Origin of the sequence: Bifidobacterium avesanii (assembly GCF_009299475.1) — a bacterium.
Taxonomy (GTDB): domain Bacteria; phylum Actinomycetota; class Actinomycetes; order Actinomycetales; family Bifidobacteriaceae; genus Bifidobacterium; species Bifidobacterium avesanii.
Window position 1 is genome coordinate 113,711 of record NZ_WBSN01000004.1, and the last position, 57,671, is coordinate 171,381.

Below are 57,671 nucleotides of genomic sequence, written 5' to 3' on the forward strand. Positions count from 1 at the left end.
CACATGAATATGTGGCGGCACATGATCCTCGGGGTTCATCGTGACGACGATACCGAAAAACATACTAATTGCCGGCATTGCACCACCTTTCGCTAGTAGTTCCCAGCATATCCCGTCTACCTTGGGATACGCTATAGTGCCTTGCTACGGCCATGAAGACCGATGGCAAGACCGACTGTGATTCTGTCTTTCGCCGCTCACAGTCAAGCGCGACGTAAGCCCTCTGTCTTACGATTTATCGTTCTCGGGATCATCCAACAGTTTGCGAGGGTTAGCCACGCGCAACGCGTCACACAACTTAAGCGCCGTATTTAGCGAAATTTCGCCTATGTCACGTTGCCCAGTCTCCCAATCAGCTACACGCGATTGAGTCAGGCCGGGTATTCGCTCCGCTAGACGCTGTTGGGTTAACCCTCGCTTCTGCCGTAGTTCCCTTAGACCCATTGGACTCACCGCCTATAGTTAGTAGTGAGTCCGATTGTATCAATCCACCAAGGGGAGCGGCCGGAACCCGCTAGGGCCCGGCCTTGCGACTCAACCGATATGCAAGCGGGGCACGCCGTCGAGGAATACGACGACATGCCAACCGTGATACAATCGCGCCGTGAGTTCATGTATCTGACCACATGAACCACGGAACCGGAGAGTCGCCAACACTAACGAATTTCGTTTCATGTTGTATTCTCCCTTAAGGTGGTTTGGCCCCGTGCTTATGCGTGGGGCCTTTTACATTCCAGTCCGCAAACCGTGGTTTCTGATGCCATCGCGCCGCCGAAACGGCCCACGGCTCACTAGCGGGGACAATTCCATGCCGACGATCGATACAATGGGACCTACCTCCATATGGGAAGTAGGTCTAACTATGACGCTGAGAAAACTCAGGCAGAAGCGCGGGCTAACCCAGCAAGAGTTAGCCGAACGTGTGCACGGTGTCAACCAGTCTCGCGTCGCCGGCTATGAAAATGGCCGGTATGACGTGCGTAACATGACGCTGGGCACGCTGCTTGAAGTGCTTGACGCGGTTGGGCAAAAGGCTCTAGCGCGTAAGCTCCGTACGCTTCTGCTTGAAGATTCCACGTTCGGCGCGGTGTCCGATAAATAACCCGAGGGCTTTGCCGTTGGTCTTCATGGCCGTAGCAAGGCACTAGGCGCGCCCGTTGGTTGCGCCGTGGGACGTACTAAAAGGGCCCGCAAGCGTTAGCGGCGCTTGCGGGCCCAAGGTACGGCGCGAACAAAAGTTCGCGTAGCTCCCAGCCAAGGGATACTACTCATGCTAATTCCACATGGTTCAGTAAGCAAGTTCGTTCCGCACGCCTCTTGCGGGCGGATGCATGAGGTGTCGACCGAGTGGGGCTGGCTATGGTTCACCGTTTGTCTTGACGGTGAACGCGTAATCAGCGTTCACATGGTCTGATATGTGAGTTTGCGGTCGGAATGGTGTTCCAGCTCTCTTTGGGTGGAATTCATACATAATGAGTCGCTGTTTGACGACCCCACGCCCGGCGCGGTAGTCGGTAATAAATCATGCGTGGGCTGTCATCGGTCTTCATGGCCACCGGCTAATGGCCATGTGCCACGGCGGGTGCTGCGACGCGCAATGCAATGTCGTAGGAACAAATATGCCAAGCGAGAATAGGATGACCGAATATGAGCAAGCTGACTATGGAACGGCGGGCGCGCAAAATCGCCGCCGCCCGGTTACGGGTCCGAAAGCTCGCCGAAGGAATCCGCGTCGTCGGGTATGACGAGCACGGGCCGGTACTGGACATTCCGCAGGCATTCGTGCACCGGCCGAAGCGATCCACGTCCGGCGCGCTGATTCTGCCCGAGGAGTGGGCGGACTGACATTCGCCGCGGACGTTTCAGGATCGTCGGTGTCGCGTGCGCCCCGCCGGGAAACATGCCGCGGCTATCATCGGGCAGCAGTTTCGGCCATGCGGCGCAATGGCGCATGGCCGGCCCCGGCGCAAGGAATCCGGGAGCCCGGAAATTCAGGGAGGAACCGCATGCCCGCAGTGTCGCTTCGCGCCCGTCAGGCGCTGTACCCGTCCGTCCGCGAAATGTTCGAACGCGCAGCCCGCGTGCCGGACGCCGTCTCCTTCGCGATCGGCGAACCCGGGTTCGACACCCCGCGGGCCATGATCGACGCGGCGTACCGTGCGGCGCTCGCCGGGGACACGCACTACACGCCCAACCGCGGCGCCGAAGCCCTGCGGCGCGCGTGGTGCGACCACCGCAACCGGGCGGACGGCACGGACTACGACCCGGAGCGCGAGATCATCGTCACCGCGGGCGGCATGGAGGGCGTGCTGCTCGCCATGATCGCCGCCATGGACCCCGGCGACAACATCCTCATCCCGGACCCCGGCTACGCGAACTACTTCGGCCAGGCGCAGATGGCGCAGGTGGGCGTGGTGCCCGTGCCGTTGCACGAGGAGCACGGCTGGCGCATGCGGGCCGAGGACCTCGAGGCCGCGGTCACGCCGCGCTCGCGGGCGCTGCTGCTCAACTCGCCGTCCAACCCGACCGGCGCGATCATCGATCCGGGGGAGATGGAGCGGATCGCGCGCGTGGCCCGCGAGCACGACCTGTGGGTGATCAGCGACGAGGTGTACCGCGCGTTCGTGTACGACGACGGCAAGCCGTGCCCGTCCATCGCGCAGATGCCCGGCATGAAGGGGCGCACGCTCGTGGTGGACAGCTTCTCCAAAACATATGCGATGACCGGCTGGCGCATCGGCTGCGTGTTCGGGCCGGAGCAGGCCGTGGACCAGATGACCGTGATGCAGGAGAACGTCGTCTCGTGCGTGCCCGGCGCCCTGCAGGCCGGCGCGGTCGCGGCGCTCGAAGGCTCGGCGGACATCCTCGCGACCATGAAGGCCGCGTACCGGGCCAACCGCGACATGGTGGTGGACGCCGTCGCGCGCATGCCGCTCGTGACCTGCAACGTGCCCGACGGCGCGTTCTACGTGCTCATCAACGTGAAGGCCACGGGGCTGGACGACCGGGAGTTCGCCTATCGGCTGCTCGACGAGGCGCGTGTGGTGGTCACGCCCGCCTCCGGATTCGGCTCGCGCGGCGCAGGCTACGTGCGCCTGAGCTACGTGGGTACGGGCGAGGCGACCGCCGAGGGGCTGCGGCGCATGCGCGCGTGGCTTGACGGCATGAACAGGGCGTGACGCCGGCGGGTGCTAGGATTTTCGCGTCCACCATAGCGGGCTGGCATATGGACGTACGTACGTACACCATGGCGTGATGGCATGCGGTGCGGGACGGAACGAGCGACACAGGACGAGTAACCGGGAGCGGCGTGTGAACACGGTGAGGGAACTGCTGCGGCATCTGGGCGAATTCAGGCGGGACACCGCGCTGACGCCCGTGTGGATGGTCGGGGAGGTGGTGTGCGAGATGATCATCCCGTTGCTCATGGCCACGCTCATCGACCAGGGCGTGGAGCGCGGCGACATGGGCGTGATCGGGCGCACCGCCGCGATCATGGTCGCCGTGGCCCTGTGCGGCCTCACGTTCGGCTGCCTCGGCTCGGTGTTCGGCTCGCGCGCCTGCACCGGATTCGCCCGGAACCTGAGGCAGGACCAGTACGACAACATCCAGACGTTCTCGTTCTCCAACATCGACCGCTTCTCCACGCCGAGCCTTGTGACGAGGCTCACCACCGACGTGATGAACATCCAGAACGCCACCATGATGATCCTGCGGATGGTGCCGCGCGCCTTCTCCAGCCTCATCATCGCCATGTGCATGGCGTTCGTGGTCTCCGGCACCATGGCGCTCATCTATTTGGGCGCGGTCGTGGTGCTCGGCGTGGTGCTCGGCATCCTCATGTCCATCGCCGCGAAGTACTTCCGCCGCGCGTTCCCCGAATACGACGCGATGAACGAATCCGTGGAGGAGAACGTGACCGCCATGCGCGCGGTGAAGGCGTTCGCCCGCGAGGGCATGCAGACCCGCGTGTTCAAAGCCACGTCCAAGCGCATCTACGACATCTTCCTCAAGGCCGAGCTCGTGCTCGCCGCCGTGGACCCGATCATCCAGGCGACCATATGGGGATGCCTGCTGCTCATCAGCTGGGTGGGCTCGCACCTCATCGTGCAGGACCAGCTCACCACCGGCGACCTGACGAGCCTCTTAATGTACTGCATGAACATCCTCATGAGCCTCGTCATGCTCTCGATGACCATCGTGATGATCACCATGTCCTCCGCGTCCGCGCGCCGTATCGTCGAGGTGCTCCGCGAAAGGGACGACATGCCGTCCGCCGCGCACCCGGTGACCGAGGTGCGCGACGGGTCGGTCGTCTTCGACCACGTGGACTTCGCCTATCCGGCCGTGAAGCCCTCCGAGCACGACCCCGCCGCCCGACGCCGGGCCGAGGCCGCCGCGCGGTTCGATGGCAGGCGCGACAAGGCTCGCAACGCCCTGACGGACGTCAACCTCTCCATTCCCTCCGGCGCGGTCGTCGGCGTGATCGGCGGCACCGGATCGTCCAAGACCACGCTCGTCAACCTCATCCCGCGCCTGTACGACGTGACCGGCGGCAGCCTCAAGGTCGGGGGCGTGGACGTGCGCGACTACGACCGGAACGCGCTGCGAGACAAGGTCGCCGTGGTCCTGCAGAACAACGTGCTGTTCTCCGGCACCATCGCGGCGAACCTCCGTTGGGGCAATCCGGACGCCACGATCGACGACTGCCGGCGCGCCTGCCGCATCGCGTGCGCCGACGAGTTCGTCGACCGGCTGCCCGACGGCTACGAGGCCAGGGTGGAGCAGGGCGGCCAGAACTTCTCCGGCGGCCAGAAGCAGCGCCTGTGCATCGCCCGCGCCCTGCTCAAGGACCCGAAGGTGCTCATCCTCGACGACTCCACGTCCGCCGTGGACACCGGCACCGACGCCCGCATCCGCCGCGCGTTCGCCAACGACATGCCCGGCGTCACCAAGATCATCATCGCCCAGCGCATCTCCAGCGTGGAGGACGCGGACATGATCGTCGTGCTCGACGACGGGCGGATCGACGGCGTCGGCACGCACGCCGAGCTCATGGCGTCCAACGAGATCTACCGCAGCATCCACGACCTGCAGACGCAGGGCGGCGGCGACTTCGACGAGGCGGCGTTCGACGGCGTCGCGGAGGCCGGTGTCGCGGAGGACAACCAAGACGGCAAGGACGATTCCGACGAAGAGGAGGTGCGCTGATGCCCGCTCCCGGATCCCGCAACAACGCCGGACGCGCGGCGGCCGGAGCCAAGGCCGCCCGCGAGCTCGACCACCCGTTCCGCACGTTCATGCGCCTGATCGGCTTCGTGCTCAGGCTGTACGGCTGGCAGTACTGCGCGGTGATCGCCCTGATCGTCGTCACCATCGTCGCGCAGGTGCGCGGCAACCTGTTCTTCCAGACGCTCATCGACGACTACATCACGCCCATGCTCGCCTCCGGCGGCCGCGACTTCGGCCCCCTGCTCGCGGCCATCGGATCGCTCGCCGCCATCTACGCGCTCGGCGTCGCGGCGAACGCGGCCAGCGCGGTGCTCAAGGCATTCGTCACGCAGGGCTTCCTGATGAAGCTGCGCAACCGCATGTTCTCGCACATGCAGAAGCTGCCGCTCGGCTACTTCGACACGAACACGCGCGGCGACGTGATGAGCCTGTACACCAACGACATCGACACCCTGCGCCAGATGGTCTCGCAGTCGGTGCCGCAGATCTTCAACTCGCTGCTCACCATCGTCATGGTGCTGGCGAGCATGGTCTACCTGTCCGTGCCGCTCACGCTGGTGGTGCTCGTCGTCTCCGGCGTCATGGTGTGGACCACGAAGGTGCTCACCGGCAAGTCAGGCACGTACTTCTCGCGCCAGCAGAAGTCGGTCGGCGCGCTCAACGGCTACGTCGAGGAGATGATGACCGGGCAGAGGGTCGTCAAGGCGTTCACGCACGAGGAGGCCGCCAAGGCGAGGTTCCGCGAGCTCAACGGGAAGCTGTACGAGGCGTCCAACAACGCGAACAAGTTCTCCGGATTCCTCGGGCCCATCAACAACCAGCTCGGCTACGTGGCCTACGTGCTGAGCGCCCTCGTCGGCGGCGCGCTCGCCGTGACCGGGACCACCGGGCTCACGCTCGGCGCGCTGGTGAGCTTCCTCACGTTCGTCAAGTCGTTCACCATGCCGATCAGCCAGGTCAGCCAGCAGCTCAACTCCATCGTCATGGGCCTCGCCGGCGCGGACCGCATCTTCAAGCTGCTTGACCTCCCGGAGGAGACCGACGCCGGCGAGGTGACGCTGGTCTCCGTGCGCGAGGACCCGTCCACGGGCGCATTGCGCGAGACGGACGAGCGCACCGACCGGTGGGGCTGGAAGGACCTCGCGAGCGGCCGCATCACGCCCATGCGCGGCGACATCCGCCTGAACGACGTGACCTTCGGCTACGTGAAGGGCAAGACCGTGCTGCACGACATGACCATGTTCGCCAAGCCCGGCCAGAAGATCGCGCTCGTCGGCTCCACCGGCGCCGGAAAGACCACGATCACCAACCTCATCACCCGCTTCTACGACATCGACTCCGGCTCCATCGCCTACGACGGCATCGACGTGACGCGCATCCGCAAGGCCGACTTGCGCCGCTCGCTCGGCATGGTCCTGCAGGACACGCACCTGTTCTCCGGCTCGATCATGGAGAACATCCGCTTCGGACGGCTCGACGCCACCGACGATGAGGTGATCGCCGCCGCGAAGCTCGCCAACGCGCACACGTTCATCGAGAAGCTGCCCGCCGGCTACGACACGCAGCTCACCGGCGACGGCGCCTCCCTGAGCCAGGGCCAACGCCAGATGCTCGCCATCGCCCGCGCCGCCGTGGCCGACCCGCCGGCGTTGATTTTGGACGAGGCCACTTCGTCCATCGACACCCGCACCGAGGCGCTCGTGCAGGCCGGCATGGACGGGCTCATGAAGGGCCGCACCACGTTCGTGATCGCCCACCGCCTCTCCACCATCCGCAACGCCGACTGCATCATGGTGATCGAGGCCGGGCGGATCATCGAACGCGGCACGCATGAGGAATTGATCGCCCAGCGCGGCCGGTACTACACGCTCTACACCGGGCTGAAGGGCGGCGGTTCGTCGGAGGAGTAGCGGCGGGTGGTCGGGCGGTGGTCCGGTCCGTGCGTGGGACCGGTTCCCGTGCGTGGATTGGGCCGCCTGATTCGCCGTCGGCGGGCTGGCATGGCCCAGCGGCCCGCCCGTAGGAGTCGGTTGTGGGCGGCAGACTGCGGGGCTGCATATTTCCGCTCGTCCGTGGCCGTGCCGCTCCCGATCCCGGCTCGTCCGCCCGATCGGTCGGCGATATTCGCCCCGCTGTCTGACGGACCTCCCGGTGTGGTCCTTCCGCCCGTTCCTTCGCCTTCTTTTCTTTGGGTTTGGTCGGTTGTCCGTCCGAAATAATATCGGCGTGATATGGAACCGTACGTAGAAGGCTCCCGAATGGCATAAAACATATCGCTCCGACACGGAACCGCGCCCGGGCGGATGGTGGATGACGGGAATAATATCGATGTGATACGAAACCGTGCATGGAGACCGACTGAGCGGCGTGAATTGTATCGTCCCGATACGGAACGGTACGCAGGTACCGACTGACCGACTGAGCGGCGCGGGTCCATACTGCCGAATGCGGAACCGCGTGCAAAGATGGCGGACACGTCGAGACTGCGTTGGGCGGTGCGAGGAATGAGGCATGTCGCATGTGCGCAGCGCGGCAATGCAACCCGCGCCGGATGCCTCCGCCGCCACGTTCGACCACGGACGCGGCGGTTATCCACCGTTGTGGTCGCGACACGCCCGAACATGCCCGTTCGGGGGTCACGTTCGTTCACATCGGCCCGTTCGGCTGGCGTCTGACGCGCCCGACCCGATACGGTGCGAACCATGCGCAGAAATCCAAGGATCGAACGGCTGATGGATGAGGCCCAACGCGAGCGTCGGTGTGCCGTCGGACGCACCGACGCCGACCGCAGGGCCTTGGCCCGTCGCGCCGCAGCCGGTGAGCTGATCGGCCCGTACCGAAATCTGTACGCACGATCCGACTACTGGCGGGGGCTGCAGACCACCCAGCGCACCATCCACGTTGTCAGGGCACTGGCCCTGCTGCATCCCGACTGGGTTTTCGCGGGGCTGACGGCGGCGACCATCCACGGTTTCGACCATTCGGTCTCCCTGCACGACGGCACGGTGTCCATTGCCAGCCCGCGCACGTCGCAATCCCGCGATTCCGGGCGGTTGCATCGCATCCGCATGGTCGATCCCCAGCCCGTAGTCATTGACGGACTTGCGGTGACGGGCGTCGTGCGCACGCTGCTGGATTGCGGCAGCACATATGACTTCGAGGATGCGCTCGCCCTGTTCGATTCCGCCGTCCGGCAAGGAATCGCCATTGACGGCGTATTGGCCGCGGCGTGTTCCCGCGGGCGTAAACCGCCGGGTTCGGACGTGGCGCGTCTCGCGAAGCTGTGCGAGCATGCCGACGGGCTGAGCGAGAACGGCGGAGAGTCCAAGGTCCGTGCGCTGATCATCCTCAACGGGTTCCTCAGACCCCAATTGCAGCGGCGGTTCGAGAACCCGGACAACCCGCTCGGCCCGTACCGCACCGATTTCAGCTGGGATCTGCCGGATGGGATCATCGTCGCGGAATACGACGGTATGACGAAATACACGTTGCCGCAGTCGGGTTCGGGCGAGCGGCGCACGGTCCGGGCGGCCGTGCATGCGGAACGCCGGCGCGAGGACCATCTCAGGGCGCAGGGCGTCACCGCCATCGTGCGGCTGGAATTCGAGGACCTGCTGCATCCGGAACGGCTGGTGCGCAAACTGGTCGAGGCCGGGGTGCCGCGGACCGCGTGACGGCGGGCGGAGGGTTGCGCCCTGCGCCGGAATCCGGCATCCGTCGGTGACGAATGACCACATGCGGAGACCATCTTGACGGCGTAATTCGTATCGCTGCGATATGAGAACGTACGTTCGGCTACGTTGGATGGGGCAAATCATATCGTCCTGATACGGAACCGTATATGAAGGATGATTGAGCGGCGTGAACTGTATCGCCGTGATACGGAACCGTGCACTGGGAAACATTGGTTGGCGTAAATAGTATCGCCGTGATACGGAATCGTACGCGAAAGCGTGTCGGGCGGCGTAAATCGTATCGTGCTGATACGGAACCGTACGCGGAGGGTGTCTGAATGGCGCAAATCATATCGCCGTGATACGCAACCGTGCACGAGGACCGGCCGAGTGGTGTAAATCGTATCCACTGATACGAAAGAGCGCATTCGAGCGAGCCAATCGGCGCGAAACATATCACCGTGATATGGAATCGTGCACGGAGGCATGTCAGGCGTCGTAAATCGTATCGTGCTGATACGGAACCGTGTGCGGAGGACGGCTGAATGGCGCAAATAATATCGTGACGATACGGAATCGGACGTGCCGTGCCGCGCCGGTCATGCCATAATGACTCAGCTTGCGTTTCACAGGCGATCGCAAGCGGGCGATGGGTGCACATGCCGCATTCCGCATGCCGCGTCACGCACGGGCGGGCGTGCCGGCCGACTCGTCCGCATCGCCTTCGACGAGCCTGAGATTCAGGGTCAGGGACTCGATGCCGGCCATCCGTGTGGTGGTGGCCACCATGCTCGCCATGAAATCCACGGGTTCGCGTCGTCCGCCGCGGAACCAGGCGCGCAGCACGTTGACGATGCCGCCGGCCAGATAGGCGAACTGGTAGTCGCGTACGGTCTCGGCGAGCGCGCGGTCGTAGACGGGGACGACGCCGTGGCTGCGGTCCCGCTGCCCGGCGGTGGCGATCGGATCGACGAATCGGCCGAGTTGTCCGTCGATCGAGGCGATGAGGTCGGCGTACAGCGCGTCGCCCTGATTGCCGACGAGCAGGGAGAACAGGTGCTCGTGCGCGTCGGAGAATTCGAAGATCTCGCGGATGAGCGGCTGGTATTCGGCTTGCGAGATCTCCCCGCCGTGCCGGGCGATGATTGCGCTCAGCGTGTCGATGAGCTCGGCCTTGATCTGCTCGAACATGTCGTAGATGTCCGTGTAGTGCGCGTAGAAGGTGGCGCGGTTCACGTCCGCGAGCTCGGTGAGTTCGGTGACGCTGATCTTGTTGAGCGGCTTGCGCTCCAGCAGCTTGAGCATCGCCTCCTGCAGCATGGCCCGCGTGCGGCGGGCGCGGCGGTCGAGCGTCTTCGGCGGTTTGGCGGTTTTGGCGGTTTTGGCGACTATTGCGTCGGACATGGTGCGTTATCCCTCATTTTCGGTTCGTTGTGTCGGCTATCCGTCGGAATGCCCGCGGATTGGCCGTTGCGCGGCCTCCGATCGTTTGCCATCATGATAGCGCATAAACAACACATGTTGGAAAACATATATGTGTCGGCTAGCAATCAACCGTCAATAATCGGCGGTCGGGCGCCGGACAAGGCACAGCAAGGCACGGCAAGGCACGACAAGGCACAACGACAAGGAAAGGGGTGCGCATGGCCTACATCGAAATGGTCCACAGTTTCAAGCGCTATCACATGGGAAGCACGACCATCGTCGCCAACAACGACGTGAGCTTCGGCGTCGAGAAGGGCGAGCTCGCCATCATCCTCGGCTCGTCCGGCGCCGGCAAATCCACGGTGCTCAACATTCTGGGCGGCATGGACACCAACTCCGAGGGGCGGGTGATCATCGACGGGAAGGACATCTCCAACTACACGTCCCGCCAGCTCACCGACTACCGCCGCCGCGACATCGGCTTCGTGTTCCAGTTCTACAACCTCGTCGCCAACCTCACCGCTAGGGAGAACGTGGAGCTCGCCTCCGAGATCGTGCCCGACGCGCAGGACCCGGTGCAGGCGCTGACCGACGTGGGGCTCGCCGACCGCATCGACAACTTCCCGGCCCAGCTGTCCGGCGGCGAGCAGCAGCGCGTCGCCATCGCCCGCGCCGTGGCCAAGAACCCCAAGATCCTCCTGTGCGACGAACCCACCGGCGCGCTCGACTACAACACCGGCAAGCAGGTGCTGCAAATACTGCAGGACCAGAGCCGCGTCAAGGGCGCCACCGTGGTCATCGTCACACACAACTCCGCCATCGCGCCCATCGCCGACCGCGTGATCCGCATGCACGACGCGCGCGTCAAGTCGATCGAGGTCAACGAGCACCCGATGGACATCAAGGACCTCGAATGGTGAGCCGCATGACCCGCAAACGCACGCTCTGGAAGGACATCCGCGCCACGCTCGCCAAGTCCTGGGGCCGGTTCGTCTCCATCGTGAGCCTCATGGCCCTGGGATCGTTCGCCCTCGTCGGCCTGTTCGCCACCGCGCCGGACATGCGGATGACCGGATGCGACTACTACGGCGGGCACAACCTCGCCGACGTGACCATCGTGAGCGACTACGGGCTCACCGTCGACGACGAGGCGATCGTGCGCGCGACCCCCGGCGTGAGGGACGCCGAATTCGGCTACTTCAAGGACGTGACGATCGCCAACAGCGACCACAGCCTGCGCATCCACTCGCTGCCGGAAACCGTCTCCACCTACGAGGTCGTCGAGGGCCGACTGCCGCAGTCCGACGGCGAAATCGCCCTCGACGCCGCCGAGCGCGACAAGTACGCGGTCGACAGCACCATCGCCGTGACCGAGCCGCCGGACATCGCCGGCGACACCGTGCTCACGCGCGACTCGTTCACCGTGGTCGGCTTTGTGAACGCCAGCGACGCCGTCTCCAACCTCAACATGGGCCAGTCCACCGCCGGCACCGGAGAACTCGACGGCTACGCGGTCGTCACGCCGGGCACCTTCAACTCGGACGTGAAGATGATCGGCCGCGTCACCTTCGACGACACCGCCGGGCTGGACTACTGGGACACCGCCTACCGCGACCGCGTGCAGGCCCACAAGGAGACGCTCGAACGCCGGCTCGCGAACCAGCCCGAAGCCCGCCGCGCCTCCATCCAGGCCGACCGGCGCGAACAGATCGACAAGGCGCGCCGGCAGGTGGACGACGCCAAGCAGCAGCTCGCGGACGCACAGACACAGCTCGACCAGGCCAAGGCGCGGATCGACGCCGGCAAGGACCAGATGACCGCCGGCGAACTCGAAGCCGTGGACCAGGCGTCCTCCGCGCTCGCCCAACTGTCCAGCGGCGCCGCGCAGATCGCCGCCGCGAACACCGCCATCACCGGGGCGCAGACCCAACTCGCGGCCGGCGCCCAGACGCTTGATGCCGGACAGGGCCAACTCGCCGAGGCGGCCGGCCAGCTCAAGGACGCCCGCACGCAGCTCGACGCGGCCCGCGTGGCGCTCACCGCCGTCAAACCCGTCCTCGACCAGACCGGGCGCCTCCTCGACGCATGGAACGCCACCGGGCTGACGGGCGGACTGTACCAAACCGTCTCCGACCGCTACTCCGAGGCGCTCAAGGACTACAACGCCGCCGCGGCGCAGTACAACCGGGGGCTCGCCGCCTACTACGACGGGCTCGCGCGATACCGCGACGGCGCCGCGCAGCTCGAACAGGGGAGCGAGGCGTACCAAAAGAACGCGGCCGCGCTCGCCGACGCCGCGAACCAGCTCGCCTCCAAGGAGAGGGAGCTCGGACAGGCCGCCTCCACGGCGTCGGGCTCCATGGGCTCGGCCGCGGGCGGCGCCAAGCAGCTCATCCAAGGCCGCCGCGACTTGGAGAAGGCCGAGGAGGAATACGACGCCAAGCTCAAGGAGTTCAACGACGCCAAGCCCGAGGCGGAACGGAAGATCGCCGACGCCGAGCATGAGATCGAGCTGGCAAGCGAGAAGGTGGACACGCTTGAGGTGCCGGCCTACTCGGTCGACGGCCGGCGCGAGGGACTCACCTCCGAGGGCTACCGCGTCTACGAGATCATCGCGAACATCGTGGAGAAGCTCGCCATGATCTTCCCGATCTTTCTGTACCTCGTGGCCGCGCTCGTCACGTTCACCACCATGGGCCGCATGGTCGACGAGGAGCGCACCAACTCCGGCACCCTCAAGGCGCTGGGATACGGCAATGGCGACATCATGAAGAAGTTCACGGTCTACGGCTTCGCGGCCTCCACGGTCGGCACCGTGATCGGAGTGGCGGCCGGGCACACGCTGCTGCCGCTCATCGTCTACCATGCCTACGACTCCGGCTTCACCGTGCCGCGCATCGAACTGCACCTCCACCCCGCGGTCACGGCCGTCTCGTTCGCGCTGGCGTGGCTGAGCGCCGTCGTGCCCGCGTGGCTCGTGGCCGCCCGGGAGCTCAGGGAGAAGCCGGCCGCGCTGCTGCTCCCGAAGCCGCCGGCCAAGGGATCCAAGATCCTCCTCGAGCGCGTCACGCCGCTGTGGAACCGCCTGAGCTTCACCCGCAAGGTGACCGCCCGCAACCTGTTCAGGTACAAGTCGCGCGGGTTCATGACCATCTTCGGCGTGGCCGGGGCCGTGGCGCTGCTCACCGCGGGGCTCGGCGTGCAGGCGTCCATCGGGCAGATCCAGGAGCGGCAGTTCGACGAGGTGATCCACTACGACCTCATCGTGGCGGAGAAATCCGACAACAACGCCGAGCAGCGCGACGCGGTGGCCAAGGCGGTCCGCGCGGCGGATCGGGACGGCGGCAACGACGCGGTGCGCGAATCCACGCCCATCCGCTACGAGGAGCTCACCAAAACCGCCGGCAAGCAGGGCGATAAGCAGTCCATCACGCTCATCGTCACCGACGACGCCTACAACTTCGGCGACTACATCACGCTGCGCGACCGGGCCGCGCACCAGCCGCAGGTGCTCACCGACCGCGGCGCCGTCATCTCCGAGCGCATGGCCGACATGCTCGGCGCGAAGTCGGGCGACACCATCGCTGTGACAGACCCGGACGGCGTGGAGCGCGAGGTGCGCGTGGACGGCGTGACCGAAATGTACATCGGCCACTTCATGATCATGACCTCCGGCGGCTACGAGCGCACGTTCGGCAGGGACTACCAGTCCAACGCCTACATGGTCCGCCTCACGGACCCGGGCGCGGACAACGCCGAAAAGCAGGGCGCCGCGTTCATGACCGTGGACGGGGTGCGCGGCGTGGTGCAGAACACCACCATGAAGGCCCAGGTGTCGACCATCGTCGACTCGCTCGACCAGATCATGGAGGTGCTCATCCTCGTGGCCGCGCTGCTCGCCGTGGTGATCCTCTACAACCTCACCAACCTCAACGTCTCCGAGCGCATCCGCGAGCTGTCCACCATCAAGGTGCTCGGCTTCCACTCGAATGAGACCACCATGTACATCTACCGCGAAACCATCGTGCTCTCCGCGCTGGGCGTCCTCGCCGGCTATGGCTTTGGCGCGGGGCTCCACCGCTACATCATCACCGAGGTGCCGCCGGACGAGGTGATGTTCGACCCGGCGCTGGCGTGGCCCGCGTTCGCGGTTCCGCTCGCCGTGGTGGCCGTGGTGCTCGCCGTCCTCGGCTGGGTGGTGTACCGCCGTCTGAAGACCGTGGACATGCTCGGCGCCCTGAAGTCGGTGGAATAGCGGCAAACGGCGACGAACGGCAAACGGTGACGAACGGCAACGAACATCAGCAAGAGAAGGAGCGAACGAACCCCATGAACGCGAACGAACCCTCGCCTTTGCGATTCCGCGGCAAGGTCGACTTCCAGTCGCACTACCTGCCGCCCGCGTACCTCGAATTCCTGCGCGAGCATTACCCGGGGAACCCGGACGGCTATCCCACGCCCGACTACTGGACCATGGACTGGCAGCGCGAGAAGATGGACCTGCTCGGCATCGGCTACGCGCTTCTGGAACTCTCCTCGCCCAACGTCTTCCTGCCGCAGGTGGGCGACTGCCTGCGGCTCGCGCGGGCGGTCAACGACCAGGGCGCGGCGATGGCGGAATCGGATCCGAGCCGGTTCGGTCTGATCGCCACGCTGCCGCTGCCGTGGACCGAGGCGTCCGTCGGCGAAGCCCGGCGCGCGCTCGACGAGCTCGGGGCGGACGGCGTGGGCGTGACGACCAACCACCACGGCGTCTACTTGGGCGACCCCCGGCTCGATCCCGTGATGCGCGAGCTGGACGACCGGGGCGCGATGGCGATCATCCACCCCACCGCGCCGCCCGTGACCGTGCCCGGCGCATGCGACGGACTGGCCCTGCCCGCCTTCGAATACTTCGTGGAGACCACGCGCGCCTTCGCCAACATGGTGCTCAACGACACGTTCGCCAAATTCCCGAACGTCCGTTGGGTGGTGCCGCACGCCGGCGCGTTCGCGTCGATCCTCGCCGACCGGTTCGACGGCTTCGCGCTCATGCTCCGCTTCGCCGATCCGGACCGCAGGGCCGACTACATGGCCGCGATGGCCCACGTGTACTTCGACCTCGCCGGATTCAGCGAACCCAAGCAGCTCGGAGACCTGCTGGACAACGTGCCGGACACGCACCTGCTCTACGGTTCGGACACGCCCTACACGCCCATCGAGGCGGTGCTGGGGCAGGCGCGGGCGCTGGAGGGCACGGACAAGCTCACCGAGGCGCAGAAGCGCATGATGTTCACCGGCAACGCGCTCGCGGTCAATCCGAAGCTGGCGTCCGTCCCGGACCTTGCGCGGGCGGCCGTCGAACCGGCTCCGGCCGTCGAACCGGCTCCGGATGCGGCAGGGGAGCGCGCGCAGGGACGCCGCGAACGCCGGCACGTCCGGCTGCTGCGCGACCTCTTCCCGCGCAGGCGCGTCAGCGTGCCCGTACCCGTGCCGCCGCACGAGGCCGTCCCGAAGATCGCCGACGCGGTCGCCGAGGCCGCATCCGTCCGGTTCGCCCCCGACCCCGGCGACGATCCCGCGCTCGTCGGGCGCTATGTGGCGAAGATCGCCTCCCCGGTGGGCGCGATCACCGTCCCCGTCATCATCTGCTACGACGACGCAACGCGCGCCACGTTCCACGGCAAGGCCAAGGTGATGGGCCGCGTGGCGTCCTTCCGCGACGGCCGGCGCGACGGTCCGCTGCACACGTTCGGCGTCTCGGTGCGGCTGCCCTTCGGCATGCTGGACGTGCGCCTCGAGGCGTCGCTCGGCGCGGACGGCCGCGTGACCGGACGGGCCGTCGCCCCGAACCGCAAGCCGATGGCGCTGACCGGCCGGCGGGTGGAGCGGATATAGCGCATATGCTATGGTGATGCCATGAAATCGATCGCGGAACTGCGTGCGGACCGGCTGCGGGCCGGATTGAGCCAAAGGCGCGTGGCCGAGGCCATGGGCACCACGCAGTCCGCGCTGTCGCGCGCCGAACGGGAGGGCAACCCCACGCAGTCGTTCCTGCGAAGGTATGAGGATGCGCTGTCCGGGCTGACCGTCTTGGATCCGGCCGATAATCCGGCGGCGTCCGCTTCGGACAGCGTGCTGGAGATCGCCACAATGCGCATGATCGCGGGCGACATCGCGCGCCGCCATCACGTCGCCGAGCTGTACATATATGGCTCCGTCGCGCGCGGCGAGGCCCGCCCCGATTCCGACGTGGACCTGCTCTACCGCATGGAGCCGGGTGCGCCCCGCGGCATGACGGCCATGCGGGCGCTGAGCGACGACCTGTCCGCGGCGCTGGGGCGCAAAGTGTCGTTGACGTCATACGATTCCCTGCTGCGCCACGCCGCGGACAGCCGTGCCAGCCGTCGGTTCCTCGACCACATCCGCCCCGATCTGGTCAAGGTGGCGTGATGGGAACGCACGCCGACCAGCGGTTCCGCGACGAAACCACCCTCATCCGGCTGCTCGAGCACCTCGACCACGCCATGGAGGATCTGGGACGGGTTCCATCCGCGGACGCGCTCGTCGCCGACCGTGTGCTGCTCAATTCGGTGGCCATGGAAATGACGCAGGCGCAGGAGTGCGCGCGTCGACTGTCCGATGCGTTCCGGGAGGAAATGCCGCGGCTGCCATGGGGAGAGCTGCGTGCGCTGCGCAACGCACTGGTCCACGACTACGATGAAATCGACGTCGAATCGCTGTATGACACGGTGAGCGGGGACATTCCGAAGCTCGCCGCGGAGCTCCGGCCGGTCGTGGACGCCATCGCGTGAGCGCTCGGCTGCGCATGCCCGCAAGAAATCGGTTTCACACCATGGGCGTGTCTGACGTATGCTGGCATGCGTAGCCTTGACGCGCAAGGCAATCCCCGAGTCGGGGCAGGATCAGGACAGGATCAAGGAGGACCGTCATGCCGATCGACAACCGCAACAACACAGCCGCCCGGGCCGCCATGCTCGCCCGCGTGGGCAGCGTGCAGCAGGCCGCCTACGCGCGACCCATCGAGTATCAGGAGGGCCGCGCCCACGGCCTCAAGGCGATCGAGGTGAAGAACGGGCCGCTGCGCTTCATGTCCATGGCCGACCGTGCGCTCGACGTGGCGCAGATCGAATACCGCGGCGAGAACCTCACGTTCCTGTCCAAGCCGGGCCTCAACGGCCGCAACCAGTTCGACACCAACGGGCTCGAGGCGCAGCGGTCCATCATGGGCGGCCTGTTCTTCACCTGCGGCTTCGAGAACATCTGCGCCCCGTACGTCACGCCCGCGGGTTCGAAGTACCCGGCCGGCAGCTACCCGATGCACGGGCGCATCCGCACCACGCCCGCCGAGCACGTCTCCTCGGACGCTCGCTGGACGGAGAACGGCGACTACGTGCTGGAGGTCTCCGGCGAGATGCGCGAGGCCGAGCTGTTCGGCGAGAACATGGTCCTGCGCCGGCGCATCACCAGCGTGTACGGCACGCCGTCCATCACCGTCGAGGACGAGGTGATCAACGAGAGCTTCCGCGACGAGCCGCTCATGTGGATGTACCACTGCAACTTCGGCTGGCCCCTGCTGGACGAGGGCGCCGAGGTGGTCATCCCGAGCCTCAAGGCCACGCCGCGCGACGAGACGACCGCCGCGGACGACACCCCGTGGAGCGAGATCGGCGCGCCGGTGGAGAACAGGCCGGAGAGCGTGTACCTGCACGAGCTCGCGGCGGACGCGGACGGCCACAGCTTCGCCGGCGTCGTCAACCGCAAACTGGGCCTCGGCGTGGTGATCGACTTCGCCGCCGCCGACTTCCCGTACTTCATGGAGTGGAAGTCCATGGGCGCGGGGGACTACGTGGTCGGCCTCGAGCCGTCGAACTCCAGCGTCCTCGGCCGCGGCTGGCACGAGGAGCGCGGCGACCTGCATACAATCGCCCCGCAGACGAGCGAGCGCAAGACCGTCGCGTTCACCGTGATCGAGGGGGAGACCGCCATCGACGCGCTGACCGCCCGCCGCGACGCGCTCGTCGGCAAGGCGTGATGTCTCACCGGCAGGGCGCGAACCTCGCCGCGTTCGTGCCGCTGCTGGCCATCTGCCGTGACGCTCCGCCGTCAGGGCGTGAACGGTGTGAACGGCAGTGATGTTCCGCCGCAAGGCATGAGCGGCATGGCGCCCGGCGGCAAGGTGACCACGCGCCGCCCGGCCGCAGGACGTGGTGGCATGGCCCACTGCAACCCCGGCAACAAGGTGTGGCACCCGTCCGCAAGATGTGGTACCCGGCGGTACCGGCGGCAAGTGGCGGCATCGGGCTGCATCGGGCCGCGTCCGGCTGACATGACGGGCCGCATCGTACCGATTTGACGGGCTGAAAACGACGAAATCCGGTCTTCCAAGCGCCAAACCGACGCCATTGCGGGGGTTTGACGCTTGGAATCGCGGATTTCGTCCGTTTGGGCCCGCAATTCCGCGGGGACGGGCCGAACGTGATGGGAATGCGGGAATGCGGGAATGCACGGGATGCGCGCGAGGGACGCTCCCGGAATGCGACGGGACGACGTGAGGCCGACGAGAATGAGCGGCCGGTGGGGGAGGACGCGCCGGACGTCCCGCAACTGCGGCCGGTGGTGCGGGGGAGCGCGCCGCCGGCGCGCGAAACGGGGTATTGACTTTTGCCCGTACTCGGTATATGGACGCCGAAACGTGTTTGACATCCCCGGGATGTACGCTGACTACGCATTATCCAAAGAACCGCGGTTTGTCAAGACCTTTGCCGAGACTTCGTGCGAGATTTCGCCAAGGCTTTGCCAAGACGCCGCCAAAACGAGTCGAAGGTGGTTTCGGTGACTTTCCACGCCCCGCTAGATCTCACGATCCATGATTCCCAAGGGTTGTACAACCCCAACAGCGAGCATGACGCATGCGGCGTCGGCATGGTCACTACCCTCAACAAGCGCCCCGAGCGCAAGATCGTCGACGACGCCATCGAGGTGCTCGTCAACCTCAACCACCGCGGCGCCGTGGGCGCAGAGGAGAACACGGGCGACGGCGCCGGCATCCTCATGAGCATGCCCGACGAGTTCATGCGCGCCACCGCGGGCGTGGAACTGCCCGCCGAGGGCCACTACGCCGCCGGCATCGCGTTCCTCGACCGCGACATCGCCACCTCCGGCCAGCAGGAGCAGGCCATCGCCCGCATCGTGCGCGAGGAGGGCCTCGACGTGCTCGCGTGGCGCGTCGTGCCCACCAACCCGGACGGTCTGGGCCTGCAGGCCCTCGCCACCATGCCGAGCTTCAAGACGCTCGTCGTGGCGTCCCCGGACGGCGACCTCGCCGGCATCGACCTCGACCGCAAGACGTTCCGCATCCGCAAGCGCGTCGAGCACGAGGTGGGCGTGTACTTCGCCTCCCTGTCCGCGCGCACCATCACGTACAAGGGCATGCTCACCACCATGCAGCTCACGCCCTTCTTCAAGGACCTGTCCGACGAGCGCATGAAGGCGCGCATCGCCATCGTGCACTCGCGCTTCTCCACCAACACGTTCCCGAGCTGGCCGCTCGCCCAGCCATTCCGCCTGCTCGCCCACAACGGCGAGATCAACACCATCCAGGGCAACCGCAACTGGCTGTCCGCCCGCGAGGGCCGCCTGAGCTCCAAGCTGCTCGGCGAGTTCGAGGAGCTGCTGCCCATCACCACGCCCGGCTACTCGGACTCCGGCACGTTCGACGAGTGCCTCGAGCTGCTGCACCTCGCCGGCCGCTCCCTGCCGCACGCCATCAGCATGATGCTGCCGCCGGCGTGGGAGAAGAACGACTCGCTCGACCCGGACGTCAAGGCGTTCTACGAGTACAACAACACGCTCATCGAGCCGTGGGACGGCCCGGCGGACATCATCTTCACCGACGGCACCCAGGTGGGCGCGCTGCTCGACCGCAACGGCTTCCGCCCCGGCCGCTGGCAGCTCGACTCCGACGGCTATCTGGTCCTCGCCTCCGAGGCCGGCGTGCTGCCGAACATCCCGCAGGACAAGGTCGTGGCCAAGGGCCGCCTCGAGCCGGGCAAGATGTTCCTCGTGGACACCGCCGAGGGCCGCATGATCCCGGACGAGGAGATCAAGAAGTCCCTCGCCTCCCTGCACCCCTACCGCCAGTGGGTGGAGGGCAACTCCGTGGAGATGAGCGACCTGCCGCAGCGCGAGCACGTGAGCCACTCCGGCCAGTCCGTGCAGCGCCGCCAGCGCGCGTTCGGCTACACCGAGGAGGACCTCAAGCTCCTCCTGACCCCCATGGCCAACACCGGCAAGGAGCCGCTCGGCTCCATGGGCAACGACAACCCGCTGCCCGTGCTCTCCAAGCGCAGCCGCATGCTGTTCGACTACTTCCACCAGAAATTCGCGCAGGTCACCAACCCGCCGCTGGACTGGGAGCGCGAGGAGATCGTCACCTCCCTCGAGTCCGCGATCGGCCCGGAGCCGAACCTGCTCGAGGACACCGAGCTGCACGCCAAGAAGATCCTCATCCCGCTGCCCGTCATCAACTCCGACGAGATGGCACAGCTCAAGCGCCTCGACAAGGCCAAGGTTCTCGGCGGCTACTACCGCCCGTTCGTCGTCAAGGGCCTGTATCAGGTGGCCGGCGGCGGCAAGGCCCTCGAGGAGCGCCTCGAGGAGATCTTCTCCGAGGTCGACCAGGCCATCGAGAACGGCAGCAACTTCATCGTCCTGTCCGACCGCGACTCCAACCACACGTGGGGCCCGATCCCGTCGCTGCTGCTCACCGCGGCCGTGCAGCACCACCTGCTGCGCCGCCACACCCGCACGCAGATCTCCATGGCCGTCGAGGCCGGCGACGTGCGCGAAATCCACCACGTGGCGCTGCTCATCGCGTACGGCGCCGCCTGCGTGAACCCGTACCTCGCGTTCGAGTCCGTGGAGGACCTGTCCCGCTCCGGCTACCTCAAGGTGGACGCCCCGACCGCCGTGAGGAACCTCACCAAGGCCCTCTCCACCGGCGTGCTCAAGATCATGTCCAAGATGGGCGTCTCCACGATCATGAGCTACCGCGGCGCCCAGCTGTTCGAGGCCGTGGGCCTGAGCAAGGACGTGGTGGACAAGTACTTCACCGGCACGGTCTCGCAGGTCGGCGGCGTCGGCCTCGACGAGATCGCCGAGGAGGTGGCGATCCGCCACCGCGTGGCCTACCCGAACCAGTGGACGGCCACCCCGCACATGAACCTCGAGACCGGCGGCGAGTACAAGTGGCGCCGCACCGGCGAGGACCACCTCAACGACCCGGAGGCCATCTTCCTGCTCCAGCAGTCGACCCAGCGCGGCGACTACCAGATGTTCAAGAAGTACTCCCACCACATCAACGACACCTCCAACCGCCTCATGACCCTGCGCGGCCTCATGAAGTTCCGCCACGACCGCAAGCCGATCGACATCTCCGAGGTCGAGCCGGCCAGCGAGATCGTCAAGCGCTTCTCCACCGGCGCCATGAGCTACGGCTCCATCTCGCAGGAGGCGCACGAGACGCTCGCCATCGCCATGAACACGCTCGACGCGCGCTCCAACTCCGGCGAGGGCGGCGAGTCCGACGACCGCATCAACGACCCGCTGCGCTACAGCCGCATCAAGCAGATCGCGTCCGCGCGCTTCGGCGTCACCTCCGACTATCTGGTGCATGCCACCGACCTGCAGATCAAGCTCGCGCAGGGCGCCAAGCCCGGCGAGGGCGGCCACCTGCCCGGCGCGAAGGTCCCGCCGTGGATCGCCAAGGTCCGCCACGCGACCCCGGGCGTGGAGCTCATCTCCCCGCCGCCGCACCACGACATCTACTCCATCGAGGACCTGAAGCAGCTCATCAACGACGCGAAGATGGCGAACCCGAAGGCCCGCATCCACGTCAAGCTCGTCTCCGAGTTCGGCGTCGGCACGATCGCGGCCGGCGTGGCCAAGTGTCATGCCGACGTGGTGCTCATCTCCGGCTACGACGGCGGCACCGGCGCGGCCCCGCTCAACGCGATCCGCCACGCGGGCACCCCGTGGGAGATCGGTCTGGCGGAGACGCAGCAGACGCTGATTTTGAACGGCCTGCGCTCCCGCATCGTCGTGCAGTGCGACGGCGAGCTCAAGACCGGCCGCGACGTGGTCATTGCCGCGCTGCTGGGCGCCGAGGAGTTCGGCTTCGCCACCGCCGCGCTGATCGTCGAGGGCTGCGTCATGATGCGCGCCTGCCAGAAGAACACCTGCCCGCAGGGCATCGCCACGCAGGACCCGGAGCTGAGGGCCCGGTTCCGCGGCAAGCCCGAGCACGTGATCAACTTCTTCATGTACATCGCCGAGGAGGTGCGTGAGATCCTCGCCGAGCTGGGCTTCCGCACGCTCGAGGAGGCCGTGGGCCACGTCGAGTGCCTCGACCAGAACGAGGCGATCAAGCGCTGGAAGGCCGACGGCGTCGATCTGTCCAACGTGCTCATGCAGCCCGGCCCGGTTCCCGGCACCATCCTGCACAACACCGAGAAGCAGGACCACGAGCTGGAGAAGGCGCTCGACAACGAGCTCATCCGCCTCGCCGAGCCCGCGCTCGAGCGCAAGGAGCCCGTGCGCATCGAGGTGCCGATCCGCAACGTCAACCGCACGCTCGGCACCATGGTCGGCTACGAGATCACCCGCCGCTACGGCGCCGAGGGCCTGCCGGACGACACGATCGACATGACCCTGCACGGCTCCGGCGGACAGTCCATCGGCGCGTTCATCCCGCGCGGCGAGACGCTGCGCGTCTACGGCGAGGTCAACGACTACGCCGGCAAGGGCCTGTCCGGCGGACGGCTCATTGTCCGCGCGGAGGACGGCGTCACCTTCGACCCGCACACCAACGTCATCGCGGGCAACGTGACCGGCTTCGGCGCCACGTCCGGCGAACTGTTCATCGCGGGCCGCGCGGGCGAGCGCTTCGGCGTGCGCAACTCCGGCGCCACCTTCGTGGTGGAGGGCGTCGGCGACCACGGCTGCGAGTACATGACCGGCGGCACCGTCGTCGTGCTCGGCCCCACCGGCCGCAACTTCGGCGCGGGCTTCTCCGGCGGCAACGCCTACGTGCTCGACCTCGACATGGCCAAGGTCAACCCCGAGGCCGCCCACAACGGCTCCCTGCTCTTCCAGCCGCTCGAAGGCAAGGAGGAGGAGCTCGTCCACGAGCTCGTCAAGAAGCACGCCGAGGAGACCGGCTCCGCGTTCGCGCAGGGCCTGCTGGACGACTGGGCCAACGCGTCCAAGCGCATCACCCACGTGGTGCCCGCCCACTACGTCGCCATGCTCGAGGCGCTGGCCGACGCCGAAGCCAACCATCTCGACTTCTCCGCGCCCGGCGTGTGGGAGAAGACTTACGAACACGTCATGGAAGGAGCCCACTGACATGGGAGATCCCAGAGGATTCCTGAAGGTCCGCACCCGTCGCGAGCTGGCCGAGCGCCCGGTCGCCGAGCGCATCAAGGACTGGCTTGACGTCCACGCCGAGTCCGGCCTGCAGCCGTGGACCACCGAACAGGCGGCCCGCTGCATGGACTGCGGCACCCCGTTCTGCATGTCCGGCTGCCCGCTGGGCAACATCATCCCCGAGTTCAACGATCTGGTGCGTCAGGAGAAGTGGGAGGACGCCTACAACCGCCTGTCGATGACCAACAACTTCCCGGAGGTCACCGGCCGCATCTGCCCGGCCCTGTGCGAGCAGGCCTGCGTGCTCGGCATCCACCAGCCGCCGACCATGATCAAGAACGACGAGGTCACCATCATCGACCAGGCGTGGGGCCTCGACTACGTCAAGCCCCTGCCACCGCAGCGCCTGACCGACCAGACCGTCGCGGTCGTCGGCTCCGGCCCCGCGGGCCTCGCCTGCGCCCAGCAGCTCACCCGCGCCGGCCACACGGTCGTCGTGTACGAGCGCGACGACGCCATCGGCGGCCTCATGCGCTACGGCATCCCGAACTTCAAGCTCGACAAGCGCCTGCTCGACCGCCGCGTGGAGCAGATGGAGGCCGAGGGCACCCGCTTCCGCACCGGCGTGGAGATCGGCAAGGACATCTCGTGGGATGACCTGCGCTCCCGCTACGACGCCGTCGTTGTGGCCATCGGCTCCACCGTGCCGCGCGACATGAAGATCCCCGGCCGCGAGCTCGACGGCATCCACTTCGCCATGGAGTACCTGCCCGACGCCACCCGCCGCGTGTACGGCGTCAAGCCCGTGCACGGCATCGACGCCAAGGACAAGCACGTCATCGTCATCGGCGGCGGCGACACCGGCTCCGACTGCCTCGGCACCGCCATCCGCCAGGGCGCCAAGGACGTCACCGTGCTGCAGATCATGCCCAAGGAGCCGAGCTCCCGCCCGGACAACGCCCCGTGGCCCACGTTCGCGCGCCTGTACCAGAAGACCTCCTCCATGGAGGAGGGCGGCACCTACGTGTACAGCACCGACTCGGTGAACTTCGTCGGCTCCGAGGAGGAGCAGGCCCGCGTGCGCATCGAGAACTCCACCGCCTCCGAGGGCTTCGTGGCGGACGAGCACGGCCACGTGACCGGCCTCAAGGTCGTGAACGTCGCCCCCGGCGAGAACGGCCCGTTCACCCGCCAGCCCGGCACCGAGCGCGTACTGCCCGCCGATCTGGTGCTCATCTCCGTGGGCTTCCTGCACCCGGACACCACCACCCTCGTGGACCAGCTGCCCGTGGAGCTCGACGGCCGCGGCAACGTGGCCCGCAACGACGGCTTCGCCACCTCGCAGGACGGCGTGTTCGCCTGCGGCGACGCCGGGCGCGGCCAGAGCCTCGTGGTGTGGGCCATCTCCGAGGGCCGCTCCTGCGCGGCCGCGGTGGACAAGTACCTCACCGGCTCCACCGAGCTGCCGGCGCCCATCACCGCCTCGCAGCGGCCGATGATGCTGCCGCGCTGAGCGAGCTGGCGTTTGGCGTCTACGCGAGAATAGTCGCCATCCCATGAAGGTCCTGCGGTACAGTATTCCGCAGGACCTTTTTCGTGAACCGTCACGAACAGTCGTGAACCAAAGGAGTGTTTCCATGCCCAATCGTGCCGAACGGCGCGCCGCCGCCAAGAGGGAGAAGCGCGGGATCCCGCAGCAGTACGACCGCACGCGCGGTCGCGGCCGCGCCAACATGGTCGACGAGTACGCGCTGCAGGAGAAGTCCCGCCGACTGCAGGAGGGCATCGACGACTCCGGCCCGTGGAAGCCGACCGCCCGCACCGAGGACGTGGAGTCCGAGACCGAGTACAACGTCAACCCGAACTACCGCAACCCGTCCAAGGGGCTGACCGCGCCGAGCAGCGCGCGCGGCTGGTTCCGCGCCGTGAGCTGGACGCTCATCGCGCTGGCCATCATCGGATTCTTCGTGGTCATGTGGGTGCCCAACGCGCCCATGTGGGCCATCATCACGGTGTCCGCGGTGTTCGCGGTCGGCGTGCTGAGCCTGTTCTTCGTGGCCGCCAAGTCGCCGCGCGAGAACCCCAACGTGGACGCGCACGGCACCGCCGTGTGACGGCCGGCCCGCGGATCCGTTAGGTTGCGGGGCCGCATCCCGTCTTCGCCGCATCCCGTCTTCGGGCCGCTATGGCCGTTAGAGCCGTCGCGGCCGTCCGAAGGCGGGATTTTTCATGTCCGCTTTTGCCGCGTGTTGCCGCGTCGCATCCCCAAGTTGCCCTAAAGTTGGTTGTGGTATCGAACCAATCCAATGAAGGAAAGCAGGCATCAGATGCGTGTTGATATTTTGTCCCGCGAATACCCGCCGCACGTCTACGGCGGAGCCGGCGTGCACGCCGAGGAGCTTTCGAAGGTGCTGGCCGAGCGCATTGACGTGACCGTGCGCGCGTTCGACGGCCCCCGCACCGCCGCGGACATCCCCGAGATCCCGAACGCGGCCGAGGCCAAGGGCAGCCTCAAGGTCGTCGGCTACGACACCCCATCCGAGCTGGCCGACGCCAACCCGGCGCTCAAGACCTTCGGCGTGGACCTCCAGATCGCCAACGACGTGGACGCGGACATCATCCACGCGCACACGTGGTACGCCTGCCTGGCCGGCTACCTCGCCAAGATGCTGCACGGCACCCCGCTGGTCATCACCGCGCACAGCCTCGAGCCCTTCCGCCCGTGGAAGCGCGAGCAGCTCGGCGGCGGCTACAACCTGAGCTCTTGGGCCGAGAAGGACGCCTACGAGCACGCCGACCGCGTGATCGCCGTTTCGGGCGGCATGCGCGAGGACATCCTCACCGCCTACCCGGACATCGACCCGGACAAGGTCGTCGTGGTGCACAACGGCATCACCATGTCCGACTTCGAGACCCCCGCGCCGGACGATCCGGGCTGGAAGGTCTTCGAGCGCTACAACATCGACCGCTCCAAGCCAACCCTGCTGTTCGTGGGCCGCATCACCCGCCAGAAGGGCCTGCCGTACCTGCTCAAGGCGCTGCACCTCATCTCCAAGGACATTCAGGTGGTGCTGTGCGCGGGCGCCCCGGACACCCCGGAGATCGCCGAGGAGGTCAAGACCGCGTTCGTTAAGCTCGACGAGGAGCGCGGCAACATCGTGTGGATCGAGGAGATGCTGCCCCGCCCGGAGCTCAACGCCCTCGAGCACGGCTGCGACGCGTTCATCTGCCCGTCCATCTACGAGCCGCTGGGCATCGTGAACCTCGAGGCCATGGCGTGCGGCCTGCCGGTCGTCGCCTCCGCCACGGGCGGCATCCCGGAGGTCGTCGTCGACGGCGAAACCGGCTACCTTGTGCCGATCGATCAGGTCCACGACGGCACCGGCACCCCGACCGACCCGGACAAGTTCGTGCACGACATGGCCGCCGCGATCGACAAGATCATGGCCGATCCGGAGCTCGCCAGGAAGATGGGACAGGCCGGCTACGAGCGCGCCCGCGACCATTTCAGCTGGGAGTCTATCGCCGATCAGACCGTGAAGGTCTACCAGTCCGTGCTCGACGAGCGCAAGTAGCGGTTCGGCGCGGCTTCGCGCCCCCAAGCCGCAAAAGTTGCATATTCCGGCGTTATCGCGCGCAAATCGGATGCGCAGGCGCCGGAATATGCAACTTTTGCATTTCCATGGTTCCATGCAGGAAAGGACCCAGCCCGTGAACGAGAACGAAGTCGTCCTGAAGCTCGAGGACGTCGAATTCCGCCGCAACCGCCGCGTGATCATCACCGACGTGAACCTCACGGTGCGCGCGGGGGAGCGGTGGGTGCTGTTCGGCCCCAACGGCATCGGCAAGTCCACGGCCGTGGGCATGCTCGCCACGCGCACGTACCCGTCCGAGGGCCGCGTGTTCATCCTCGGCCATCAGCTCGGCAAGTACGACGTGTTCAAGCTGCGCACGCGCATCGGACTCGCCTCCGCCGACCTGGGCCGCCAGTTCCCGCCGTTCGAGGACCCGCTCGACGCCGTGGTCACCGGCCTCACCGCCGTGACCGGACGCTGGCAGGACACCTACACGGAGGCGGAATACGCCCGCGCGCGTCAGCTACTGCGCGACTTCCGTGTCGGCTACCTCGAGGGCAAGCAGATGTGGCGCCTGTCCGAAGGCGAGCGGACGCGCGTGCTCATCGCCCGTGCGCTCATGGGGGACCCGGAACTGCTCATCATGGACGAGCCGACCACCGGCCTCGACCTGGGCGGGCGCGAGCAGGTGATGCGCACGCTGAGCCGCATCGGACGCGAGGACTCCCGCCGAGCCGTGGTGCTCGTGACGCACCGGCTCGAGGAGATTCCCGCCGGGTTCGACCGCATCGCCATCATGGGCCGCAAGCCGGTGAGTGTGGAGGACGCGACCGGGGACGCTTCGGAGGGCGGGGCCGGCTCGCACGAGCACGCGGACGGCATCGACGCCGCGGGCAACCCGTCCGCCGGCACGATCGTCTATTCCGGGCCGCTTGAGGGCGGTCTGACCGACGAGCGGCTCTCGGACCTGTTCGGCATGTCCATCGAGGTGGAGCGCTCGCATGGCCGTTGGTCCGCCTACGCGGTGTGAACGCGGCGGTACGCGGTTGATACGCGGCGGGTATGCTCGGGGTGCCGGATATGGGCGGGGAATGGCGTGGCCCGCATCCTGATATTCCGTTGGCTTCGCGGTTTTGCTGACCGGCATTGGTTCGACTGACTGGCACCGGTTTTGTTGACCGGCACTGTTTTGACTGGCCAGTACTGGTTTGACTGACCGTTGTAAGCCCGGATGGTTGCTGTCGGCCCGGTCGACTGTCGGGTTTTCGCATCTTCGCGTGGGTCTTCAATCGTGGCGATGCGTTTGGCGCCTGCGGGGATGTCTTCATGTACGTTCCTGTATCGCGAGGATATTATTTACGTCATCGGGACGCCCTTCGCGTACGTTTCCGTATCAGTCCGATATCATTTGTGCCGTCTAACCTCCCCTCCTGTCCGTTTTTGTATCACCCAGATACGATTTGCGCTATCAGACTCGTGTATTCGTACGTTTCCGTATCACTTAGATATGATGTGCGCCGTTAAACTCGTGTATTTGTACGTTTTCGTATCGGTCCGATACATTTACAACGCGAAGGGGGCGCCACCCAGCACGCGCCTGCGCCTCTGTGCATCTATGCGCGCGTACAGGGTCTTTCGCTCGGTCATGCATGTTTGCCATGCGTGACTGCGAGAGCGAAACCGCGTACGGGAGCGTGGCCGGCCGCAGGACTGAAACCGCGTGCGGGCGTGAGAGATGCGTGCGGGCTCGAAGTCTTCTGGGGAAAGCCGCCGGTTCCGGTTCCGTCCCGGTGGCAAGATGGATCGCATGGGTTTTGGATTTCTCGTCACGTTCGCGGTGGCCGCGGCGGTCAGCGCCATCGGGTTCCGCAAGTTCGTCTGGTTCATCTCGCTCGGCTACGGGTTCTCCGTGGCGGCGATCGGCGCGGCGCTGCTGGTCATGGGAGCGGCCGGCGCATCCGTCACGGCAGGCGGCCCGACGGGCGGCCTGACCCCGGTCACGGCCGCGCTGTGCGTGCTGCTCGTGGTCTACGGCTGCCGCCTCGGCGGATTCCTGCTCGCCCGCGAACGCCGCAGCGCCTCCTACCGCGATGCCATGAGGCGCGAGATCAAGGACGGCTCCGGCGTGCCTGTCCCCGCGAAGATCGCGACGTGGCTGTCCTGCGCGCTGCTGTACGCGTGCGAAACGTCGCCGGTGCTGTTCCGTCTGACGAATGCGAATGGTTTTGACGGCGCGACGGGCAGCGCGTCCGACGACTGGGCCGCATGGACGGGCCTCGCGGTCATGATCGTCGGCATCGCGCTCGAATCCGTCGCCGACCACACCAAGAGCGCGTTCAAGAAGGACCATCCGCGCCGGTTCTGCGACGTGGGCGTCTACCGTTTGGTGCGCTGCCCGAACTACTTGGGCGAGGTGCTCACGTGGACTGGCGTGTTCGTGTCCGGCTGGACCGCCGCGCGCGGATTCTGGCAGTGGGTGGCGATGGCCGTGGGTTGGCTCGTCATCACGTGGATCATGTTCGGCGGCGCCCGGCGTCTGGAGATCCGCCAGACCCGCAACTACGGCGACGACCCGGACTACCGGAATTACGCCGCGCACACGCCTATCCTCATCCCGTTCGCGCCGCTGTACTCGGTGGCGAAGCTCAAGTGGCTGGTGGGGTAGCGAGGGCGGATAGGCCGACCGAATAGGCGAATCGAACGGCGGGATTGAAAACGCGTTTTAACTTCGGCCGATTTTCCGGAATGAATGAAATCCGTTTTTATTCGAAAGGTGATGATCCGATGACGGCGATGGAAGATGATGATGTGCGGCTGGAACGAGCGCCGCATGTGATGACCGCCGACGAGGCCATTGCAGAGGTAAGGCGGCTGCGCGCGATGGTCTCCCCGGACACCGCCTTGACGACGATGACGCCGGTCGGGCTGAAGGAGGAGTTGTCCAAACGCGGGGAGGAAAGCATATGACCAATCGGATCAAGGCCATCGACATCGATCGCAAGTTCGACGATGGCGAGGACGTGATGAAGTATTTTGACATCTCCAATCCGATTGTGGAAGTTGCGCCCGCGCGCCGTCATAAGGTTGGAATTGGAACTGCGGACTCTGGATGATCAAACGCCGGAACAACGGGCTCCGGAACCTGACCGTGTCGAGTGATCGGATTGGCTTAGCCCACTGCGCCGCGGACTAAGCCAAGGGACGGAGACCTAGTACACCGAATACCCGCCGTCGACTTGCAGGTTGGTGCCGGTGACGTACGAAGAGGCGTCGCTGGCGAGGAAGAGCACTGCCGAGGCGATCTCCTCGTTGGTGCCGAAGCGGCGCATCGGGAGCGGGGCGGTCATCATGTCGTGCGCTTCGGGCACGATGCGGCCCTCGAAGATGCCGGACCACACGTATCCGGGCGAGATGGCGTTCGAGCGGATGCCGTACGGGGCCAGCGCGGCGGCCAGATAGCGCGCGTACTCGTAGATGCCGGCCTTGGAGGCTCCGTAGGCGGCGACGGGGGAGGGGCCGCCGGCGATGAAGTTCGCGTTGTGCGCGGACAGCGACGAGGTGAAGACCAGGGAGCCGCCGTGGCCGTGCTCGCGCATGATGCGCTGCGCGATCTGGGCGGTCAGGTACGCGCCCGTCAGGTTGATGTCGATCGTCTTCTGCCACACCTCGTACGGCTCGTCCGCGTCGTCGCCGGGCACGTTCACGCCGGCGTTGATGAACGCGACGTCCACGGTGCCGAGCGCCTCGACGAGCGACGTCTTCAGCGCATCGACCTGTTCCCGGTCGGACACGTCGCAGTAGAGCGGCACCACGTTCACGCCGTATCGTTCGGACAGCTCCTTCGCAAGCGGCTCGAGCGTCTCCCGGGTGCGCGGCAGGTCGACGATCGCCACGTCCGCACCGGCCTCGGCCCACGCCGCGGCCACGTTGCGCCCGAGCCCGCCCGCGCCGCCGGTGACGAATCCCTTCCTGCCCTTGAGCGAGAACCGGTCCATGATGCGATGGTCCGGGTCCTTCCACTGGTCGAGCGGATACTGGTCGAAGATCGAGGCGTCAGCCATGGGTCCTCCGTTCTGGGTGATCTGGTTGGGGCGGCACCATCGCCGCCGTTGAGAGCGAGCCTAGCATGGGAGGGGGCGGAAGTCGGCGATGGACGCGCGGGGATCATCGCGTTGACGTTGATTGTCCGGGGCTGATCGATGAAAAGTCAGAATTGCTTGCGTCGCAGGATCTTGAGGTAGTTCTTGCGAAAGTCCCGGCGGTTCCTGAACATCTTCCGGTCGGTGGCGGTGTCCTCGCCGGCGTCGAACTTCAATGCCGTTAGCTCGACGGTGCACAGCAGATCGGCGGTCTGTTCCAGACGATAATCCTTGGGCTGTGCGTCGCGGTATACGATGGCCTCCTTGGACAGTGCATAGCCGATGGATGCCTTCAGCGCGTTCGACACAATTTGCTGACCGTTGTCGTAATACACCTTGATTGTCTCATATGACTGGAATTCAGCAAGATGCGACAGAAAGAAGTTCGCCAAATCTCGTTTAAGCTGCGCCTCGAACCGGATCCGATCACCGTCGAACATGCTCTTGCGGTGAGCGAACGTCACGTACCGGAACGGAAGATTGCGAGCGAGCGTGAAAAATGCGAAGAACAGTCTCTTGCGATCTGCGAATGGAATGTTCTCATAGTCGTCGTGTCCATTGAACAGGGGACCGGCATGGAACGGAATGTCCGGGAGACTGGAATCGATCAGATGCCGTTCATACTTCTCGATGTGTGCCGTTATGGGCGTGGACTGCACGTGGAACACCAGTGTGATGAGATAATATTCGGACAGCTTGCCCCATTCGCCGGATTCGTCCACGAAGACGCTTAACTCGCTCACACGGACCCCTGACACGATGGCGGATAAAGGAATGCCGGGGGAATACCCCCGGCGACTTGGAGCCTTGTCCTTGCAGGATAAAGCAGATCCATTATGTCAAAACGGACTGCAACATGCAAGAAGCGTGGCAAGGATAAGGAATATACGCCGGTCTGAGATCGGAATTATCGCATCAAACGCACTAGTGACCACTCGGCTATAACAGAGTCAATGTGTGCCCGTCTTTTTGGACGAAAGCGTGAGGGGGAGGCTTGTGACCATAACATCGGGCATTCGGAAATCAGACGGCGATACCGCGTATATCAGTGTGGAAAACGGCTTCACCGTGTTTGAACTCGGGAAGACGCGCATGCGCTTCCGTGCGCCGTATTCGCTGGAATGATTGAGTACCCCCTTGTTCTTTTGAGGTCGCTTCGATGGTTTCCATTGGTTTTGTTAATCGCGTTTTTGTGGCGATGGCGCCGTTTTGGTGACGTTCACGAGATTCGTTGGTCGCCGTCGGCTTCGTTGTTCCTGTCAGTCATTGTGTCCCAGTTGTGTCCACGCGGGGAAGGTCCGTACGGGAAAGTATTCTCCAGTCAAACGAGACGGAATGCTTGAGAAACACGCGCATTACTCCCAATTTCGTTACGCGAAGCCGTGTTCATTACAAAGTGAGATCTAAGCGATTAAAAGTGAGAAGTTCACTCCGCATTAGCGATGAAAAACGGTCGAGCCCGTTTTTGTCATCATACCGTTCAAACAGCAGTCGGGCACTATTGATTAGTTTCCTTTTGTTAAAAGGTCTACCGGCTGTCTCTGTATAGTAAAAACGAATTGGGACATTATCGGTACTAATTCTTGCTTTATTGAAAATATCAAAGAAGTAAGGATCGTCGGGTTCCTGCAATGAATGCCCAAAAATGTTTATTGAATTAACCTTGTCTGAAGCATTGATGGCAGACATTGCTTCTTCGCGATAAGTAGGAGGATCGGATTGCATGGCCGATCGACTTGTTTTTGAGAAATCCCAATTTGAGTTCGCAGAATCTGATGTGCCGAATATTGCATTTCGGTCTTTAAGTGAGCCATTGATATTAGCAAATACATCATCATTGTACCAACAGCCGAACCTTGTGTAATTAAAGGATAGAATAATTTGTTTGGGAGTGATTGAGATTCCTGGTAAATCAGCCGTTCCCATGCAGACTTGCTTGCGGTCTTCACTGTGGGCGTCTCTGATGGATTGGAATAGCTTTTCAGCAAGAGTTTCATAATCAATGGATGCAACAGCTTTGTCCAAATAATCCATAAATATATTTTCTTCTTTATTTAGTTCATCCAGAAGAATCGAATAAACTATTTTGATTCCAATCTCCTCATGTTTTAGACAATATTTCTGAGATGCAAGACTTTTAAGCTTAAACATGCTATCGATATAGTGGGAATCAAAATATCGAATTAGAGAAGCATATAGTTTTCTTACTTCCTTCGGGGTCTTCTTTTGCAATCCTAAGATACAACTCATGGTAAGCCCCATCATAAAGGGGTTATTGTTTGCGGCCATATTTGCAATGATTTGCTCTATGTTGCACCAGAAACTGTCTACTTCTATATAGTTTGCAAAAATTAAATCCCAAGCATTACACGTCGGCATCTTAGAGACAGCGGTCAGTGTTTCTTTCTTGGATGAAACTGCATGCCTAAATCGATTTTTAAAGAAATCTGAATAGTTAGAAGGTAGGCCTACCGCAAGGTCAAAACCATTTCCCAGAATGTAAATATCAACATCGTCTTGAATACTCATTACAAGTTCTTTCCTGAATCCTAGCGGCTTCACATCTCCTCAAACTTTTGCGCCGGGATGGCGGTGTCGAACAGGCCGACCTGCGCATCCTGTCGGTGTTTGCCGATGCCGGCGCACGAGAGACTGCCGTCCTCGTAGCGTATGGACGACACCGGCTTGAACGCGTTCGGACACGGCGGCAATTCGCAACCGGAGTTCACTATGTCATAGTCTACGTTCCTGCATATCGGCATCGAATACGCCACCTTCTTATTCTTACTGATTCGAGCTATCACGTCGAGCGGTGTTGTAGAACTCGTTGAAGAGGGCTTCCCGCACGATCCTCAGAGCCTCCTGATTGCCGCTGAGACGGCGGAAGAGATCCGTGTTCTCGGCCTGCGACTTGAACAGGGCGTTGAGAAACGCGGAATCGAACGGTGTGCGGAAGTCGACGCGGGAGTTGTTGCGCGCCTGCTGGCCGAGTTTGTCGTCACCCTTCAGCAGTGTCATCAGGCCCTCGAAGAACTTGCGGGAGGGATCGTTGAAGTCGGTGCTGAACAATTCGTTGAGTTGGTCGATGATCGCGGACAGGTAGTCCTCGTCATCGCCGCTTTTGCCCACGCCGACGGTTCCGGCGTTGTTCTTGACCGGTTCGCCGCCAGTAAGTTTGATGTCGGCCTGACCTTGGTTCTCGATGCGCAGCTGCGTCACGGCGATCAGGCCGTCGATGGATTCCTCCGGCTCATATTCCGGCGCGAGTTCCCGGCTGAGGAACGTGAGATACGTGTCGAGCTCGAACAGCGGACGGTCGTCAAGCCGGATCATCTGGGTCACGTACATGTATGTGTGCAGGAACTTGCCGACGCGCTTGCGAAACTCCTCCTGGCTGTCCTCGTCCAGATCGGCGTACCGGTCCTTAGCCGGCTCGAGCAGCCGCAGCACCTCCGGCATGGTGGACACGTCCGGCTTGCCCAGCCACACCCGGCACAGCGCTGCGATCTCCTCCTCGTCATAGACCTGGAACGCGTCGAGCGCGGTCTTCATATCGTAGATGACGTTCGGATCGGTGACACGGTCAAGGTCGGTCTGCGTGTAGTACGGCTCAAATGCAGACTGGATCGTCTCCGCATCGTTGGCGAAGTCCAATACGATCGGAGCCTGCTTGCCCGGGCAGATGCGGTTCAGGCGGGAGAGGGTCTGCACGGCGGCCACACCGGTGAGCTTCTTGTCCACGTACATGGCGCACAGCTTCGGCTGATCGAAACCGGTCTGGAACTTGTTCGCCACGACCATGAGATTGAACTCGGGAGTGTTGAACCGGTCGGCGATCTCGCTGGACGGGAACCCGTTGAGCGTCTCCTCGGTCACGTCCCCGCCGCCCAAATCGAGTTTGCCGGAGAATGCGACGACCGGCTTCACCCCGGCGTACTCGGGCTTGGCGGAGAGTCGCTGCATATAACGGAAGTATTCGGCTGCGGCCTTGCGGCTGGAGGTCACCACCATGCCCTTGGCCCGGCCGTGCAGCAACGGCATGACATGATCGTGGAAATGGTCGACGATGATCTCGCTGATCTTCGACACGTTGCTCGGGTCGAGCTTCACGAAGTTCATGATCTCCTGCTTCGTGCGGCTCGCCTTGCGCTTGGGATCCTCATCGGAGTTCTTGACCAGCTGGAAGTATGTTTTGAACGTGGTGTAGTTCGTGAGCACGTCGAGGATGAATCCCTCCTCGATGGCCTGCCTCATCGAATACAGATCGAACGGCTCCGGTTTGCCTGTGGCGGGGTTCACCGTGCCGAAGGTTTCGAGCGTGCTCGGTTTCGGCGTGGCGGTGAACGCGTAGAACGACAGATTCGGCTGCACGCCCTGCGCGTTCAGCTCGTCGCGCACGCGCAGAGCGGCGTCGTCCGCGTCCTCGTCCAGTCCGCTGTCGTCCCAGTCAAACGCATCGAAGTCAGGGGAGACGGCATCGTCGGCGTTAAGGCCGGTGTGGTCGCCGAGCGCCTGCTTGGTCTTGCGGTGCGCCTCGCCGCTCTGCGACGAATGCGCCTCGTCGATGATGACGGCGAACGTCCTGCCCGCCGTATCCGTTTGGTTGTAGATGTACGGGAATTTCTGGATGGTGGAGATGATGATGCGAGCCCCCGCGTTGACCGCATCGCGCAGTCCCGCCGAATCCTTGGCGATGGCGACCATGCCGCGCGGATGCGGCATTTTCATGATGGTGCCCTGAAGCTGTTCATCAAGCACCACACGGTCCACCAGCACGATCACCGAATTGAAGAACGAATCGCCGTCATCCCTCGTCAATGAGGCGAGATGGTAGGCGAGCCATGCGATCGAATACGACTTGCCCGAACCGGCCGAATGCTGGATGAGATAGTTATGACCCGGCCCCTGTTCCCGCGTCGTTTTGAGCAGCCGGCGCACCACGCGCAGCTGATGGTAGCGCGGGAAAATCACGGCCTTCATGGTGGAACGCGCCTGACGTGTGATCTTCCTGCCATTCTCGTCCTTCTCGCGGTAGGTGATCTGCACGAACCGTTCGATGATGTCCAGCAGCGAATCCGGCGCGAGCACCTCCTCCCACAGATAGGAGGTGCCGAACTTGCCCGGCTCGGCCGGCGGATTGCCGCCGCCGTCCTTGCCGTTGCCCTGGTTGGACGGTACGAACCGCGTCCCCTTGCCCTTGAGCCACGTGGTCATGTACACGTCGTCCGCATCCACGGCGAAGTGCACGAGCGAGCGCAGATCGGGTTGGAACACCTGCTCCTTCGGATTGCGGTCGGCCATGTACTGGCGGATCGCGTTGTTCACGGTCTGCCCGGTCTGGTGGTTCTTCAATTCCATCGTCACGAGCGGGAAACCGTTGACGAGCAGCACCACGTCGATGCGGTTGTTGAGATCATCCTTCAACGTGCCGTAATGGAACTCGTCGGTGACCTGGAAACGATTCGCACGGTAATGCTCCACCGCGGCGCGGTTCAGATCGTTTTTCGGCTTGAAGTAGAGGAGCTTGAACCTCGCGCCCGGAGCCATCTCGACCTGATTGCGCAACGTCCACAGCAGACCCTTATCCGCAATCACCTGCTCGATGCGCTTGACGACCGCCCGGCTCCAACGCGCGCCGTACTGGCGTTCGACCTTGGCGACCTCCTTCGGCTGCGTTTCGGTCAGAAACTCGATGAGCGTCTGTTCGTCGATCGCCGTCTCGCGATTGAAGTTCTGGTCCATCCGCGACTGCGGCACATACGCGTATCCCCGCTCCTTGAACCCGTCCAGCACATGATTCTGGAACGTGCGCTCGTTCATGCTACGGCCCGCCTTGACCATATTGTTCATCATGCCTCCGTTCAGCGCTATTCCTCCACGCCGGGAACCTTCACCTTGCCGGTCACGCACTCACTAATGAGTGATGCCCTATATTCTCGTAACCGGACAAGTAGGGACTGCTTCTGTTGGATAAGGGAATTAATGGATTCCGTACGTTTTTTGAGAGCATCCGAAATTGCCTGCTGTTCCGATATCGGTGGGCATGGAATGGTGACCTCTCCCAGCTGACCAGTACTGATATGGGGTACGCTGACACCTGTTGTTGTGGAATCCATTGCCTCGGCAAAAATATTTGTATGGAATAGATAGATCAGGAACGTAGAAGACAGCTGATGTTCGTCTGGTATGACTTTTGCAACTCGCTGTACTAAATAGCTTCCATCTGACTCATCGTCTACTTGGGCTACGCGCATGCCGGCTTGTATCCATGGACGGTCAAGACCAACAAGGATATCGCCGCGCGATAGACGGTATTCTTCGAGGCCGTTTACTGCATATGAGTTGACATATACGTTGTCTTCCCAGCGGATAGCGCCAACGCTAACGTTCACTCCGCGCAGCAGCCGAATGCCGTCGGTCTGATTGAAGTCTTCGCTCTTGAAAGCATATCCCGGCAAGAAATTAGCGCGTCGTTTCATCGGAAGCAGTTCCCAGTGCGCAGGAATTTGGCCGATCCAGTCGATGCCGGAGTCCTTTATGGGGACGGTGGGGTCGAGGCCTTTGGTGACGGCTTCGGAGATGACGGACTGGCGATACTCGTTCAACAGCTCAATCGACCGCTCAATATCCCTGACCGCCGCATCAATCGTCCCTGTCTTCTCATCCAAATAATCGGCAATAACTTTCTGCTCATGTAGAGGAGGAATTACCAATTGGCAGTTGGCAATCCACTGGGTTGATAGGTGAACGATGATATCACCTTTTGCACCTTGAGTTCGTTGTTGATTAAAGTATTCTGAATTAATGGCAAAACTAAGGAACCGACCATCACACGTCGGGTTTTTAATAGCAAGAGTATCTCCGCCAAAAGCTATATCGCTGCCAGTTCGATTTACGGTTGATCGACCAATATCTTCTTTGGTCTCTCCCGTGAGGGCCATGAGAACTTCGCCGTTACAAAGTTTGGGTTGGATCTCATATAGCTCTGGCGAAATATTGGACACGACTTTTTTGATTTCGTGATCATAAGTTGTGTATAGCTCGCCGTACCGGACGCAGGGCTTACCTTCATTGAGAATATCTTCTCGTTTAATCCCTGAGCCCTTTTGAAGAAGCCCAAGCCATTTCAGTCTTGTAGTTTCCCACTCCACCGGAATTTCACCAGTCCAGTCGACCCCGGAGTCCTTGTACGCGCTGTACCGCTCCATCACAGACCCACCTTCGCAAGGCTTTCGGCGATGGACGCCTCCAGCGAGCGGATGTCATCGAGGATCGCCGCGGACGGGCGCAGCGGCGTGTACTCGTAGAAATACCGCGTGAACGGGATCTCATAACCCACCTTGTCCTTCTTACGGTCCATCCACGCGTCCGGCGCGTACGGCTTCACCTCGCGCTCGAAGTACTCGTCGATGTCCTGCTTGAGCGGAATGTTCTCGGTGTCGCGCAGCGAGGCATCCGGCTTCGGATTGCCCTTGCGGTCGGTCACGACGTCGCCGTGTTCGTCGCGCAGCGGCCGTTCCACGGTCACGGTCGTGTAGCCGAAATCATCCACGTCGAAGATCTTCGAGGTCTTCGTCTCCTCGAACGCGGTGTACTCCTGCACGATTGCGCGGATCTGCTCGGCGCTCAGCTCGTTGCGCTTCGAGCCCAATGACTTGCGCATCTTCGTGAACACGCCGTTCGCGTTGATGAGCTGCACCTTGCGTTTGCGCTCCGCGGGCTTGTTGTTGTTCATCACCCAGATGTACGTGGCGATGCCCGTGTTGTAGAAGAAATCGTTCGGCATTGCCACGATCGCCTCCACCACGTCAAGATCGTCCAGCAGCCACTTGCGGATGTCGCTTTCGCCGGAACCGGCCGCGCCGGTGAACAGGGGCGAGCCGTTCATGAACACGGCGATGCGGCCGCCGCCCAATCCGACCGGGCGCATCTTCGAGACCATATGCTCGATGAACAGCAGCTGGCCGTCGCTCACACGCGGCAATCCCGCGCCGAACCGTCCCTTGAAGCCCTCGTTCCTGTACTCGGCCTCGACCTCGCGTTTCGATTTCTTCCAATCCACGCCATACGGCGGGTTCGAGATCTGATAGCCGAACTGCACATTGGCGAATGCGGGCTCGGTCAGTGTATTGCCGAACGCCACATGGCCGGCATCGCCGCCGCGCAGCAGCATGTCGGCCTTGCAGGTGGCGAACGTGGCCGCGTTCAGCTCCTGCCCGTAGCAGTACACGTCGGCGTTCGGGTAGTACTCGTTCACGCGGTCCTTGAAGATCGAGAGCGCGCCGCCCGTACCGGCGCACGGGTCATACACGTTCACCACCTTGCCGGGCTGCTCGAGGTCGGAGGAAGCGCCCGCGATCAGCAGGTCAACCGCCAGTTCCAATCCGTCGCGCGGGCTGAAGTGCTCGCCGGCCGTCTCGTTGGACATCTCGGAGAAGCGACGCAGCAGGTTCTCGTAGATGCTGCCCATCTCGATGTCGCTCACCTCGTCCGGGCCGAGCTTGACCGAGCAGAACTTGTCGACGATCTGGAACAGCAGGTTGTTCGCATCGAGGGAGTCGATGCGGGCGAAGAAGTCGAACTTCTCGAACACGTCCCGCGCATCCGGCGAGAAGCCGCGCACATAGTCGCCCAGATTGGCGGCGATGTTGTCCGGGTCGGCGCGCAGCTTGGCCATCGTGTATTTGCTCGTGTTGTAGAACGGGAGTCCAGCAACCGTCTTCAACTGGAAATCCGCGATGTCGGGCGTCATGCCGGCGGTCATTTTGTCAGCTTCCAGCACTTGTTCCTTCGTGCCGGCCAGCACGCAGTCCAGACGGCGCAGCACCGTGAACGGCAGGATGATGTCGCCGTACTCGTGCTGCTTATAGTCTCCGCGCAGCAGATCCGCCACTGCCCAGATAAACGCGACGGTCGACTGATGATTCATCGCGCGGCTCCATTCCTCGTATCCGTAAATCCCGTCATCATTGAGTCTCCTTTAACCATACCGATGACCGCGCCTAACGCGTGGCATTCGCTGATGCGCTGAGCTGTTCGCGGAACATGACTGGTCCGGCCGACCTTGTCGTTGGTGTTTGCCGTGGTTGGAATAAAGGTCCATCGGAAGATGCGCCGTCTGCACGTCCGTACCGGTATGGTGCGGTCCACGCGTACGTCCCTGCGGATGGGCGGTGAGACTGTTGCCGGACCGCCCGCGTAGCCCCCGTCCAGTATGGACGACACTTTGCCCCAACAGGCGGCAAGGTGTCGACCATACTCGACATCTGAATGCGACAGTGTGTCTGATCCAGCCAATGCAGGCGGCTCCGGATGCGGGATACCGGCGATGGAGGATGACGATGAACGAGGAGTCGAACGAGGAGGTGCGCCCGACCGCATAAAACCTGAAGCGGTCTCGTTACTGGAAATCGGATATACTTATGTTTATCCAATCGAGGAGGTCCGCCATGCAGATCACGGCTACCATCGCCAAATGGGGCAACAGCGCGGGAGTTCGCATTCCGCGCGATATCCGCGAGGCAATCGGCATCGAGGAAGGATCCACCGTCAGTATGGAAGTGCGCGACGGTTCGATCGTCCTCCGTCCCGTGCAAACCCCGGCAAGAAGAATCGGCCGGTATGCGCTGCCTGATCTTGACGCGTTATTCGCCCACTATGACGGCCCCCAACCCGCCGAGGACGGATTCGCCGGTCCCGTGGGCAAGGAGGAACTATGACCGGCAACGGGTACAGGCGCGGAGACGTGGTCGTCGCCGATTTGGATCCGGCCGCCGGGCATGAGCAGCGAAAACGGCGATACTTGCTGGTCGTCGGTAATGAACAATTCAACCGAACCTGCAATCTGACGTTGGTGTGCGCCATCACCTCCACGGACAACGGCTATCCGCTCCATATGGCGGTGCATCCCATATCCATGCGCGAGACGATCGAAGGGTTCGTGGAAGTGGAACAGCTTAAGGCCCTCGACCTTGCGGCCCGGAACGCGGAAGTCGTCGGATGGGTGCCGGGGGATGAAATGGATCGCGTCACCGGCATGATTCTTGCTTGTCTCGCCTGAGTCCCGACCGGATCCGGCTCATGCATCGGCATGGCCGCGTGCCCGAATGCGTCTCCATAAACGTTTCATATGAGAAGTTGCGAACGGCGCGCCGGCCGAAACCGAAAAACTACACGGATAAATCCGATTCGTGCGGTCGATTTCCGGGAGGCGCGGAGTAGCGGCCCTTGGAAATGGCGGAATGGCGGAGGCATCTACTCGGCATATGGGGAAAATCCACCACACAAATCGGAAATGCATTTCGGCGATGCAATAGGGGCGCGTTGCGCCGGTTGAAACAACGTAGCCGTGCATTGCAATGGCGTGGCGGAACGTCGGCGCAAACCAAATCCTCCGTGATGTACATGTATCCCGGAAGGCGTGCTCATGACGATTGACATTGCGCCCTGCTTCGCATGGGCTACGATCGAGCCATGAGCAGCGCACGCCCCTTCATGCAATATTCCGCGATCATCGAATGGTTCTACCAACAACGCGAAACCGTGTTGGGGGAGGCGACCCGGCGGTTCTTCGACGAGGTGGACACCGACGTCGATCCAACCCTGCCCACCGAGGAAGCGGACCATCTTCAGCGTTTGTTCCACGAATGGTTCCTGTTCGACTACCGGCTTGAGGACGGGCGGACGCCGCTCGAATTCGCCGCGGACGCCGACGGCGGACGGGCGCTGGGACTCACACGCAGCCAGCGAGACGATCTGGGCGAGGCCGCGCGGACGCAGGTCGTCGCCGTATTTTGGGTCGTCGGCGCCTCGGCAGCCACACATCTGGTGACTCTTGAGGACGCAGGCACCGGCGAACGCTATGAAGTGTACGACGTGGCGTCCAGCGGCCGGCTGGACGGATGCGACGACGGCATGATCGCCTGCCGGCTGGTGCATGTGCGCGACCACTGGTACATGGCGGGCAATCCCGTCATGGAATTTCCGCTCAAACCCACTGAGCGCATGAAACAGGTCATGCGGGAGAACGCCGGGCGGGAAATGCGGGATGCCAGCGAAGGCAAGGCCTCGCGATTCCTCGACCTGATTCGTCTGCACTATGGCCGGAAGCCGGGCCGGGGCGAAGACGCGGAAGGTGACGACTCGGCGCAGCTCGGCACATCCCAGCAGGTTTTCGAAGCGATGGACGAGCAGGCGCTCGCCGATTTCAAACGGAATCTGCGCGAGCGGTACAACGGCTATCGGAGCAAATATCCCGCGCTCCCCGAATGGTGGACGGTGTGGGACGCCGTTCATGACGAGGACGGCCGCACTTCGCCCATGGATATTTTCGGACGGTTGTTTGGTGGCGAGAACAACGGCGGAGAGAACGCCGGCGGCGGCAGCGGCGGGAATGGGCTGCCTTTTGCCGATGAGAAGGAATGCCGCGATTTCGTCGCGTTGTTCACCGATCTGTGGAACGTGCTGCCCCACAGGGTTCTGGACGGCATGAGCCCCAACGAGATGTTCGCCGGACGGCGGCGCATCGAAGCATACCGGCATGACCACGCCCATCCCCGGCCGTGGCTCGACCGGCTGGACATGATCGCCGACCCAACCGGCTACGGATTTGCATTCGACGCGTTCCCAAGGGTTCGGCCGTACGAGATTCTCGGCATAGAGCGCAGGGACTTGGAGGCTTTCGCCAAGGAACTCGCCGTGGGCAAGAGCACCGACTTCGCCCATATGCGCGACGAATTCCTCGGCGACCTACCGCACTTCTATTTCGAGGAGAACGCGCTGCACGCCATGCTCGTCGGCCTCGTGGCGAAGACTCCGGATGAGGCGATCTGCATGCTTGACGCGTTCCTGCCCCACGTGGACAACCGCAAGGTCTGCGAATGCCTGAAGGTGCCGGCGTTGCGCAAGGATCCTGCCGCCGCCTACCGCAAACTCGCCGAATGGATCGCCTCGGACCGTGTCTACACGGTGCGGTTCGCGATCCTCACGCTCATGCGGGACTTCAAAGGCGGCGACTTCACTCTGGAACAGGCCCGTCTCGTGGCGGGCGTGACGCTCGGCGATGACGCGTCGATCATTGACCCGGAGAACGACGTCAAGCTTGCCCGCGAATGGTATTTCGGCGTCAAGCTCGTGGAAAGCCCGGAAACGGTCATACCGCTGTTCGAGGAGCATGCGCTGCCGCGGGAGATCCACAACGCCGCGCTGCGCCGGGCAATCAAATCCAAGCGCGTCGACGAGGCTTTGCGAGGGAGACTGAGAGGATTGATCGTGCGAGAGGCGACTTCGGGCAGCGAGGCGACACGATGAACGCAAAACGCAAAGGAAGCCCGGCGGCCGCTCCGGAGGTTTCGGTGGATGCCAAGGGACGCGTCAAACGCAGTTTGGTCACCGCCGCGGCCGTGGAAGCGGATGGGCGGTTCGGTGCCAGCGCCGAACTGCAGCTGCTCATGATTCTGGCGCGTCAGGCCGGGCTGACGCAGGGGAATGACGACCTGTCAGAGGAGATCGACGCGCTGCGGCATTCCTTGGACGTGCGGCAGTCGAAGGCGATGTCTGCGCAGGCCATCCGCGAGGGGCTGGATGCGGAACTGAACGCCTACACTTCGGAGGAGGGCATGAAGCGCCACCCGTGGCTCGCCGACATGGAACTCATGCGGTTCGGCGATGGGCCGGACTTCATCGGCGACGTCAACCCAATGGAAGTCGACGACGAACGCCTGATGTACATCTCCCGGCAGGACCTCAGGGAACTGGCCGGGGAGTTTCTCAGGGAGGAGCCGGAATGGTGCGACATGCTGCTCGTCGACCTGCCGCATTTCTTCGTGGAGGAGGACGGGCTGCATGCGATGGTCATCTCGAAGCGCGCCAAGACGGCCTCGAAGGCGCTCGAATATTTGGATGATTTCCTGCCTCATGTGATCGATGCGCAGACCTGCGACGCATTGCGCTTTCCGGCGCTCAAACGCGATCCGGCATCGGCGTTGCCGCGACTGCGCGTGTGGACGGAAAGCGATGAGCCATACACCGTGCGCTTCGCGATCATGACGCTGCTCAGGGATTTCTCCGGGGAACTGTTCGATCCCGCACATCTGGCATGGGTCGCGTCAGTGGGCGAATGCCTCGGGCCGAGGAAAAGGCGCTTTCCGACGCATCACCGGTATCGGGTGCGCAGCGCCGTCAAACGGTATTTCACCCATCAGCTGGTGCATCACTACGACGATGCGGTGGAATGGTTCGACTCCGCGGAGACTGCCGAGGACGGCGATACGGCGGTTTTGCCGGCGGATCTTCACAATGACATTCTGTCCGCCGCGGCGGCATCGAAGCTGATCCCCGATGAACGCAGGACCGAATTGCGCGGGCTGAAGGTCGGCTGACGGGTCGACGAATGCCGTTGGCAGAGATTGGCGGAGATGGCTCACGGCAAGTACTTGGCTTTCCGAGGGCGGATCATACGGTTTGCGGATATCTACTTGCCCTTCCGAGGGCATGTCCGCGGCGCGCATGGCGGCATGCGGGGCCGGAATGACGCGGAATGCAGTGTCCGGCAGCCCCACGGCACGGCATCGCGGTGCCCTAGGAAGGGCAGGTAGATGTCCGCAGCGAGGGAAATCTGCCCTAGGAAGGGCAAGAACCTGTGGCATACCTTGCTTTGCAAAGTCTACGGGGATCCGCATATGCAAAGCGGGGGTCATTGGCTGAACAGGACAGACCTATTGCCGTTTTCACGGTCCAAATGCAACCCGGATGGTAGACTGCATCCGTTTGAATGACGCTTTGAAGAGCATTTTGGACGGCACGGCGCAGCGGATGCGCGGAAAGGACATCGGGACGGGCATGCGACGCGGACCACTCACGGCGGGCGAGAAGGTGCAGTTCACCGACCGCAAGGGCAAGATGATCACCGACCAGCTGATGCCGGGCGGCAGCACGCAGACCGAGCACGGGCTGATCCTGCACGACGAGGTGATCGGCGCCACGGAGGGCATCGTGGTGACGACCGTGCACGCCAAGCGCGACGCCCAAGTCAACGCCGCGCACCCGGAGCGGGACGCGAACAAGCCGTGGAAGTCGGCGCGCGCGATCGGCGGCTGGGACTACGCGGTCATGCGCCCGAGGCTCGCCGACTATGTGCTGTCCATGCCGCGCGGCGCGCAGATCATGTACCCCAAGGACATCGCGCAGGTGCTTTCGCTCGGCGACATCCGCCGCGGCATGCGCGTGCTCGAATCGGGCGCCGGGTCGGGCGCGATGAGCCTGCATCTGCTGGACGCGGTGGGGGAGTCCGGCAACCTCACGACCATCGAGCTGCGCCCGCAGTTCGCGCACGTGGCCGAGGCGAACGCCACCGTGTACTTCGGCGGGAAGCCCGCGTGGTGGGACCTCAAAACCGGCGACTTCGACTCGGTGGCGGCCACCCTGCCGGAGCACTGGTTCGACCGGATCATGCTCGACATGCTCGACCCGTGGAACCGCCTCGAACAGGCGCATCGGGTGATCGCGCCCGGCGGCGTGCTCGTGGCGTACGTGACCACCACCACGCAGCTGAGCCGCCTCGCCGAGGCGCTGCGCGACTCCGGGCAGTGGACCGAGCCGCAGGTGAGCGAGACGCTGGAGCGCACGTGGAAGGTGCAGGGCCTCGCCGTGCGCCCCGACCACACCATGGTGGGGCACACCGGCTTCCTGCTCGTCTCGCGCGCGATGGCGGACGGCGTGGAGCCGCTGCGCAAGCGCGACCGCGCCACCAAGGACACGTACACGGACGTGGACGCCGAATCCGCCGAGGCGCGCGACCTCGCCGAGCTCGAACTGCGCGACATCTCCGACCGCAAGCTCGGCAAGGTGATCCGCGACCTCGACCGTCAGGTGGCGGCGGTGCGGTCCTCCGCATCCAATGGCGCGACCGGCGACGCGGCCAATGGCGTGGGCGGTGCGCCCGACGCGGCCATGCCCGCCGTGGACGCGCAACGCCCGGATGATGGCGCCGGCGCGACGGCCCCGGACTCCGCGGCTACACTGGAAGGGTAAAAATTCCAGCAGGGGGAGCCGCAGCCATGGGCGTCAATTTCAAGAAGCTCGCCAAGAAGATCGACGGGTCGAAGCACATCCTCATCATGATGCGCCACGCGAAGGCCGAGTCGTTCAGCGCGCAGGGGGACCGCGACCGCGAGCTCACGGACAAGGGCCTCAAGCAGGCGAAGATCGTGGGCCGCGGATTGACGGAGCTGGGGCTCGTGCCCGACCGCATCGCCGTGTCCGGGGCGACGCGCGCCCAGCAGACGCTCGAACGCATGCTCAAGCTCTTCGGCGACAAGCCCAGCGTGGACAACCGCCAAAGCCTGTACGACGGGGGCGTGCAGGCGGTGCTCGACGAGCTGACCCACACGCCGGACAAGGCGCGCGTGCTCATGATCCTCGGCCACGAGCCGACCATGTCCGTCAGCTGCCAGTGGCTCGCCTCCTCGGACTCCGACCCGGAGCGTCTCGACCTGCTCACGCTCGGCATGTCCACCGCGGGCGTGGCGATCTTCGGCTCGGACAAGCCGTTCAACCAGTGGCAGGTGCACTCCGGCACGCTGCTCGCCGTGCTCAACGTGAAGGACTTCGACTGACGGACCGGCGGGCCGGCAGGCCAACGGACTCGACGGTTCGGCGAACTCCTCCGCCGCGCGGACGGGCGAAGTGGCGGGGGTGGCGCTATAAGCCGCGCTTATACCGACATGCAAAAACGCCTGATGTCCTCCCGCGCCCGCTTTCGTGGTAGGTTAGCCGGGTCAAGACTGTTCGTTCAGGAGGAAGCATGTCCGTTCTCACCTCGGTTTCCGGGTTCCCGCGCATCGGCCAGAACCGTGAACTGAAGAAGATCATCGAAGGCTATTGGAAGGGCGCCAACGACATCGACGCCGTGCGCGCCACCGCCAAGGAGCTGCGCGCCAAGCACTGGAAGCTGCAGCAGGACGCCGGCATCGACCTGATCCCGAGCAACGACTTCAGCTACTACGACCAGATGCTCGACACCGCCATCCTGCTCAACGTCATCCCGCAGCGCTACCAGCGCCTCGGCCTCGACGAGGAGGGCACGCTGTTCGCCATGGCCCGCGGCTACCAGGGTGAGGCCGGCGACGTGACCGCCCTGCCGATGAAGAAGTGGTTCACCACGAACTACCACTACCTCGTGCCGGAGGTGGACGCCGCCACCGAGATCAAGCTCAACTCCACCAAGGCGTTCGACGAGTACGCCGAGGCCAAGGCGCTGGGCGTCGACACCAAGCCCGTGTTCATCGGCCCGTACACGTTCCTCAAGCTCGCCCGCAACTCCGAGGCGCAGGAGCTCGAGCTCGACAAGGGCCTCGTGCAGGCCGTCGCCGGCGTGTACGCGCAGGTGCTCGCCAAGTTCGCCGCGCTGGGCGCCGCGTGGGCGCAGTTCGACGAGCCTTACCTGGTGCTCGACAAGGAGCCGGGCGACGTGGAGCTCTTCAAGAGCCTGTACGCCAAGATCCTGCCGGCCCGCGAGTCCGACGGCAAGCGCGTCAAGCTGCTGCTCAACACCTACTTCGGCCACATCGCCGACGTGTACGAGACCGTCAACCTGCTCGGCTTCGACGGCGTGGGCCTCGACCTCAACGAGGGCCGCGAGGAGAACCTCGCCGCCGTGGAGCGCTTCGGCGTGGGCGAGGCGACCACCATCTTCGCCGGCGTGGTCAACGGCCGCAACATCTGGCGCAACAACTACGCGGTGAGTCTGGGCCTGATCGACGCGCTCAGGCAGAAGACCGCCAACGTGGCCGTCGCCACCGCCAGCTCCCTGCTCCACGTGCCGTTCAGCACCGAGGGCGAGACCGGCATCGACGCGGACAAGCTCAAGCACTTCGCGTTCGCCGTCGAGAAGCTCGGCGAGCTCAAGGAGATCGCCACGCTGGCCGGCGAGGACGAGGCAGCGCTCAAGTCCGACGCCGCCCTGGCCGCCAACCAGGCCCTGTTCGACGGCACCCGCACCCCCGCGGACCCGGCAGTCGCCAAGCGCATCGCCGACCTCACCGACGCGGACTTCACCCGCCTGCCCGCCCGCGCCGAGCGCCAGAAGCTCCAGCGCGAGGCCCTCGGCCTGCCGCTGCTGCCCACCACCACCATTGGATCCTTCCCGCAGACCCGCGAGATCCGCGCCGAGCGCGCCAAGCTGCGCAAGGGCGAGATCACCAAGGAAGCGTACGACGAGTTCATCAAGGCGCAGATCGACGCGTGCATCAGGCACCAGGAGGAGATCGGCCTCGACGTGCTGGTCCACGGCGAGTTCGAGCGCAACGACATGGTCGAGTACTTCGGCCAGAACCTCAACGGCTTCCTGTTCACCAAGAACGCGTGGGTCCAGTCCTACGGCACCCGCTGCGTGAAGCCCCCGATCGTGTGGGGCGACGTCTCCCGCGCCAAGCCGATCACCGTCGAGTGGTCCGCCTACGCGCAGTCGAAGACCAAGCACGTGATGAAGGGCATGCTCACCGGCCCGGTCACCATCCTCAACTGGTCCTGGCCGCGCGAGGACATCACCCACGAGCAGCAGACCCAGCAGCTGGCCCTCGCCATCCGCGACGAGGTGCTCGACCTCGAGGCCGCCGGCATCAAGGTCATCCAGATCGACGAGGCCGCCCTGCGCGAGAAGCTGCCGCTGCGCAAGTCCGACTGGCACGTCAAGTACCTCGACTGGGCCGTCCCGGCGTTCCGTCTGGTGCACTCCGCCGTCAAGCCGACCACGCAGATCCACACGCACATGTGCTACTCGGAGTTCAACGACATCATCCGCGACATCGACGCGATGGACGCCGACGTGATCTCCTTCGAGGCCTCCCGCGGCGATCTGGTGGTGCTCGACGCCATCCACGACGCGCACTTCGAGACCGAGGCCGGCCCCGGCGTGTACGACATCCACTCGCCGCGCATCCCGAGCGAGCAGGAGATCGAGGACCGCATCTACGAGATCCTCAAGAAGATGGACGTCGAGAAGGTCTGGATCAACCCCGACTGCGGCCTGAAGACCCGCGGCGACGCCGAGACCTGGCCGAGCCTCGAGCACCTCGTGGCCGCCGCCAAGGCCGTGCGCGCCAAGCTCGCCAAGTAGTCCCGCCTTCTTCTCACAGCGTCCCGCCCGCACAGCCGTTGCGGGCGGGACGCGAGCCCGAGCCGAAGGATCCCGCGCGAAACCCGAGGATCCTTCGGCTCGTTTCATGCAGCAGCACCGCGGCAACACCGCGAAGGAACGTCGAAGGAACGCCACCATGACCACGCCCATGTTCTCCCTGGAAGTCTTCCCCCCGAAGCGCAACGCGCCCGTCGGCACCATCTACGACACGCTCGACGGCCTCGAGGACCTGAAGCCCGACTTCATCTCCGTCACCTACGGCCACGGCACCGCCGCCGACCGCACGGCCACCGCGCGCATCGCGCACACCATCCGTTCCGAGTACGGCATCCCCACCGTCGCGCACCTGACGGCCCTGTACTCCGACCACGAGGTGATCGACCGGGCGCTCGAGATGTTCGACGAGGCCGGCGTCGAGGCCGTGCTCGCCCTGCGCGGCGACGAACTGCCCGGGGCGCGCGTCGGCGTGTTCCCGCACGCGAGCGACCTCGTGGCCTACATCCGCGAAAAGCGCCCGGAGCTCAAGATCTTCGGCGCCTGCTACCCGGAGGGCCACTACGAGTCGAAGTCACTGGACGAGGACATCGCCAACCTCAAGACCAAGGTGGACGCGGGCGCCAGCCACCTGATCTCCCAGCTGTTCTACGACAACGACGACTTCTACCGCTTCCTCGACAAGGCCCGCGCCGCCGGCATCGACGTGCCGATCGAGGCGGGCATCATGCCGGTGCGCGGCGCCAAGTCCGTGCGCCGCATGGCCGAGCGCAACGCCTCGCGCATCCCCGCGCGCCTCGCCGCCCTGCTCGACAAGTGGGCCGACAACCCGGAGGCCCTGCGCGCCGCCGGCATCAACTACGCGTCCGAGCAGATCACCGACCTCGTGGCCCACGGCGTGGACGGCATCCACCTGTACACCATGAACCACCCGGCCGGGACCCGCCGCATCTGGCACAATGTGGGACCGCTGTTCACCCGCTGAGACGTTTTCAGGTACATTGGAGCCTATGCCACAAATCCACGAAGGCGCGGTCAGCGCGCGCGAACTCATCCATGCCGGTCTGCTTGATCTGGACGAGGCGAAACGCCAATTCGCACAGCTCGCCGAAGCGGGCATGGAACCCGCACGGCTCGCCGTGGTGCTGAGCGCCCTCGAACGCGCGTGCGACCCGGACGTGGCCCTGCGCAACCTCAGGAGCGTGGTGGACGCGCTGCCCAGCCGCCGCACCACGCTCGCCGAGCTGGCCCCCACGGAAACCGACCTGCGCCGGCTCATCGCGGTGCTCGGCGCCTCCGACGAAATGGGCAAGCTCATGCGCATCCGCCCGGCCCTCGTGGCCGCCGCGGCCTCCGACCCGTGCCAGAGCAACCGGCTCACCGCGGCCCAGCGGCGGGCGAGCGTGCTCAAGGCGATCGGCGCCGACCCCGATGCCCAGACGCCGGTGGCCGGCCTCGACCTCGCGGACGCCACCACGGAGCTGCGCCGCGCCTACCGCCGCCACCTCGCCGCGATCATGGCCGCCGACGCCACCGCCGATGATCCTTTATACATCCAGCCGGCCATCAGCCGCATGCTCTCCGACCTCGCGGACGCGGCGCTCGAAGGCGCCCTCGCCATCGCCCGGCGCGAAGTGGCCGACGCCGAACACGTGCGCTTCGCCATCATCGGCATGGGCAAGCTCGGCGCGCAGGAGCTCAACTATGTCTCCGACGTGGACCTGATCTACGTGGTCGAGCCGGCGGACGCGGACTGCGACCACCAGAAGCTCATCCGCGTGGGCACCAAGATGGGAACGCTGCTGCAGCGCGTGTGCCAGTCGGTCATCATGGGCTGCGCGGAGCCGACCCTGTGGCAGATCGACGGCGGGCTGCGCCCCGAGGGCAAGGACGGCCCGCTGGTGCGCACGCTCGACTCGCACAAGGGCTACTACGAGCACTGGGCGGAGAACTGGGAGTTCCAGGCCCTGCTCAAGGCCCGCCCGGTGGCCGGCGACCCGGCGCTCGGCAAGGCGTACTACGACATGACCCGCCCGTTCGTCTGGTCCGCCTCCCAGCGCAAGAACTTCGTGTACGACTGCCAGCAGATGCGCAAGCGCGTGGAGGACCTCATCCCCGCGCCCCTGAAGGACCGCGAGATCAAGCTCGGCCGCGGCGGGCTGCGGGACGTGGAGTTCACCGTGCAGATGCTCCAGCTCGTCCACGGCCGCACCGACGAGGCGCTGCGCACCGCGTCCACGCTCGAATCCCTGCAGGCCCTCTCCGACGGCGGCTACGTCTCGCGCAAGCAGGCCGCCAAGCTCTCGCACGACTACCGTTTCGAGCGCGTGCTCGAACACCGCCAGCAGATGTGGGCCCTGAAGCGCACCCACCTGTTCCCGGACCTCGGCGCCGGCAGCACGGGCGGCATCGAGCGCAAGCGGCAGATCGACGCGGAGGCGCTGCAGAGCAACGCCGAGATGCGCCGGCTCTCCCGCGCGCTCAAGCTGCACCCCGAGGAGCTGGTGGAGCGGTTCGACGCGATCCGCCGCGAGGTGCGCCACCTGCATCAGGACATCTACTTCCGTCCCATGCTGCCGATCAGCGCTCAGCTCGACCCCGACGAGATCGCGCTGAGCACCGCCGCCGCCAAGACGCGCTTCGCGTCCATCGGGTTCGCCGACCCGGACGCCGCCATGCGCCACGTGGAGGCCCTGACCAGCGGCGTGTCCCGCGCGGCCAAGATCAACCGCATCATCCTGCCCGCCGTGCTCGAATGGCTCGGCAACGGCCAGAACCCGGACATGGGCCTGCTGGGCTGGCGCAAGCTCGAGGAGAAGTTCGGTACCGAAAGCGAGTACCTCGGCTTCCTGCGCGACTCGCCGTCCGCCGCCCAGCGCCTGTGCCACGTGCTGTCCAACTCGCGCTATCTGAGCGACGCGCTGACCAAGTCCGTCGAGTCGGTCACGTGGCTCGGCAACGACGAGGCGCTGGCCGCGCGCGGGCGCGAAAGCCTCGACGTGCAGTGCCGCGCCACGCTGGAGCGCAACACGGGGTCCATGAACGACTTCGCCACGTCCATCCGGGCCATGCGCCGGCACGAGATCGAGCGCATCGGACTGGGCTGGATGAACGGGCTCATCGACGACGCGGCCAGCCTGACGGCCATGACCGAGGTGTACGACGCGATCATCCAGTCGGCGCTCGACTGGTCCGTGAACCACCAGCTCGCCGAACGCGGCCTCGACTCGGCCCCCGCGGCGATCGCCGTGATCGGCATGGGGCGCTACGGCGGGGGAGAGGTCAACTTCAGCTCCGACGCCGATGCGATCCTCGTCTACCGGCCGCAGGGCGGCGCCGAGGATGCCGACGCGGGCGCGTTCGCCAAGGCCGTGGTGGACGACATGCGCCAGATCCTGTCCGGCCCGACCACCGTGGAGGCCAAGATCGAACTCGATCTGGACCTGCGCCCCGAAGGCAAGAACGGGCCGATCGTGCGCTCGTACGCCTCGTGCCGCGAGTACTACGCCTCGTGGGCGAGCACGTGGGAGCACCAGGCCCTGCTGCGCGCCCGGTTCGCCGCCGGCGACGAGGGCCTCGGCCGCGACTTCCTCACCGAGATCGCCGACCCGCTGCGCTACTCGACCGAACTGCTCACCGCCGCCCAGCTCGCGGACATCCGCAAGCTCAAGGCGCGCATGGAGGCCGAGCGCCTGCCGCGCGGCGTGCGCCGGGACCGCCATCTCAAGCTCGGCAAGGGCGGGCTGTCCGACGTGGAGTGGACCGTGCAGCTGCTCCAGCTGCGCCACGCGGGCGAGCACGCCGAACTGCGCGTGAACGGCACGCTCGAGGCGCTGGGCCACCTGGTGCGCCTCGGGTTCATCGACCAGGGCGACGCCAAGATCCTTGAAACCGCGTGGCGCATGTGCACCGCCGCGCGCAACGGCAACTACCTGTGGAACGGCCGTGCCAACCAGGCCGACGTGCTGCCCGACGATATGTACTCCCTCGGCGGCATCGCCGTGTATCTGGGGCACAGCGCGCACCGCGGACAGCAGTTCGACAACGAGCTCATGGGCGCCATGCGCAAGTGCCGCGAAGTGGTCGAACGCCTGTTCTACGGCCTGAGCAAGACCAAGCCGGCCGAGCCGAAGACCCCGCCGCGCGTACTCTCGGTGCGCCCGGGGCGGCGGTACTCCCGCTTCGCGCGGTAGCGGCCTTCGCCACCCGCCGTCCGTCTTTCCCGACCCGAACGGCGGGTGAACACGGCATGTCTTGCAAGTAGCGTACCCTTGACAAGGTCACATCAACGTGGCCACCTTGTGAACAACACAACTGAAAGGTGAGCCGTGTCAGAACAACCTGAGGTCCCGCTCAAGGGGCGCAGTCTGGTCACTCTTGACGACATTTCTACCCATCAGATCGAAGAGCTGCTTCATAAGGCCGCGTACATCGATTCGCATCGCCGCGAAGTCGCCCACACGTGCGACGGCCGCGTGCTGGCCACGCTGTTCTACGAGCCGTCCACCCGCACGCGCCTGAGCTTCGAGACCGCCATGCTGCGCCTCGGCGGCAGCGTGATCGGATTCGCCGGCGCCCAGCTGAGCTCCGTGTCCAAGGGCGAGTCGATCGCGGACACGCTCAAGACCGTGTCCAACTACGTGGACATCGTCGCCATGCGCCACCCGAAGGAGGGCGCCGCGCTGGTCGCCTCCCGCGCCGCGAGCGTGCCGGTCATCAACGCCGGCGACGGCGGTCACATGCACCCCACGCAGACGCTCGCCGACCTCGCCACGCTCATGTCCCGCTTCGGGCGCATCACCAACCTCACCGTCGGCCTGTGCGGCGACCTCACCTTCGGCCGCACGGTCCACTCGCTCATCGAGACGCTGTGCCGCTTCGGCAACGTGAACTTCGTGCTCATCAGCCCCGACGAGCTCAAGACCCCGCAGTACGTGATCGACCGCATCAAGGCCACGCCGAGCTGCTCCTACGTGGAGGTCAAGGACCTCGCCGCCGTGATCGGCGACCTCGACGTGCTGTACATGACCCGCGTGCAGCAGGAGCGCTTCTTCAACGAGGACGACTACCTGCGCCTGCGCGACACCTACATCCTCGACGAGGAGAAGCTCTCCCACGCCAAGCCGGACATGGCCGTGCTCCACCCGCTGCCGCGCATCAACGAGATCGCCGTCGAGGTGGACAACGACCCGCGCGCCGCCTACTTCGAGCAGGTGAAGAACGGCATGCTCATGCGTATGGCGCTCGAAAGCTCGCTGCTCGGCGACGAGCTGCCCGGATACGTCCCGCTTCAGCCCAAGGAGGTTCAGGCCTGATGGAAGTCACCAGCATCCAGAACGGCATCATCATCGACCACGTGCCCGCCGGCACGGCCCTGAAGGTGCTCAAGTACCTCGACGTCGACCCGGCCACCACCAAGCTGGCGCTCATCATGAACACCGACAGCCGCCTGTACGGCTCCAAGGACATCATCAAGATCGAGGACGCCACCGACGTGAACCTGGACGTGCTCGGCTTCGTGGCCCGACAGGCCACCGTGGACGTGGTGCGCGGCGGCAAGATCGTGGAGAAGATCAAGCCCAACCTGCCCGAGCACATGGTCAACGTGATCAGCTGCGTCAACCCTCGCTGCGTCACCAAAACCGAGCGCGGCATCGACCAGATGTTCCACCTCGCCCACACCGCCAAGCAGGAGTACCGCTGCGACTACTGCGACGAGGAAGCCAAACTGTAAGGAGCCCGCATGCCCACGCTGCGCAACATCAAGGTCTGGAACACCGACGAGGTCATCGACCTCGCGATCCCCGGCCCCGACGGCGAACCGGACGGCGACGCCGGGATCGACGCCACGGGCCTGACGGTGGCCCCCGGGTTCGCCGACCCGCACGTGCACTTCCGCGACCCCGGCCAGACCTACAAGGAGTCCATGGCCTCCGGTTGCGCGGCGGCCGCCTCCGGCGGATACACCAACGTGCTCATCATGCCCAACACCGTGCCCGCGATGGACGGCGAACCGGTCGAGGCCGGGAAGCCGGGCGCCGACGAGGTACTCGGCGCCGGCTACGGCACGGTCATCGACTACCTGCAGCACTACGGCGAGGCGCACGGCGTGGACCTGCCCGTGCGCTACGACCTGTGCGTGTGCGCCTCGAAGGGGCGCGCCGGCCACGAGGCCACCGAGCTGGATCGCTGGTGGCGCTACATGCCCGGCGTGGACGACGATTCCAAGGACGCCGCGCAACTCGCGCACCCGGTCACCGCGATCAGCGACGACGGCTCGGCCGTCACCCCGGAGACGCTCGACGCCGTGTTCGCGCTGGCCAAGGCGTCCGGCCTGCCCCTGATCGAGCACTGCGAGCACCACGACACGGGCGCGGTCAACGAGGGGCCGGTCTCCCGCAAGCTCGGCGTGCCCGGCATCCCCGAGGACACGGAGCTGAAGATCGTGGCGCGCGACATCGCCAAGGCACGCGAAACCGGCGTGTACGTGCACTTCCAGCACGTGAGCACCGCCATCAGCTTCGACGCGATCCGCAAGGCCAAGGCCGAGGGCCTGCCGATCACCTGCGAGACCGCGCCGCACTACCTCGCGCTGAGCGACGAGGCGCTGCTCGAATACGGCACGCTCGCCAAGATGAACCCGCCGCTGAGGAGCGAGGCGGACCGGCTCGCCACCATCGAGGCGATCGCCGACGGCACGGTGGACATGATCGCCACCGACCACGCGCCGCACACCCTCGAGGAGAAGGCCCTCGGGTTCCTCGAGGCGCCCAACGGCATCGTCGGCCTCGAATGCGCGTACGGCGTGTGCCACAAGGTGCTCGTGGACGGCGGGCACATCTCCGACGCGCGCCTGATCGAGCTCATGTCCGTGGCGCCCGAACGGCTCATGGGGCACGAGGCCACTGACGTGGCCGCGCTCGTGGAGGCGTTCTCCGAGCCCGCGCCGAACGAGGGGAGCAACCGCCTGCTCGACCTCGCCAAGGTGGACGACCCGGAGAGCGTGGACCTCGTGGTGCTCGGCACCGACCAGGCGTGGACCGTGGACCCGGAGCGGTTCCGGTCGAAGGCGCGCAACACCCCGTTCGGCGGCTGGAAGGTCACCGGCCGTCCGCTCGCCACGGTCATCGGCTCCAGACTGGCGTTCAGCCGGCTCGGCTAGCGCGCTCCGCAACACGTTTCATTTTCGCAACACGTTTCATTTGCAGACAGGATACGAGGAAAGGAATCCGTGATGGACCGTCTGATCGACGCGATCAACGCCAAGCAGAACCCGAGCGTCGTGGGCCTCGACCCGACCGAGGCGCTCGTCCCGCCGCAGGTGGTGGCCTCCTTCGCCGACGAGGTGCGCGACGAGGTCGAATCCGCCGAGGAGGTGCCGGCCGCCCAGCTCGCCGTCGCCTTCTACGAGTTCAACCGCGCGATCATCGACGCCGTCGCGGACATCGTGCCGGCCGTCAAGCCGCAGATCGCCATGTACGAGGCGCTCGGCACCAACGGCGTGGACGTGTACGCCATGACCTGCGAGTACGCGGCCGAGCGGGGCCTGTACGTGCTCGGCGACGTCAAGCGCGGCGACATCGGCTCCACGGCCGCCGCCTACGCCCACCACCTGAGCGGCGTGGCCGGCCCGGACGGCGCCTCCTACGACCCGTGGCACGAGGACGCCGTCACCGTGAACCCGTACCTCGGCACCGACGGCATCACGCCGTTCGTCGAGGCCGCCGCCGCGGCTGACAAGGACATCTTCGCGCTCGTGCGCACGTCCAACCCGTCCTCCAGCGAGCTGCAGGAGCTCGAACTGGCCTCCGGCGGCAGGGTGTACGAGCACGTGGCCGACCTCGTGGAGCGCTGGGGCGAGGCGACGGTGGGGGAGCGCGGCTACTCGCGCGTCGGCGCGGTCGTGGGCGCCACCCACCCCGAGGAGGGGAAGGCCCTGCGCGCGCGCATGCCGCACACGTTCTTCCTCGTGCCCGGCTACGGCGCCCAGGGCGGCACCGCGGCGGACGTGGCCGGCATGTTCGACGCCGAGGGATCCGGCGCGATCGTCAACTCGTCGCGCGGCATC

The 57,671-nt window shown here is 64.8% G+C and carries 44 protein-coding genes (2 of these 44 running past the window's edge); 34 read left to right on the top strand and 10 right to left on the bottom strand.

Going from position 1 to position 57,671, the window contains the following annotated elements:
• Both DSM100685_RS03615 and DSM100685_RS03620 read right to left on the bottom strand, forming a co-directional pair.
• Nucleotides 1-78 carry the beginning of a DUF4160 domain-containing protein gene (locus tag DSM100685_RS03615; protein ID WP_152349988.1) on the bottom strand. 180 nt of this gene lie to the left of the window's left edge, so 78 of the gene's 258 nt are visible here — the first part of the coding sequence; it begins with the start codon at nucleotides 76-78; its stop codon lies beyond the left edge, outside the window.
• 150 nt (nucleotides 79-228) lie between these two features.
• Nucleotides 229-444, bottom strand: coding sequence for a helix-turn-helix domain-containing protein (locus DSM100685_RS03620; protein WP_152349989.1), 216 nt, complete (start codon nucleotides 442-444; stop codon nucleotides 229-231).
• A gap of 418 nt (nucleotides 445-862) precedes the next feature.
• On the opposite strand from DSM100685_RS03620, the gene DSM100685_RS10685 reads away from it, so the two are divergent.
• The 6 genes from DSM100685_RS10685 (at nucleotide 863) to DSM100685_RS03650 (ending at nucleotide 8,906) form a co-directional block, all read left to right on the top strand.
• Nucleotides 863-1,102, top strand: coding sequence for a helix-turn-helix transcriptional regulator (locus DSM100685_RS10685; RefSeq protein ID WP_163200888.1), 240 nt, complete (start codon nucleotides 863-865; stop codon nucleotides 1,100-1,102).
• A gap of 545 nt (nucleotides 1,103-1,647) precedes the next feature.
• Nucleotides 1,648-1,845, top strand: a complete 198-nt coding sequence (locus tag DSM100685_RS03630) for a hypothetical protein (protein ID WP_152349991.1) — start codon at nucleotides 1,648-1,650, stop codon at nucleotides 1,843-1,845.
• A gap of 161 nt (nucleotides 1,846-2,006) precedes the next feature.
• On the top strand, nucleotides 2,007-3,179 hold the full coding sequence (locus tag DSM100685_RS03635; RefSeq protein ID WP_163200886.1) for a pyridoxal phosphate-dependent aminotransferase: 1,173 nt from the start codon (nucleotides 2,007-2,009) through the stop codon (nucleotides 3,177-3,179).
• 133 nt (nucleotides 3,180-3,312) lie between these two features.
• Entirely contained in the window at nucleotides 3,313-5,211 is a 1,899-nt protein-coding gene (locus DSM100685_RS03640) for an ABC transporter ATP-binding protein (RefSeq protein ID WP_240811880.1), read from the top strand.
• Nucleotides 5,212-5,300: 89 nt separating this feature from the next.
• Entirely contained in the window at nucleotides 5,301-7,142 is a 1,842-nt protein-coding gene (locus tag DSM100685_RS03645; RefSeq protein WP_420837371.1) for an ABC transporter ATP-binding protein, read from the top strand.
• A gap of 792 nt (nucleotides 7,143-7,934) precedes the next feature.
• A complete protein-coding gene (locus DSM100685_RS03650; RefSeq protein ID WP_152349995.1) occupies nucleotides 7,935-8,906 on the top strand; it encodes a hypothetical protein in 972 nt (323 codons plus the stop codon).
• A gap of 681 nt (nucleotides 8,907-9,587) precedes the next feature.
• On the opposite strand, the gene DSM100685_RS03655 is transcribed toward DSM100685_RS03650, so the two are convergent.
• Nucleotides 9,588-10,310 carry a TetR/AcrR family transcriptional regulator gene (locus tag DSM100685_RS03655; protein WP_152349996.1) on the bottom strand — a complete coding sequence of 241 codons (723 nt, stop codon included), beginning with the start codon at nucleotides 10,308-10,310 and terminating at the stop codon, nucleotides 9,588-9,590.
• Nucleotides 10,311-10,549: 239 nt separating this feature from the next.
• On the opposite strand from DSM100685_RS03655, the gene DSM100685_RS03660 reads away from it, so the two are divergent.
• From DSM100685_RS03660 to DSM100685_RS10690, 14 genes are all read left to right on the top strand, one after another.
• The gene (locus tag DSM100685_RS03660) at nucleotides 10,550-11,251 is read left to right on the top strand and encodes an ABC transporter ATP-binding protein (RefSeq protein WP_152349997.1); all 702 of its coding nucleotides are present in this window, start codon (nucleotides 10,550-10,552) and stop codon (nucleotides 11,249-11,251) included.
• 5 nt (nucleotides 11,252-11,256) lie between these two features.
• On the top strand, nucleotides 11,257-14,586 hold the full coding sequence (locus DSM100685_RS03665) for an FtsX-like permease family protein (RefSeq protein WP_152349998.1): 3,330 nt from the start codon (nucleotides 11,257-11,259) through the stop codon (nucleotides 14,584-14,586).
• A gap of 74 nt (nucleotides 14,587-14,660) precedes the next feature.
• Nucleotides 14,661-16,208: an amidohydrolase family protein gene (locus DSM100685_RS03670; protein ID WP_152349999.1), complete on the top strand. Its 1,548-nt coding sequence runs from the start codon at nucleotides 14,661-14,663 to the stop codon at nucleotides 16,206-16,208.
• 21 nt (nucleotides 16,209-16,229) lie between these two features.
• Nucleotides 16,230-16,763, top strand: coding sequence for a nucleotidyltransferase domain-containing protein (locus DSM100685_RS03675; RefSeq protein ID WP_152350000.1), 534 nt, complete (start codon nucleotides 16,230-16,232; stop codon nucleotides 16,761-16,763).
• Nucleotides 16,763-17,125: a HepT-like ribonuclease domain-containing protein gene (locus DSM100685_RS03680; RefSeq protein ID WP_152350001.1), complete on the top strand. Its 363-nt coding sequence runs from the start codon at nucleotides 16,763-16,765 to the stop codon at nucleotides 17,123-17,125. Before DSM100685_RS03675 ends, DSM100685_RS03680 begins: the two co-directional genes overlap by 1 nt.
• Nucleotides 17,126-17,262: 137 nt before the next feature.
• The gene (locus DSM100685_RS03685) at nucleotides 17,263-18,366 is read left to right on the top strand and encodes an aldose 1-epimerase family protein (RefSeq protein WP_152350002.1); all 1,104 of its coding nucleotides are present in this window, start codon (nucleotides 17,263-17,265) and stop codon (nucleotides 18,364-18,366) included.
• A gap of 800 nt (nucleotides 18,367-19,166) precedes the next feature.
• The gene (gene gltB / locus DSM100685_RS03690) at nucleotides 19,167-23,738 is read left to right on the top strand and encodes a glutamate synthase large subunit (protein WP_152350003.1); all 4,572 of its coding nucleotides are present in this window, start codon (nucleotides 19,167-19,169) and stop codon (nucleotides 23,736-23,738) included.
• A gap of 1 nt (nucleotide 23,739) precedes the next feature.
• The gene (locus DSM100685_RS03695) at nucleotides 23,740-25,272 is read left to right on the top strand and encodes a glutamate synthase subunit beta (RefSeq protein WP_152350004.1); all 1,533 of its coding nucleotides are present in this window, start codon (nucleotides 23,740-23,742) and stop codon (nucleotides 25,270-25,272) included.
• A 124-nt stretch (nucleotides 25,273-25,396) separates the two neighbouring features.
• Complete coding sequence (locus tag DSM100685_RS03700; protein WP_152350005.1) at nucleotides 25,397-25,873, top strand: tripartite tricarboxylate transporter TctB family protein; 477 nt, start codon at nucleotides 25,397-25,399, stop codon at nucleotides 25,871-25,873.
• A gap of 213 nt (nucleotides 25,874-26,086) precedes the next feature.
• Nucleotides 26,087-27,334, top strand: coding sequence for a glycogen synthase (gene glgA, locus DSM100685_RS03705; protein WP_152350006.1), 1,248 nt, complete (start codon nucleotides 26,087-26,089; stop codon nucleotides 27,332-27,334).
• Between the two features lie 115 nt (nucleotides 27,335-27,449).
• Nucleotides 27,450-28,364, top strand: coding sequence for an ABC transporter ATP-binding protein (locus tag DSM100685_RS03710; protein WP_152350007.1), 915 nt, complete (start codon nucleotides 27,450-27,452; stop codon nucleotides 28,362-28,364).
• Nucleotides 28,365-29,141: 777 nt separating this feature from the next.
• Nucleotides 29,142-29,999 (top strand): DUF1295 domain-containing protein, encoded by an 858-nt coding sequence (locus tag DSM100685_RS03715; protein ID WP_152350008.1) that lies wholly within the window; start codon nucleotides 29,142-29,144, stop codon nucleotides 29,997-29,999.
• 119 nt (nucleotides 30,000-30,118) lie between these two features.
• Nucleotides 30,119-30,301, top strand: a complete 183-nt coding sequence (locus DSM100685_RS03720; RefSeq protein ID WP_170284984.1) for a hypothetical protein — start codon at nucleotides 30,119-30,121, stop codon at nucleotides 30,299-30,301.
• On the top strand, nucleotides 30,298-30,447 hold the full coding sequence (locus DSM100685_RS10690) for a hypothetical protein (protein WP_163200881.1): 150 nt from the start codon (nucleotides 30,298-30,300) through the stop codon (nucleotides 30,445-30,447). Before DSM100685_RS03720 ends, DSM100685_RS10690 begins: the two co-directional genes overlap by 4 nt.
• 96 nt (nucleotides 30,448-30,543) lie before the next feature.
• On the opposite strand, the gene DSM100685_RS03725 is transcribed toward DSM100685_RS10690, so the two are convergent.
• Nucleotides 30,544-31,395 carry an SDR family oxidoreductase gene (locus DSM100685_RS03725; protein ID WP_152350010.1) on the bottom strand — a complete coding sequence of 284 codons (852 nt, stop codon included), beginning with the start codon at nucleotides 31,393-31,395 and terminating at the stop codon, nucleotides 30,544-30,546.
• Between the two features lie 146 nt (nucleotides 31,396-31,541).
• Entirely contained in the window at nucleotides 31,542-32,216 is a 675-nt protein-coding gene (locus DSM100685_RS03730; protein ID WP_152350011.1) for a DUF3800 domain-containing protein, read from the bottom strand.
• A 325-nt stretch (nucleotides 32,217-32,541) separates the two neighbouring features.
• On the opposite strand from DSM100685_RS03730, the gene DSM100685_RS11195 reads away from it, so the two are divergent.
• Complete coding sequence (locus DSM100685_RS11195; RefSeq protein ID WP_420837372.1) at nucleotides 32,542-32,598, top strand: hypothetical protein; 57 nt, start codon at nucleotides 32,542-32,544, stop codon at nucleotides 32,596-32,598.
• A gap of 264 nt (nucleotides 32,599-32,862) precedes the next feature.
• On the opposite strand, the gene DSM100685_RS03735 is transcribed toward DSM100685_RS11195, so the two are convergent.
• From DSM100685_RS03735 to DSM100685_RS03755, 5 genes are read right to left on the bottom strand one after another with little or no spacing between them, the layout of a single operon-like run.
• Complete coding sequence (locus DSM100685_RS03735) at nucleotides 32,863-34,035, bottom strand: AbiH family protein (protein ID WP_170284985.1); 1,173 nt, start codon at nucleotides 34,033-34,035, stop codon at nucleotides 32,863-32,865.
• The gene (locus tag DSM100685_RS03740) at nucleotides 34,032-34,247 is read right to left on the bottom strand and encodes a hypothetical protein (RefSeq protein ID WP_152350013.1); all 216 of its coding nucleotides are present in this window, start codon (nucleotides 34,245-34,247) and stop codon (nucleotides 34,032-34,034) included. The genes DSM100685_RS03735 and DSM100685_RS03740 overlap by 4 nt, the downstream gene beginning before the upstream one ends.
• Nucleotides 34,248-34,257: 10 nt before the next feature.
• Nucleotides 34,258-37,293: a type I restriction endonuclease subunit R gene (locus DSM100685_RS03745; RefSeq protein ID WP_163200877.1), complete on the bottom strand. Its 3,036-nt coding sequence runs from the start codon at nucleotides 37,291-37,293 to the stop codon at nucleotides 34,258-34,260.
• 47 nt (nucleotides 37,294-37,340) lie between these two features.
• A complete protein-coding gene (locus tag DSM100685_RS03750) occupies nucleotides 37,341-38,681 on the bottom strand; it encodes a restriction endonuclease subunit S (RefSeq protein ID WP_152350015.1) in 1,341 nt (446 codons plus the stop codon).
• Nucleotides 38,681-40,402 (bottom strand): type I restriction-modification system subunit M, encoded by a 1,722-nt coding sequence (locus DSM100685_RS03755; protein WP_152350016.1) that lies wholly within the window; start codon nucleotides 40,400-40,402, stop codon nucleotides 38,681-38,683. Before DSM100685_RS03755 ends, DSM100685_RS03750 begins: the two co-directional genes overlap by 1 nt.
• Nucleotides 40,403-40,922: 520 nt before the next feature.
• Between DSM100685_RS03755 and DSM100685_RS03760 the strand changes: the two genes are divergently transcribed.
• The 13 genes from DSM100685_RS03760 to pyrF all read left to right on the top strand — a co-directional run.
• A complete protein-coding gene (locus tag DSM100685_RS03760) occupies nucleotides 40,923-41,192 on the top strand; it encodes an AbrB/MazE/SpoVT family DNA-binding domain-containing protein (RefSeq protein WP_204314248.1) in 270 nt (89 codons plus the stop codon).
• Nucleotides 41,189-41,533 carry a type II toxin-antitoxin system PemK/MazF family toxin gene (locus tag DSM100685_RS03765; protein ID WP_152350017.1) on the top strand — a complete coding sequence of 115 codons (345 nt, stop codon included), beginning with the start codon at nucleotides 41,189-41,191 and terminating at the stop codon, nucleotides 41,531-41,533. Before DSM100685_RS03760 ends, DSM100685_RS03765 begins: the two co-directional genes overlap by 4 nt.
• Before the next feature lie 413 nt (nucleotides 41,534-41,946).
• Entirely contained in the window at nucleotides 41,947-43,782 is a 1,836-nt protein-coding gene (locus DSM100685_RS03770; protein ID WP_152350018.1) for a DNA alkylation repair protein, read from the top strand.
• A complete protein-coding gene (locus DSM100685_RS03775) occupies nucleotides 43,779-44,852 on the top strand; it encodes a DNA alkylation repair protein (RefSeq protein WP_152350019.1) in 1,074 nt (357 codons plus the stop codon). Before DSM100685_RS03770 ends, DSM100685_RS03775 begins: the two co-directional genes overlap by 4 nt.
• Before the next feature lie 460 nt (nucleotides 44,853-45,312).
• Nucleotides 45,313-46,503: a tRNA (adenine-N1)-methyltransferase gene (locus tag DSM100685_RS03780; RefSeq protein ID WP_152350020.1), complete on the top strand. Its 1,191-nt coding sequence runs from the start codon at nucleotides 45,313-45,315 to the stop codon at nucleotides 46,501-46,503.
• 26 nt (nucleotides 46,504-46,529) lie between these two features.
• On the top strand, nucleotides 46,530-47,087 hold the full coding sequence (locus tag DSM100685_RS03785; protein WP_152350021.1) for a SixA phosphatase family protein: 558 nt from the start codon (nucleotides 46,530-46,532) through the stop codon (nucleotides 47,085-47,087).
• A 188-nt stretch (nucleotides 47,088-47,275) separates the two neighbouring features.
• Nucleotides 47,276-49,588, top strand: a complete 2,313-nt coding sequence (gene metE, locus DSM100685_RS03790; RefSeq protein WP_152350022.1) for a 5-methyltetrahydropteroyltriglutamate--homocysteine S-methyltransferase — start codon at nucleotides 47,276-47,278, stop codon at nucleotides 49,586-49,588.
• A gap of 157 nt (nucleotides 49,589-49,745) precedes the next feature.
• Nucleotides 49,746-50,588: a methylenetetrahydrofolate reductase [NAD(P)H] gene (gene metF, locus DSM100685_RS03795; protein WP_152350023.1), complete on the top strand. Its 843-nt coding sequence runs from the start codon at nucleotides 49,746-49,748 to the stop codon at nucleotides 50,586-50,588.
• A 25-nt stretch (nucleotides 50,589-50,613) separates the two neighbouring features.
• A complete protein-coding gene (locus DSM100685_RS03800) occupies nucleotides 50,614-53,796 on the top strand; it encodes a bifunctional [glutamine synthetase] adenylyltransferase/[glutamine synthetase]-adenylyl-L-tyrosine phosphorylase (protein WP_152350024.1) in 3,183 nt (1,060 codons plus the stop codon).
• A 135-nt stretch (nucleotides 53,797-53,931) separates the two neighbouring features.
• Nucleotides 53,932-54,918 (top strand): aspartate carbamoyltransferase, encoded by a 987-nt coding sequence (gene pyrB, locus DSM100685_RS03805; RefSeq protein ID WP_152350025.1) that lies wholly within the window; start codon nucleotides 53,932-53,934, stop codon nucleotides 54,916-54,918.
• Complete coding sequence (locus DSM100685_RS03810) at nucleotides 54,918-55,337, top strand: aspartate carbamoyltransferase regulatory subunit (protein WP_152350026.1); 420 nt, start codon at nucleotides 54,918-54,920, stop codon at nucleotides 55,335-55,337. Before pyrB ends, DSM100685_RS03810 begins: the two co-directional genes overlap by 1 nt.
• A gap of 9 nt (nucleotides 55,338-55,346) precedes the next feature.
• Nucleotides 55,347-56,765 carry a dihydroorotase gene (locus tag DSM100685_RS03815; RefSeq protein WP_152350027.1) on the top strand — a complete coding sequence of 473 codons (1,419 nt, stop codon included), beginning with the start codon at nucleotides 55,347-55,349 and terminating at the stop codon, nucleotides 56,763-56,765.
• 72 nt (nucleotides 56,766-56,837) lie between these two features.
• Nucleotides 56,838-57,671, top strand: partial view of an orotidine-5'-phosphate decarboxylase gene (pyrF, locus tag DSM100685_RS03820; RefSeq protein WP_152350028.1) — the 5' portion only. It continues 135 nt past the right edge of the window; 834 of the gene's 969 nt are visible here — the first part of the coding sequence; its start codon is at nucleotides 56,838-56,840; its stop codon lies off the right edge, out of view.

Coding starts and splice junctions, on each gene's coding strand:
- DSM100685_RS03620 (WP_152349989.1), bottom strand. CDS start 444: ATGGGTCTAAGGGAACTACGGCAGAAGCGAGGGTTAACCCAACAGCGT.
- DSM100685_RS10685 (WP_163200888.1), top strand. CDS start 863: ATGACGCTGAGAAAACTCAGGCAGAAGCGCGGGCTAACCCAGCAAGAG.
- DSM100685_RS03630 (WP_152349991.1), top strand. CDS start 1,648: ATGAGCAAGCTGACTATGGAACGGCGGGCGCGCAAAATCGCCGCCGCC.
- DSM100685_RS03635 (WP_163200886.1), top strand. CDS start 2,007: ATGCCCGCAGTGTCGCTTCGCGCCCGTCAGGCGCTGTACCCGTCCGTC.
- DSM100685_RS03645 (WP_420837371.1), top strand. CDS start 5,301: ATGCGCCTGATCGGCTTCGTGCTCAGGCTGTACGGCTGGCAGTACTGC.
- DSM100685_RS03650 (WP_152349995.1), top strand. CDS start 7,935: ATGCGCAGAAATCCAAGGATCGAACGGCTGATGGATGAGGCCCAACGC.
- DSM100685_RS03655 (WP_152349996.1), bottom strand. CDS start 10,310: ATGTCCGACGCAATAGTCGCCAAAACCGCCAAAACCGCCAAACCGCCG.
- DSM100685_RS03660 (WP_152349997.1), top strand. CDS start 10,550: ATGGCCTACATCGAAATGGTCCACAGTTTCAAGCGCTATCACATGGGA.
- DSM100685_RS03665 (WP_152349998.1), top strand. CDS start 11,257: ATGACCCGCAAACGCACGCTCTGGAAGGACATCCGCGCCACGCTCGCC.
- DSM100685_RS03670 (WP_152349999.1), top strand. CDS start 14,661: ATGAACGCGAACGAACCCTCGCCTTTGCGATTCCGCGGCAAGGTCGAC.
- DSM100685_RS03675 (WP_152350000.1), top strand. CDS start 16,230: ATGAAATCGATCGCGGAACTGCGTGCGGACCGGCTGCGGGCCGGATTG.
- DSM100685_RS03680 (WP_152350001.1), top strand. CDS start 16,763: ATGGGAACGCACGCCGACCAGCGGTTCCGCGACGAAACCACCCTCATC.
- DSM100685_RS03685 (WP_152350002.1), top strand. CDS start 17,263: ATGCCGATCGACAACCGCAACAACACAGCCGCCCGGGCCGCCATGCTC.
- DSM100685_RS03695 (WP_152350004.1), top strand. CDS start 23,740: ATGGGAGATCCCAGAGGATTCCTGAAGGTCCGCACCCGTCGCGAGCTG.
- DSM100685_RS03700 (WP_152350005.1), top strand. CDS start 25,397: ATGCCCAATCGTGCCGAACGGCGCGCCGCCGCCAAGAGGGAGAAGCGC.
- glgA (WP_152350006.1), top strand. CDS start 26,087: ATGCGTGTTGATATTTTGTCCCGCGAATACCCGCCGCACGTCTACGGC.
- DSM100685_RS03710 (WP_152350007.1), top strand. CDS start 27,450: ATGCAGGAAAGGACCCAGCCCGTGAACGAGAACGAAGTCGTCCTGAAG.
- DSM100685_RS03715 (WP_152350008.1), top strand. CDS start 29,142: ATGGGTTTTGGATTTCTCGTCACGTTCGCGGTGGCCGCGGCGGTCAGC.
- DSM100685_RS03720 (WP_170284984.1), top strand. CDS start 30,119: ATGACGGCGATGGAAGATGATGATGTGCGGCTGGAACGAGCGCCGCAT.
- DSM100685_RS10690 (WP_163200881.1), top strand. CDS start 30,298: ATGACCAATCGGATCAAGGCCATCGACATCGATCGCAAGTTCGACGAT.
- DSM100685_RS03725 (WP_152350010.1), bottom strand. CDS start 31,395: ATGGCTGACGCCTCGATCTTCGACCAGTATCCGCTCGACCAGTGGAAG.
- DSM100685_RS03745 (WP_163200877.1), bottom strand. CDS start 37,293: ATGAACGAGCGCACGTTCCAGAATCATGTGCTGGACGGGTTCAAGGAG.
- DSM100685_RS03750 (WP_152350015.1), bottom strand. CDS start 38,681: ATGGAGCGGTACAGCGCGTACAAGGACTCCGGGGTCGACTGGACTGGT.
- DSM100685_RS03755 (WP_152350016.1), bottom strand. CDS start 40,402: ATGAATCATCAGTCGACCGTCGCGTTTATCTGGGCAGTGGCGGATCTG.
- DSM100685_RS03760 (WP_204314248.1), top strand. CDS start 40,923: ATGCAGATCACGGCTACCATCGCCAAATGGGGCAACAGCGCGGGAGTT.
- DSM100685_RS03765 (WP_152350017.1), top strand. CDS start 41,189: ATGACCGGCAACGGGTACAGGCGCGGAGACGTGGTCGTCGCCGATTTG.
- DSM100685_RS03770 (WP_152350018.1), top strand. CDS start 41,947: ATGAGCAGCGCACGCCCCTTCATGCAATATTCCGCGATCATCGAATGG.
- DSM100685_RS03775 (WP_152350019.1), top strand. CDS start 43,779: ATGAACGCAAAACGCAAAGGAAGCCCGGCGGCCGCTCCGGAGGTTTCG.
- DSM100685_RS03780 (WP_152350020.1), top strand. CDS start 45,313: ATGCGACGCGGACCACTCACGGCGGGCGAGAAGGTGCAGTTCACCGAC.
- DSM100685_RS03785 (WP_152350021.1), top strand. CDS start 46,530: ATGGGCGTCAATTTCAAGAAGCTCGCCAAGAAGATCGACGGGTCGAAG.
- metE (WP_152350022.1), top strand. CDS start 47,276: ATGTCCGTTCTCACCTCGGTTTCCGGGTTCCCGCGCATCGGCCAGAAC.
- metF (WP_152350023.1), top strand. CDS start 49,746: ATGACCACGCCCATGTTCTCCCTGGAAGTCTTCCCCCCGAAGCGCAAC.
- DSM100685_RS03800 (WP_152350024.1), top strand. CDS start 50,614: ATGCCACAAATCCACGAAGGCGCGGTCAGCGCGCGCGAACTCATCCAT.
- DSM100685_RS03810 (WP_152350026.1), top strand. CDS start 54,918: ATGGAAGTCACCAGCATCCAGAACGGCATCATCATCGACCACGTGCCC.
- DSM100685_RS03815 (WP_152350027.1), top strand. CDS start 55,347: ATGCCCACGCTGCGCAACATCAAGGTCTGGAACACCGACGAGGTCATC.